The organism is Candidatus Palauibacter sp. (assembly GCF_965208055.1).
Classification (GTDB): domain Bacteria; phylum Gemmatimonadota; class Gemmatimonadetes; order Palauibacterales; family Palauibacteraceae; genus Palauibacter.
The window spans coordinates 3,102,761-3,160,431 of record NZ_CBDBNY010000004.1; the positions used below are offsets into that span (position 1 = coordinate 3,102,761).

General features: G+C 68.6%; 44 protein-coding genes, 1 tRNA gene and 1 pseudogene (1 of these 46 cut by a window edge). 24 read left to right on the forward strand and 22 right to left on the reverse strand.

The window, feature by feature from the left end; genetic code table 11:
* The 6 genes in view from ACOGXI_RS13730 to ACOGXI_RS13755 are tightly spaced (at most 41 nt apart) and all read right to left on the reverse strand, a layout consistent with a single transcriptional unit that may run on beyond the window.
* Positions 1-1,413: the 5' portion of an FAD-dependent monooxygenase gene (locus ACOGXI_RS13730; RefSeq protein ID WP_419940207.1), read on the reverse strand. It extends 996 nt beyond the left edge of the window; only the first 1,413 of its 2,409 coding nucleotides appear in the window; its start codon is at positions 1,411-1,413; its stop codon lies beyond the left edge, outside the window.
* A complete protein-coding gene (locus ACOGXI_RS13735; RefSeq protein ID WP_419939397.1) occupies positions 1,410-2,570 on the reverse strand; it encodes an acyl-CoA dehydrogenase family protein in 1,161 nt (386 codons plus the stop codon). The genes ACOGXI_RS13730 and ACOGXI_RS13735 overlap by 4 nt, the downstream gene beginning before the upstream one ends.
* The gene (locus ACOGXI_RS13740; protein ID WP_419939398.1) at positions 2,567-3,367 is read right to left on the reverse strand and encodes an enoyl-CoA hydratase family protein; all 801 of its coding nucleotides are present in this window, start codon (positions 3,365-3,367) and stop codon (positions 2,567-2,569) included. Before ACOGXI_RS13740 ends, ACOGXI_RS13735 begins: the two co-directional genes overlap by 4 nt.
* A gap of 41 nt (positions 3,368-3,408) precedes the next feature.
* On the reverse strand, positions 3,409-3,825 hold the full coding sequence (locus ACOGXI_RS13745) for a RidA family protein (protein WP_419939399.1): 417 nt from the start codon (positions 3,823-3,825) through the stop codon (positions 3,409-3,411).
* A 20-nt stretch (positions 3,826-3,845) separates the two neighbouring features.
* Positions 3,846-4,634: an SDR family NAD(P)-dependent oxidoreductase gene (locus ACOGXI_RS13750; protein ID WP_419939400.1), complete on the reverse strand. Its 789-nt coding sequence runs from the start codon at positions 4,632-4,634 to the stop codon at positions 3,846-3,848.
* A 25-nt stretch (positions 4,635-4,659) separates the two neighbouring features.
* Positions 4,660-5,475 (reverse strand): creatininase family protein, encoded by an 816-nt coding sequence (locus ACOGXI_RS13755; RefSeq protein WP_419939401.1) that lies wholly within the window; start codon positions 5,473-5,475, stop codon positions 4,660-4,662.
* A 146-nt stretch (positions 5,476-5,621) separates the two neighbouring features.
* Here ACOGXI_RS13755 and ACOGXI_RS13760 point away from each other — a divergent pair, with 146 nt between their 5' ends.
* The 3 genes from ACOGXI_RS13760 to ACOGXI_RS13770 all read left to right on the forward strand — a co-directional run bounded on the left by ACOGXI_RS13760 (position 5,622) and on the right by ACOGXI_RS13770 (position 10,548).
* Complete coding sequence (locus tag ACOGXI_RS13760; RefSeq protein ID WP_419939402.1) at positions 5,622-7,325, forward strand: benzoate-CoA ligase family protein; 1,704 nt, start codon at positions 5,622-5,624, stop codon at positions 7,323-7,325.
* A gap of 113 nt (positions 7,326-7,438) precedes the next feature.
* Positions 7,439-8,569: an IS110 family transposase gene (locus ACOGXI_RS13765; RefSeq protein ID WP_419939403.1), complete on the forward strand. Its 1,131-nt coding sequence runs from the start codon at positions 7,439-7,441 to the stop codon at positions 8,567-8,569.
* A 656-nt stretch (positions 8,570-9,225) separates the two neighbouring features.
* Positions 9,226-10,548, forward strand: coding sequence for an IS1182 family transposase (locus ACOGXI_RS13770; protein ID WP_419937292.1), 1,323 nt, complete (start codon positions 9,226-9,228; stop codon positions 10,546-10,548).
* 190 nt (positions 10,549-10,738) lie between these two features.
* On the opposite strand, the gene ACOGXI_RS13775 is transcribed toward ACOGXI_RS13770, so the two are convergent.
* A complete protein-coding gene (locus ACOGXI_RS13775) occupies positions 10,739-11,986 on the reverse strand; it encodes a DUF1015 family protein (protein WP_419939404.1) in 1,248 nt (415 codons plus the stop codon).
* 267 nt (positions 11,987-12,253) lie between these two features.
* On the opposite strand from ACOGXI_RS13775, the gene ACOGXI_RS13780 reads away from it, so the two are divergent.
* The 10 genes from ACOGXI_RS13780 (at position 12,254) to ACOGXI_RS13825 (ending at position 22,561) form a co-directional block, all read left to right on the forward strand.
* Positions 12,254-12,814: a hypothetical protein gene (locus ACOGXI_RS13780; protein WP_419939405.1), complete on the forward strand. Its 561-nt coding sequence runs from the start codon at positions 12,254-12,256 to the stop codon at positions 12,812-12,814.
* Positions 12,815-12,833: 19 nt separating this feature from the next.
* Positions 12,834-13,610 (forward strand): DUF6065 family protein, encoded by a 777-nt coding sequence (locus ACOGXI_RS13785; protein WP_419939406.1) that lies wholly within the window; start codon positions 12,834-12,836, stop codon positions 13,608-13,610.
* A 151-nt stretch (positions 13,611-13,761) separates the two neighbouring features.
* A complete protein-coding gene (locus ACOGXI_RS13790; RefSeq protein WP_419939407.1) occupies positions 13,762-13,974 on the forward strand; it encodes a cold shock domain-containing protein in 213 nt (70 codons plus the stop codon).
* Between the two features lie 211 nt (positions 13,975-14,185).
* Positions 14,186-15,103 (forward strand): hypothetical protein, encoded by a 918-nt coding sequence (locus ACOGXI_RS13795; protein ID WP_419939408.1) that lies wholly within the window; start codon positions 14,186-14,188, stop codon positions 15,101-15,103.
* A 120-nt stretch (positions 15,104-15,223) separates the two neighbouring features.
* A complete protein-coding gene (locus tag ACOGXI_RS13800) occupies positions 15,224-17,989 on the forward strand; it encodes a TonB-dependent receptor (protein ID WP_419939409.1) in 2,766 nt (921 codons plus the stop codon).
* 192 nt (positions 17,990-18,181) lie between these two features.
* Positions 18,182-19,618 (forward strand): aldehyde dehydrogenase family protein, encoded by a 1,437-nt coding sequence (locus ACOGXI_RS13805; protein ID WP_419939410.1) that lies wholly within the window; start codon positions 18,182-18,184, stop codon positions 19,616-19,618.
* 32 nt (positions 19,619-19,650) lie between these two features.
* Positions 19,651-21,174, forward strand: coding sequence for a CoA-acylating methylmalonate-semialdehyde dehydrogenase (locus ACOGXI_RS13810; protein WP_419940208.1), 1,524 nt, complete (start codon positions 19,651-19,653; stop codon positions 21,172-21,174).
* Positions 21,175-21,305: 131 nt separating this feature from the next.
* Entirely contained in the window at positions 21,306-21,821 is a 516-nt protein-coding gene (locus tag ACOGXI_RS13815; RefSeq protein ID WP_419939411.1) for an outer membrane protein, read from the forward strand.
* An 81-nt stretch (positions 21,822-21,902) separates the two neighbouring features.
* Positions 21,903-22,169, forward strand: coding sequence for a hypothetical protein (locus tag ACOGXI_RS13820; protein WP_419939412.1), 267 nt, complete (start codon positions 21,903-21,905; stop codon positions 22,167-22,169).
* Entirely contained in the window at positions 22,157-22,561 is a 405-nt protein-coding gene (locus ACOGXI_RS13825; protein ID WP_419939413.1) for a PIN domain-containing protein, read from the forward strand. The genes ACOGXI_RS13820 and ACOGXI_RS13825 overlap by 13 nt, the downstream gene beginning before the upstream one ends.
* Positions 22,562-22,595: 34 nt before the next feature.
* Here ACOGXI_RS13825 and ACOGXI_RS13830 read toward each other — a convergent pair whose 3' ends face one another.
* The 6 genes and pseudogenes from ACOGXI_RS13830 to ACOGXI_RS13855 form a co-directional block, all read right to left on the reverse strand.
* A complete protein-coding gene (locus ACOGXI_RS13830) occupies positions 22,596-24,725 on the reverse strand; it encodes a N,N-dimethylformamidase beta subunit family domain-containing protein (protein ID WP_419939414.1) in 2,130 nt (709 codons plus the stop codon).
* 134 nt (positions 24,726-24,859) lie between these two features.
* On the reverse strand, positions 24,860-25,270 hold the full coding sequence (locus ACOGXI_RS13835) for an Ig-like domain-containing protein (protein ID WP_419940209.1): 411 nt from the start codon (positions 25,268-25,270) through the stop codon (positions 24,860-24,862).
* Positions 25,271-25,369: 99 nt separating this feature from the next.
* Positions 25,370-26,764, reverse strand: a pseudogene (locus ACOGXI_RS13840) (N,N-dimethylformamidase beta subunit family domain-containing protein); the annotation flags it as partial.
* A gap of 311 nt (positions 26,765-27,075) precedes the next feature.
* Positions 27,076-28,569 carry a calcineurin-like phosphoesterase C-terminal domain-containing protein gene (locus ACOGXI_RS13845; protein ID WP_419939415.1) on the reverse strand — a complete coding sequence of 498 codons (1,494 nt, stop codon included), beginning with the start codon at positions 28,567-28,569 and terminating at the stop codon, positions 27,076-27,078.
* A 22-nt stretch (positions 28,570-28,591) separates the two neighbouring features.
* Complete coding sequence (locus tag ACOGXI_RS13850; protein ID WP_419939416.1) at positions 28,592-30,157, reverse strand: alkaline phosphatase family protein; 1,566 nt, start codon at positions 30,155-30,157, stop codon at positions 28,592-28,594.
* A gap of 22 nt (positions 30,158-30,179) precedes the next feature.
* The gene (locus ACOGXI_RS13855) at positions 30,180-31,565 is read right to left on the reverse strand and encodes a sodium-dependent transporter (protein WP_419939417.1); all 1,386 of its coding nucleotides are present in this window, start codon (positions 31,563-31,565) and stop codon (positions 30,180-30,182) included.
* Positions 31,566-31,670: 105 nt separating this feature from the next.
* Between ACOGXI_RS13855 and ACOGXI_RS13860 the strand changes: the two genes are divergently transcribed.
* Positions 31,671-32,657, forward strand: coding sequence for an adenosine deaminase (locus tag ACOGXI_RS13860; RefSeq protein ID WP_419939418.1), 987 nt, complete (start codon positions 31,671-31,673; stop codon positions 32,655-32,657).
* Positions 32,658-32,683: 26 nt separating this feature from the next.
* On the opposite strand, the gene mazF is transcribed toward ACOGXI_RS13860, so the two are convergent.
* Both mazF and ACOGXI_RS13870 read right to left on the reverse strand, forming a co-directional pair.
* Positions 32,684-33,031: an endoribonuclease MazF gene (mazF, locus tag ACOGXI_RS13865; RefSeq protein ID WP_419939419.1), complete on the reverse strand. Its 348-nt coding sequence runs from the start codon at positions 33,029-33,031 to the stop codon at positions 32,684-32,686.
* Complete coding sequence (locus ACOGXI_RS13870) at positions 33,025-33,264, reverse strand: AbrB/MazE/SpoVT family DNA-binding domain-containing protein (RefSeq protein ID WP_419939420.1); 240 nt, start codon at positions 33,262-33,264, stop codon at positions 33,025-33,027. The genes mazF and ACOGXI_RS13870 overlap by 7 nt, the downstream gene beginning before the upstream one ends.
* 168 nt (positions 33,265-33,432) lie before the next feature.
* Between ACOGXI_RS13870 and ACOGXI_RS13875 the strand changes: the two genes are divergently transcribed.
* The 6 genes from ACOGXI_RS13875 (at position 33,433) to ACOGXI_RS13900 (ending at position 45,095) form a co-directional block, all read left to right on the forward strand.
* Positions 33,433-36,600 carry a PD-(D/E)XK nuclease family protein gene (locus ACOGXI_RS13875; protein ID WP_419939421.1) on the forward strand — a complete coding sequence of 1,056 codons (3,168 nt, stop codon included), beginning with the start codon at positions 33,433-33,435 and terminating at the stop codon, positions 36,598-36,600.
* Positions 36,593-39,775, forward strand: a complete 3,183-nt coding sequence (locus tag ACOGXI_RS13880; RefSeq protein ID WP_419939422.1) for a UvrD-helicase domain-containing protein — start codon at positions 36,593-36,595, stop codon at positions 39,773-39,775. Before ACOGXI_RS13875 ends, ACOGXI_RS13880 begins: the two co-directional genes overlap by 8 nt.
* A 180-nt stretch (positions 39,776-39,955) precedes the next feature.
* Positions 39,956-41,512 (forward strand): Fic family protein, encoded by a 1,557-nt coding sequence (locus ACOGXI_RS13885; RefSeq protein ID WP_419939423.1) that lies wholly within the window; start codon positions 39,956-39,958, stop codon positions 41,510-41,512.
* Positions 41,509-42,807 (forward strand): NCS2 family permease, encoded by a 1,299-nt coding sequence (locus ACOGXI_RS13890; RefSeq protein ID WP_419939424.1) that lies wholly within the window; start codon positions 41,509-41,511, stop codon positions 42,805-42,807. Before ACOGXI_RS13885 ends, ACOGXI_RS13890 begins: the two co-directional genes overlap by 4 nt.
* A 69-nt stretch (positions 42,808-42,876) precedes the next feature.
* The gene (locus ACOGXI_RS13895; RefSeq protein WP_419939425.1) at positions 42,877-43,662 is read left to right on the forward strand and encodes a nucleoside-binding protein; all 786 of its coding nucleotides are present in this window, start codon (positions 42,877-42,879) and stop codon (positions 43,660-43,662) included.
* Positions 43,659-45,095 (forward strand): aminopeptidase P N-terminal domain-containing protein, encoded by a 1,437-nt coding sequence (locus ACOGXI_RS13900; RefSeq protein ID WP_419939426.1) that lies wholly within the window; start codon positions 43,659-43,661, stop codon positions 45,093-45,095. The genes ACOGXI_RS13895 and ACOGXI_RS13900 overlap by 4 nt, the downstream gene beginning before the upstream one ends.
* Positions 45,096-45,141: 46 nt before the next feature.
* Here the strand turns inward: ACOGXI_RS13900 and ACOGXI_RS13905 are convergent, their stop codons facing one another.
* Positions 45,142-46,314 (reverse strand): Fic family protein, encoded by a 1,173-nt coding sequence (locus tag ACOGXI_RS13905; protein WP_419939427.1) that lies wholly within the window; start codon positions 46,312-46,314, stop codon positions 45,142-45,144.
* 277 nt (positions 46,315-46,591) lie between these two features.
* Here ACOGXI_RS13905 and ACOGXI_RS13910 point away from each other — a divergent pair, with 277 nt between their 5' ends.
* Positions 46,592-47,551 (forward strand): DUF1684 domain-containing protein, encoded by a 960-nt coding sequence (locus tag ACOGXI_RS13910; protein ID WP_419939428.1) that lies wholly within the window; start codon positions 46,592-46,594, stop codon positions 47,549-47,551.
* A 548-nt stretch (positions 47,552-48,099) separates the two neighbouring features.
* Here ACOGXI_RS13910 and ACOGXI_RS13915 read toward each other — a convergent pair.
* Positions 48,100-49,191 carry a hypothetical protein gene (locus tag ACOGXI_RS13915; RefSeq protein WP_419939429.1) on the reverse strand — a complete coding sequence of 364 codons (1,092 nt, stop codon included), beginning with the start codon at positions 49,189-49,191 and terminating at the stop codon, positions 48,100-48,102.
* Between the two features lie 195 nt (positions 49,192-49,386).
* Here ACOGXI_RS13915 and ACOGXI_RS13920 point away from each other — a divergent pair, with 195 nt between their 5' ends.
* Entirely contained in the window at positions 49,387-50,493 is a 1,107-nt protein-coding gene (locus tag ACOGXI_RS13920) for a type II toxin-antitoxin system HipA family toxin (RefSeq protein WP_419939430.1), read from the forward strand.
* Positions 50,494-50,497: 4 nt separating this feature from the next.
* Here ACOGXI_RS13920 and ACOGXI_RS13925 read toward each other — a convergent pair whose 3' ends face one another.
* Positions 50,498-52,153, reverse strand: a complete 1,656-nt coding sequence (locus ACOGXI_RS13925) for a GMC oxidoreductase (protein ID WP_419939431.1) — start codon at positions 52,151-52,153, stop codon at positions 50,498-50,500.
* Positions 52,150-52,782 (reverse strand): twin-arginine translocation signal domain-containing protein, encoded by a 633-nt coding sequence (locus ACOGXI_RS13930; protein WP_419939432.1) that lies wholly within the window; start codon positions 52,780-52,782, stop codon positions 52,150-52,152. The genes ACOGXI_RS13925 and ACOGXI_RS13930 overlap by 4 nt, the downstream gene beginning before the upstream one ends.
* Before the next feature lie 172 nt (positions 52,783-52,954).
* Here ACOGXI_RS13930 and ACOGXI_RS13935 point away from each other — a divergent pair.
* Positions 52,955-53,027: transfer RNA gene (locus ACOGXI_RS13935), tRNA-Ala, on the forward strand.
* Between the two features lie 234 nt (positions 53,028-53,261).
* On the forward strand, positions 53,262-54,578 hold the full coding sequence (locus tag ACOGXI_RS13940; protein ID WP_419939433.1) for an ATP-binding protein: 1,317 nt from the start codon (positions 53,262-53,264) through the stop codon (positions 54,576-54,578).
* A gap of 15 nt (positions 54,579-54,593) precedes the next feature.
* On the opposite strand, the gene ACOGXI_RS13945 is transcribed toward ACOGXI_RS13940, so the two are convergent.
* The 3 genes from ACOGXI_RS13945 to ACOGXI_RS13955 form a co-directional block, all read right to left on the reverse strand.
* Positions 54,594-55,760 carry a serine hydrolase domain-containing protein gene (locus ACOGXI_RS13945; RefSeq protein WP_419939434.1) on the reverse strand — a complete coding sequence of 389 codons (1,167 nt, stop codon included), beginning with the start codon at positions 55,758-55,760 and terminating at the stop codon, positions 54,594-54,596.
* Positions 55,761-55,846: 86 nt separating this feature from the next.
* Positions 55,847-57,124, reverse strand: coding sequence for a 6-bladed beta-propeller (locus ACOGXI_RS13950; RefSeq protein WP_419939435.1), 1,278 nt, complete (start codon positions 57,122-57,124; stop codon positions 55,847-55,849).
* The gene (locus ACOGXI_RS13955; RefSeq protein WP_419939436.1) at positions 57,121-57,567 is read right to left on the reverse strand and encodes an SRPBCC family protein; all 447 of its coding nucleotides are present in this window, start codon (positions 57,565-57,567) and stop codon (positions 57,121-57,123) included. The genes ACOGXI_RS13950 and ACOGXI_RS13955 overlap by 4 nt, the downstream gene beginning before the upstream one ends.
* Positions 57,568-57,671 lie beyond the last annotated feature (104 nt).

A 57,671-nucleotide genomic window follows, 5' to 3' on the forward strand; every position in this document is an offset into this window, starting at 1 on the left:
CCCGTCCTCCGCGGAGTACTGGCACATGGCCGAGACGACGACCCGGTTCTTCAACTCGAGCTCCCGGAGCCGGAAAGGGGCGAGGAGCGGGGGCGGCGCCGGGTCGTGCCCGACGCTCCCGGGGGGAGCTTCTCCGGCCCCCGTCGCCGCGTCCTCCACGTCCGCCGCGGCCGCCACGGCCGCCGTGGCCGCCGCGGCCCGGTCCGCGAACCAGCGGTCGACGCGCGCGGTGAACTCCGGGTCGCGCAGGGCGAGGTTGGAGTGGGTGATGCGGAGGCTGCGCGTGATGAGGTTGAAGGCGAACTGCACGGGTTCCGTGTCCAAAAACCGCTCGGTGCCCTCGAACCATTCGAGACTCGCCTGGGCCGCCCGCTGCACGCTCTCGACCTCGGGCCGGCGGGCCGTCTCGTAGGCCTCCAGCGCGGGGGCGACGGCGAGGTCGTGGGCGAGGAGCGACTCGTGAAGCGAGATCGCGTCGATCATCGCGAGCCGGGTGCCGGATCCGATGGAGAAGTGGGCCGAGTGGGCCGCGTCGCCGACGAGCACGATGTTGCCGTGGCGCCACGATCGGTTCCGGACGGTAGGGAAGGCCCGCCAGATCGAGCGGTTCGCGATGAGGCGGTGGGAGCGTCGCCGGGAGTCCAGTTCCTCGCGGAAGATCTCCTCGAGGAAACGGACGGTCTCTTCTTCCGACGCCGAATCCATGCCGGCGGCGCGCCAGGTCGCCTCGGTCGCCTCGACGATGAAGGTGGAGACGGCTTGTTCGTCTTCCTTGTCTCCCTCGTCGTCTCCCTCGTCCCCCGATTCGGGCCGGTACTGGTAGGCGTGGACGCGCCACAATCCGTGTTCGGTCTCCCGAAAATAGAAGGTGAAGGCGGGGAAGGGCTTCGTCGTGCCCAGCCACACGAACCGGTTCGGGCGGAGGTCGATGCGGGGGCCGAACGCGTCGGCGTGGCGGTCGCGCACGCCGCTGTTCACGCCGTCGGCGGCCAGCACGAGGTCGGCGCCCGCCCAGGCTTCGTCGGACTCGACTTCCACGCCGTGTTCCATTCCGTGTTCCACTCCGTGCCTCAACTCGACGCCGAGGTCGCGCGCCCGGGACTCGAGGATGTCGAGGAGCGCGGTGCGGGCGAGGCCGCTGAACCCGTGCCCGGTCGACGTGAGCCGCTGGCCCCGGTAGTGGATGTCGATGTCGTCCCAGTGGTGGAAGGACCGCGTGATCGCCCCGTAACTCTCGGGGTCCGCGGCGGCGAGTTCTTCCAGAGTGGCGTCGGAGAACACGACGCCGAAGCCGTAGGTGTCGCCGGGGCGGTTGCGCTCGAGGACGATGACGTCGTGCGCCGGATCCGCTCGCTTCGCGAGGATCGCGAAGTACAGGCCGGCCGGCCCGCCTCCGACGCAGACGATCCTCAGAGGTCGCTCTCGCCGCGCGCCGCGTCGAACAGATGACGCGCGATCAGGAGACGCTGGATCTCCGTCGCGCCCTCGTAGATGCGGAGGGCCCTCACGGAGCGGTAGAGCCGGTCGACCGGATGGTCCGCCAGCACGCCGCGTCCGCCGAGGATCTGCACCGCGTCGTCGACCACGCCCTGCGCAATCTCGGTCGCGAACGACTTCGCCATGGCGGCTTCGAGGTCGGTGCGATCCGCTCCGCCGTCGCGCTCCCAGGCCGCTCGATACACGAGGAGCCGGGCCGCCGTGAGGTCGGTGCCCATGCGTCCCACCTTCTCCTGCGTGATCTGGAAATCGGCGAGCGCGCGTCCGAACTGCCGGCGTGAGAGGGCGTGGTGGAGCGCTTCGTGCAGCGCGCGGCCCGCCATCCCGCAGGCCGCGGCCCCGACCGTGGGGCGGAGGCGGTCGAGCGTGGCGAGCCCGAGCTTGTAGCCTTCGCCCTCGCCTCCGACCCGCGCCGACGCGGGGAGGCGACAGTCTTCGAGCGCGATCTCGCCCAGCGGGTGGGGGTCGGCCATCAGAAGCGGGCGCACGAAGCGGAACCCCTTCGTATCGGCCGGGAGGAGGAAGGCGGAGATCCCCGCCACGCCCTCGCCCGGGTCGGTGACGGCGAACAGGAGATAGAAGTCCGCGATCCCCGCGTTCGAGATGAAGGTCTTCACGCCGTTGAGGACGTACTGATCCCCGTCGCGGACCGCCGTCGTGCGCATGGCGGCGACGTCGGATCCGGCCTCCGGCTCGCTCATCGCGAAGGCGGCCACGGCGCGCCCCCGGACGGCGCGGTCGAGCCACAGCCGCCGCTGCCTCTCGTCGCCGGCCAGCGCGATCGGGGTCGAGCCCAGCGCCTGGAGCGCGAACATCGCGTCCGCGAGCGGCGAGTAGAAGGCGAGCGTCTCGCGGATCACGGAACAGGCCCGGAAATCCTGTCGGGCGATCGCCTTCAGCCAGCCGCCCCGCCCGAGAGAAGTGCAGATCTCCCTCGCGTAGCGCCGCGCGAGGTCATCATCGTCCCGATGCGCGTGTTCGGCGAACTCGGCCGCCGCGTAGCGTCCGAGGTCCTCTCCGAGTTCGAGATGCCGCGGTTCGAGAAAGACGCGGACGGGATGGAGGTCGATCACGAGAACACCGCCGGCCGCTTCTCGACGAAGGCCCGAAAGCCCTCGCGGAAGTTCGGGTCCTCCATGCAGGCGGCCTGCACGCGGGCCTCCTCGGCGAGCGCGTCGCGCAGCGTCATGTGCGCCTCCCTTTCCAGTGCGCGTTTCGTGATGGACAGCGCGGCCGCTGGTCCCGCCGCCAGCCGCGCCGCCAGTTCGGTCCCCGCCGCGAGCGCCTCGCCGTCGGGCACGACCCGGTTGTACAACCCGAGACGAAGCGCCTCCCGCGCGTCGAGAAAATCGCCCGTCATCAGAAGCTCCGTCGCCCGCCCGAGACCGATGATTCGCGGCAGGAGCCAGGCGATCCCCATGTCGGCGCCGGAGAGCCCGACCCGGGTGAACAGGTAGGCGATCTTCGCGGATTCCGCCGCGATCCGCACATCGCAGGCGGTCGCGATCACGGCCCCGGCCCCCGCCACGGTACCGTTCAGGGCGCCGACGATGGGCCTGCCGCACTCCCGCATGGCGGCGATCAGGTCGCACGTCATCCGCGTGAAGTCGAGCAATTCGGCACCGTCCATCTCGAGGAGCGGCCCGATGATGTCGCGCACATCTCCGCCCGTGCAGAAGGCGGCGCCGGCTCCGGTGATCACGATCGCGCGGACCCCCGGTTCCCGGTCGAGCGCGCCGAATGTGTTCCGGAGTTCGTCGTAGACCTCGAAGGTCAGGGCGTTGCGCCGTTCGGGACGGTTGAGCGTGATCGTCGCGACGGAGGTCGCCGCATCGACCTCGTACAGGAATGATGTCGGATTCAGGGGCACGGCGCGCTTCCTTCCAGGGAGTGGCAGGGAGTGGGGCGGAGTCACGGGACGACGGCGGTCGCCTCGATCTCGACCAGCGCGCCGACATCGACGAGGCCGCTGACCTCGACGAGCGCCATGGCGGGATAGTGCCGGCCCAGTCGGGCGCGCCACGCGGCCCCAAGCTCGGAACGCGCGTCCCGGTAGGCGGCGAGATCCGTGACGTAGATGGTCATCCGTCCGATATGCGACGGCTCTCCGCCCCCCGCCCGGACGACCGCCAGCACGCGATCGAGCGCGAGCGCGAACTGTGCGGCGAAGTCCGGCGTCTCGATGTGTCCGCCCGGTCCGCTCGCGGTCTGCCCGGCGACGAACAGCACGCGCCCGCCGGGAGGAGCGAGCAGTCCATGGTTCCAGCCCCGCGGCTCGCCCAGCGCGGCGGGATTCAACACCTCGAAGGCGTCCGTGCGGTCGTCCATCGACAGCTCGTCCATCGACACTAGACGGCCGAGGTGGCGCCGCCGTCGAGCACGACGGTCTGTCCATTGATGCCGCGGGCCTCATCTTCGCACAGGAAGACGATGGACGCCGCGACCTCCTCCGGGGCGATGAGCCGCCCCTGCGGCGTGGTGGCGAGGATCGCGTCGAGCGCGTCGGTCTCCGCCAGGTCCGTCCGCTTCACGATGTTCTCGATCGTCGCGTCCGTCATCGGCGTGTCGACGTAGCCGGGGCAGACCGCGTTCACCGTCACGCCGGCTCCGGCCACCTCGGCCGCGGCCGAGCGCGTGAGGCCGAGGAGCGCGTGCTTCGACGCAGCGTAGCCCCCCATGTAGCGCCCTCCGCGCAGCGCGGCGATCGAGGCCACGTTCACGATCCGGCCCCAGCCGCGTTCCGCCATGCCCGGCAGCACGCCCCGCATCGCGAGGAACGCGCCGGTCGCGTTGATGCGCCACAGCCGTTCCCATTCCTCCAGCGCGAGCTTCACGACCGGGGCGGAACTGGCCACGCCGGCATTGTTCACCAGGATGTCCACGGCTCCGAGCCGCTCGGCGGCCTCATCGCACAGGGCCTCCACGCTCGCCGGATCCGACACGTCACACGTCACCGCCCACGCTTCGCCCCCGCGGTCCCGCAACTCGGACGCCACGGCCTCGATCTCGGGCGTGCTCCGCGCCGCGAGGACGAGACGGGCGCCTCTGTCCGCCAGCGTCCGGGCCGCCGCGGCCCCGATGCCGCGCCCGCCGCCCGTGACGAGAGCGCCACGTCCGGCAAGGCTCATGAGGCTCATATCCGGGCTCCGGAGGTGTTTCGCGTCACGACTTCAGGTCCTCTGTCATGTCCTCTCTCGGGGCCTCTCCCAGGGTCTCTCCCAGGGTCTCGCTCAGGGCCTCGCTCACCGCCTCCGCGAGGATGCTGCCGAGCGCTTCAATGGTAGCACGTCCCTCTTCCGCCGTCGCCTGCGACGGGCGCCCGAAATAGGCGCGGTCGCCCCCGGCTTCCGAGAAATCCCGCACCCCGGCGCGGATGGCGGCGGAGAGGGAGAGGGGGTTGTCCTCCAGTTCGCGCATGGTCTCCTCGCGCACCCGCCCGGGGTCGCGGGCGAGGAGGATGGAGCCCTCGTATTGCCCGGCATGACAGGCGCCGCTCCGGAACTCCTCGGTGAGTCGGCCTCCCCACGGCCGGCGCGTCACATCCGGAAACACGACGCGCATGGATGCTCCTTCGTCGATCGCCGCCGCGGCCGCATGAAGCGCCTCGAGGTTGGCGGGGTCGAAGTGTGCGTTCGCGATCGCCAGCGTGGCGATCCCGGCCCGCTGCAGGCCGGCGGCGATGTCGGTGAGGAGGGCGGTGAGCGTCGCGGCCCCGACATCGATCGTACCGGGGAAGCTCGCGGCGAAAGCGGCGGGCGTGTACCGAAGGCCATCGAGGAGGACGAGTTCCAGACCGAGAGCCGAGAGTCGTCGCACCCCGGCTTCCGCCATCGCTTCCGCGATCGTGACGTCCGTGTCGAGCGGGAGGTGGGGGCCATGCGCTTCGGTGGCCCCGACGGGCAGGATCGCGACCGTTCGATCGAGGTCGAGCGCCCCGACCTCCTCCCAGGTGAGGTCCGAAAGCCTGTGCAGAGTCATGGAGTCTCGCTACGCCGTGTCGGGGGGAGGCGCAAGTGCCGGCACCCGGGCGGGCCGTGTCGGTTGTAGCCGCGCCGGTCCGCGCATACCGTGCGAACCCGAGTCCGATCCCGGACGCACCGGACGACCCCCGCCCACGGAGCCCGATGCGCGACGCCGTTCCGCAGCCGATCTTCGAGCCGCCCGAGCGCTTCAACATCGCCGAGTACTTCCTCGGAGACCGCGTACGGGAAGGGCGGGGCGGCCGCCGCGCGCTCCTCACGGACGCCGGCGAGATCAGCTACGCCGAGGTCGAGGCGCTGGCGAACCGCTACGGCCACCTCCTGCGCAGCGCCGGCGTGCGGCCGGAGGAGAGGGTCCTCCTGGCGCTCCCGGACGGACCGGACTTCGTCGGCGCCCTCTTCGGCGCGCTGCGGATCGGCACCGTGGTCGTCATGTTGAATCCGTATCTGCGGCCGGACGAAATATCGTACTTCTACCGCTACACGCGGGGCGCCGTTCTTCTCGTGGATTCCGCCCGCGCCCCCCACTTTCGCGCCGTGCGCGCCGTGCGCGACGAAGCGTCCGCCGCTCCGGCGCCCGGAACGGGTCGCGAGGCTGGAGCCCCCGCTGGAGTCCCCGCTGGAGTCCCCTCCGGCATCCCCTGGAGCGAGGGCGCCGACGCCCCGCGCGAGATCCTCGTCGTGGACGAGCCCGCGTTCGTTGAACGGCTGCGCGCCCAGCCCGCGACGCTGGAACCCTGGCCGACCCACCGTGACGACCCCGCCCTCTGGCTGTTCAGCGGCGGGACGACCGGCCGCCCGAAAGGCGTCGTGCAGGCGCACGCCTCGTTCGCGAACACGACGGAGTGTTACGGCAAGCGCGTGCTGGGCCTGACGGAAGACGACATCACGCTCTCCGTCCCCAAGCTCTTCTTCGGATACGCCACCGGATCCAACCTCTTCTTCCCTTTCTCGGTCGGCGCCACGGCCGCCCTCTTCCCGGAGCGCTGCACTCCGGATGTCCTGTTCGGGAGGATCGGGAGGTTCCGCCCGACGGTGCTCGTCAACGTCCCCACCATGATCCGGCTCATGGTGGCGCACCCGGACGCCGCCGCGAGCGATCTCTCGTGCCTTCGTCTCGCGACCTCGGCGGGAGAGGCGCTCCCCCCCGAACTTCACCGGCGCTGGCGGGACCGGTGGGGGGTGACGCTGCTGGACGGGCTGGGGACGGCGGAGATGTGGCACATCTTTCTCAGCAACCGTCCGGACGAGGTACATCCGGGAACGCTGGGGCGCGTCGTGCCGGGCTTCGAGGTGCGGGTCTGCGACGACGAGGGCCGTGTACTCCCGGACGGCGAGGTGGGCTGGCTCCGGGTCCGCGGAGGATCGCGGGCGCTCGGGTACTGGCAGCGGGCCGAAGCGACGGCGGACGCCTTCCGCGGCGAGTGGTACGTGTCGGGCGACATGGTGGTCCGCGACGAACACGGCGTGTTCCGCTACTGCGGGCGTGGCGACGACATGCTCAAGGTAAAGGGGAAATGGCTCTCCCCCGGCGAGGTGGAGGACTGCCTGCTGCAACACGCGGACGTGGCGGATGCGGCCGTGGTCGGTGTGCCGACGCGCGAAGGTCTCGTGGAGCCCGTCGCCTGGGTCGTCCCGGCGAAACCGGCGAAACCGGCGGAACCGACGAAGCCGGCGGTGCCTGAGACCGGCGACCTTCCGGCGAAACTCAGGGCGTTCGTCGGCTCACGGCTGGCCTCGTACAAGACGCCGGCGGCCGTCCACGTGGCGGCGGATCTGCCCAGGACGCACCTGGGGAAGGTCGACCGCGCCGCGCTGCGGGCCCGGGCGGAGGCACATTCCGGCTAGAAAGTATGGAAGGGCCGGCCGCCCGCCGGATACCGTGGGTTAGCGCCCCGGTGTTCGGAGGTGCCAGCGCCACATGCGATGCAAGAGATCGCAACGGACAGGAGACCGGCCCCATGGATGAGCAGAGCAAGGTGTACGTCGGGATGGACGTTCACAAGGACACGGTGATGGTGGCGGTGCTTCCGGAGGGAGCGCCGGAGCCGACGGTGGTGAAGCGGCTGCCGAACGAGCCGGGGCGGCTCAAGCGGTGGCTGGCGCGCGTATCGCGGCAGGGGGAGATCCGGGCCTGCTACGAGGCGAGCGGCGCGGGTTACGTACTGGAGCGGGCGCTCCGGGACTGGGGACACCGGTGCGAGATCGTGGCGCCGTCGCTGATTCCCCGGCGCCCGGGGGATCGCCGCAAGCACGACCGGAAGGACGCGACGGAGTTGGCGCGGCTGTACCGGGCGGGGGAGTTGGTGGCGATACGGGTCCCGTCGGAGACGGAGGAGCGGGTGCGGGACCTGGTGCGCTGCCGGGAGGTGTTTCAGCGGGAGATCCTGAAGTCGCGGCACTACATCCTGAAGTTCCTGGCGCGGCGGGGGCTGGTGTACCGGGAGGGGGCGAACTGGACGGGCAGGCATGTGACGTGGCTGCGCGCCCTTCAGCGTGACGAGGCGCTGGAGGCGGAGGACCGGCTCGTCTTCGGCGAGTACCTGGCGCTGTTCGACTACAAGCTGGGCCGTCGGGAGGAGTTGGACCGCCGGATCGAGGCGTTGGCGCTGGAGCCGGCGTACCGGGAGGCGGTGGGGCGGCTGTGCTGCCTGCGGGGGATCTCGACGCACGCGGCGATGGTGCTGGCGACGGAGATCGGGGACTTCCGGCGCTTCGAGAACCCGGGCAAGCTGATGGCCTACGTAGGGCTGGTGCCGAGCGAGCACTCCAGCGGGGCGAGCCGGCGGCGGGGGGCGATCACCAAGGCGGGCAACAGCCGGGTGCGGCATGTGCTGGTGCAGGCGGCGTGGAGCTACCGGTTCCCGCCCAGGCGGGGACCGGCGCTGAGCCGCCGGCAGCGGGGCCAGGCTCCGGAGGTCGTGGCGCACAGCTGGAAGGCGCAGCACCGGCTTCACAAGGTGTTCACCCGGCTGGCGTTCAGGAGGAACGGCCAGATCGCCGCGGTGGCGGTGGCGCGGGAGTTGGCCGGCTTCGTGTGGGCCATCATGCGGAATCCGGAGGAGACCGCCCCGGCCCGGGACGCGCCTTGAGGCGTCGGCCGGCCCCATTCGGGCCGGACGACGCGAAACCAACGATGATTCGATAACCCGAGGAGGAGGTCGCCCGAGGCACGACAGGAGAACGCTCGCGGCTGCTATGTGGCCGTGTCCGGCGGGACAGGACGCGAGACCCACGCGGTCTAGATCGAGCCAGCTCCCGACGAATCCGAATTCTTGCCGCTCTGGCCCCGGCCAACCGGCGTATATCAGGAGGATCATCGTCGAAGAAGCCTCGGGACGACCTCTCCCTCGACCGAGAAACGACTCGGCCGACGAAGAGCAAAACGACGACACGCCGGGCGGACCAACGAGGGCACCTTGCAAAGGGCCCTTCCATATCAGCAGCCCGTGGCAAAAACCCCGCTGCGTTCGAGCGACGCTGCATCTCGCCTGAAACGCTGCGCTCTGCGTCGCTCCTCGGTCAAATAGCGCTGCTATTCTCCCTCGTCGCTCCTTGTCAGGCGAGCGCTTCACCGCTCTCGGCGCTGACGCGGGGTTTCGCCACGGACTGCTAGGAGCTTGCGCCGTAGAAGCCGATGGTGCGGCGCGGTTCGGCTGGCTATGGTGATGCCGTGCTGTGACGGGTTCACGTTCGGCGCGGGGAGTTGGCGATGAGTGCGAGGTCTCTACCGTACGATCCGGAGAGGATGAGGACGAGGTTCCGTCCGTACGATCCGGACCAGCAGTTGCTGCTGCCTCAGGATCTTCGTGAGTGGGTGCCGGCGGGGCACTTGGCGCATCATGTGAGCGATCTGGTGGACGCGGCGGACCTGTCGGCTTTCTACGCGCGTTACGAGGGGGACGGGCGGCGGCGGAGTCCGTACGATCCGCGGATGATGGTGAAGGTGCTGGTGTACGGGTACGCGACGGGGGTGTTTTCGTCTCGGAAGCTGGCGCGGAAGCTGGAGGAGGACGTGCCGCTCAGGATGCTGGCGGCGGGGAACTTTCCGGCGCACCGGACGCTGTGCGAGTTCCGGAAGAGGAACCTGAAGGCGTTCGGTGCGTTGTTCGCGGAGGTGGTGCTTCTGGCGCGGGAACTGGGTCTGGCGGGGTTGGGCCGGGTGGCGGTGGACGGGACGAAGGTTCGGGCGAACGCGAGCAAGCGGAAGGCGATGAGCTACGGGCGGATGGGTCCGGAGGAGGCGCGCCTGGAGGCGGAGATCGCGGAGTTGCTGGCGCGTGCGGAGGCGGCCGACGCGGAGGAGGACGAGCGGCACGGGGAGGACGTTCGGGGCGACGAGCTGCCGAAGGAGTTGAAGCGGCGGGAGGACCGGCTGGCGGCGATCCGGGCGGCGCAGGCTCGTCTGGAGGCGGAGGCCCGCGAGCGCGACGACGCGCGGGGCCGGGAGCCGGAGTGGGATCGCAACCCGAAGGGGGGGAGTCCGTACAAGCTGGACTACGGGGAGCCGGAGGCGGACTCGCAGACGAACTTCACGGATCCGGAGAGCCGGATCATGCGGACGAGCACGGAGGGCTACCAGCAGTGCTACAACGCGCAGGCGGTGGTCGACGGCGAGAGCCAGCTGGTGTTGGGGGCGGAGGTGACCGACAACGCGAGCGACCAGGGGCAGTTGGTGGAACGGGTTGACGAGGTGTCCGGGCGGTTGGGGGAGACGCCGGGCGAGGTGCTGGCCGACGCGGGCTACTCGAACGAGGAGGACCTGGCGGCTCTGGATGCGCGGGGGATCGACGGCTACGTGGCGCTGGGCCGGGAGGGCGGGGCGGCCGCGGAGCCCGACCCGGAGACGTGCCCGGCGAGGGCGCGCATGGCGAAGAGGCTGAAGACTCCGGAGGGCCGGGCGGTGTACGCGAAGCGCAAGTGGATCGCGGAGGCTCCCATCGGGTGGATCAAGGAGGCGATGGGGTTCCGGCGGTTCAGCATGAGGGGCCTGGAGAACGTGCGCGGCGAGTGGGATCTCGTGTGTCTGGCGCTCAACGTGCGGCGCCTCCACATCCTTCGGGCCGCGTGAGGGGCCGGAAACCCGTGTCGGGCGTTCCCCGGGGCACAAGAAGGGGTCCGCGACCCCGCCCGAACGCCGCCCGCCGGGCCGTCTCCCCGCCAACAACGCGTTCCCGCCCGGAAAACGACCGATACTTCGGCTCGCGGGACCCCGCGGGCGGCATCCGATCGCTTCCGCCGCGCTCCTGCGGCGCAGGCTCCTAGACGTCGTCGAGCAGCGCCATGACGAGCCCGCTACGGATCTTCGGCTCGAACCAGGTCGACTTGGGGGGCATCATCCGCCGCTGCCGGCATACCGCGATGAACTGGCGCATCGTCACGGCGGGTAGCGTGACGGCGAGGTCCGCGCGACCCCCGTCGACTTCGGCCGCGAGCCATGCCGCATCCCGGTTGGCGCCCACGAAGGTGAGCCGGTCGTCCGCCGCGTCGGCGATGCCGAGATCGGCGAAGAGCGTCCGCTGCACGATGTCGTGGTCGATGGAGGCCGCGGCGTCCGTCTCGTCGTACACACCGCTCCGCGGCTTTGCGCGCCGCCAGCCGCGCCCCGCCGCATAGACGCCGACGACATGGGTGGCGTCGGGCTGGAGGGGCTCGTCCCCGGCGGGCGACGCCTCGAACGATCGCTCCAGGGCCGCGTCCACGGCGGTCGCATCGCGTTCGCGAGGGAGCCGGACCAGCCGGTTGTAGGGCGAAATCGCCATTCGGTCCGCCGGAAAGAACACGGTGAGGAAAGACTCGTGCCCCAGCATGGCGGCGGCGGCGCTCCGGTGGTTGCCATCGGCCACGTACGCCTCGGGCTCCGCGGCCAGCAATCGCTGCAGGCGGGCGATGGCGCCCGGTTCCGCAACGAGCCAGATGCGGTGCGTCGTGCCGCCCGACCCCCCCGCCTCGAAGTCGGGCGCGGCTCCGTCCGCATGGCGTTCGAGCGCCGCCGCGAACGCGCCGGAATCGTCCGGCACCGCGTTGTTCACCGTCCCGATGATGGCGCCGGTCGCTTCGATGAGTCGGGCGCGTCCCCTCGCCTTGGGCGGGCGCACCCCTTCGTTCCGGATGATCGGCCCGGCCGGCGTGTCCTCCGTCCGGATCTCTGCCGTGGGAGCCAACCCGCCGAGGCCGATCTGCCGCACGCCGGGACGCCGCGGGTCGACGATCTCGTACAGGTAGAGGATCCGCTTCACCTCGCGGGTGAAAGGCGAGGCGCTCAGCCGCTGGAAGTTGCGGTGCGCGAGTTCCAGCGACGCCTCCGAATCCCCCGGCAGAATCGCGGCCGGGCTGTCGACCGCGCAGTGCGCCATCGTTACGCCGAGGACGGAGTCGGGCGCGCTCCGAATGGCCTCCCAGATCTCCGCGTCTCCCTGGAATTCGTCGTAGTTGAGGGCCGAGACGCGGCGGGCGGCGTTGGAGTCGACGGGCACGAGAGCGCGGGGGATGGGGCGGATCGTAAGCATGACGTGGGGGACCCGGGCTTGGGGTAAGGGACGGTTCGGCGACAACCCTGCCGAGCCGGATCGCGCGGCGCAACGCCCGGCGCCCGATCCGCGACGCCCGGCGCGCGAGATGCGCGGACGCGCGGGGTTGCCGGCGGGGTTGCCGTATGCCGCTCCCGGCGGTTTCATAAGGGGCGAAGGGGCGGGTGCGCCGAGGTTGGAGCCATGTCGCGGAAAGTCCTTGAGCCACCGGCCGCCACGGAGATCAGAGGGTATTCAGAGGGTATGATGGGACTCTTCAGGGGCCGGGTACGGGCGCGAGACATCGGGCGGGCGATTTCGGTCGGCGCCCTGCTCGCCGCCATTGCGGCGTGCGAGAACGACAACAACCCCTACGGGCCCGCATACCGAACGGTCCATCACACCATCGTCGGCGCCTACCGACCGCTCGAACTCCTCAGGCGCCAGGTGCCGCATCTTCCCGGCGACTTCCAGCCTCTGCCCCCCGGTTCCGATGTCCGTCTCGTCTTCGGGTCGATCCAGAACCTGAGTTCACGGATCACGTTGACCGGATTCGGGCCGGGCGGTGCGACCCTCGACACCCGGTTCTACGGTTCGTGGGAGTACGATGTCGCTGCGCGGCGGATCACGATGAAGATCGACCCCACCGCGACGACCGACGGGTTCGAGACCGTGTTCCAGGTGACGCTCCTCGATCGCTGGGTCCGCATACAGGGCGTCGCGGAGATCGGCGGCCGGCTCGTGCCCCTGGATCTCGGCAAGTCGCTCGTCGAGGCAAGCGAGGGCGGCGGCGGCGCCGGGCCGGCGAACCGGGTCTCGGCGCGGTAGGGCGACCGGCGGCCGCCCGGTGGCGAAGAAGGCGAAGGCGCGGCCCGGGTCCGCGCGCGGCATCGAACTGACGGCGTTCCGGGTCGCGGACACCGCCCTCCGGATCGCGGCCGGCGGCCAGCAGCGCGAGTGGATGGACGAAACGCCCGACCGCTTCGCCTACCGCTGCCTGCCGCTCCTCATCGCGAACCAGGCCGGCTGGGACCTGCTCTGCCCCACCCAATTCTCGCTTCGCTGGGACGGCGGCGTCGGGCTGGAGTCGATCCGTTTTCGCTGGGAGGACGAGCCGCACCCCGCCATCGCGAGCCATTTCGGGAGCGGAGTCCTGACATTCACGCCCGGCTATCTGTTCCGCACCACGAAGGGCCACAACCTCTGGGCGCGAGGCTGCCCGAACCTTCCAAAGGACGGCATCGCCCCGCTCGACGGGATCGTCGAGACCGACTGGGCCCCGTTCTCGTTCACGATGAACTGGAAGGTCACCCGGCCGAAGCACTGGATCCGCTTCGACGAGGGAGAGCCCATCTGCCGGATCGTCCCCCTCCCGCGACACTATCTCGAGAACGTGCGCCCCCGCACGCGAGATCTGTGGGACGACAAGCTCATCGCGAAGCAGTACACGACCTGGAACGAGTCCCGATCCCGGTTCATCGAGGACCTCCACGCGCATGAGGAGGAGGCGGTCAAACAGGGCTGGCAGCGGACCTATATTCGCGGCCAGAACATGCGCGGCGCGCGGATGCAGGACCACCAGACGAAACTCCGGCTGCGCGATTTCCTGTCCGTGGGGAAATAGACGCGTCCGCCCGGCGCATGGACAACCGCAAATTTCCCGTGTATTCTGGGCTCCGGAAAACGCGAACCGGAACAGGTTCGCCGGCATTGTGGTCGGCATGTGCGGCAAGCCCGTACTCTCGGCGACACCAATACCTTCAGGGAGCACGGGCATGCGCAGAAGCGGCACAGTCAAGTGGTTCAACGATCAGAAGGGCTTCGGGTTCATCGCGCTCGATGATGGATCCGCGGAGGTCTTCGTTCACCACACGGCAATCCAAACGGACGGTTTTCGGAGTCTGGCGGAGGGCGAGAAGGTCGAACTCGATGTCGTCGACGGACCGAAGGGCCCCAAGGCCGAGAACGTGGTCAAGCAGGCCTATTGATCCGCCGGTAGATCGAGCGTCGCGTAGGGAGACACGTAGCTGGAGTGGAACTGGAGTGGAAGGAAGGGGGGTGTCCGGGACGGGACGCCCCCCCCCTTTTTTTTGTGGTCTCACGCGACCCTTCCCCCCGGCCATCATCTAGCGGTCTCGCGCCCGTTTACCCAACTTGAAGGCGTAACCGTCGCGTAACCTCCAGCGCCGGGAGGGAATCATGGAGATCGACCGAAGAAGGTTCCTCGCATCGGTTGGTGCTGGCGCCCTCGCCGTCATGACGCCCGAGGACAAGGCGGAGGCCCTGGAGCACTACATGTGCGATCTCCTCGATGGGGAGGATCCGGACCACGTCCACGACCATCACCACCACGACGGTCCGGTTCCGCGGACCGAGGACCTCGACCCGCGGCTCCTCGACGAGAACGACCTGCTGGCGGAGGCCGCGGAGGCTGAAGCCGAATTCGCGGACGACGACCACGACGAGCACGGCCACGGCGATCATGGCGCCGGGCAGGAAGTCAGCGCCCCGCGCGGAACGGGCAACCTGTTCAAGCCGAACGACGAGGTTCTCGAAGCCCTGCCGGCGAATCCCACGCTGGAGGATTTCTTCCGCCTGAGGTTCTGGCCCGCCCGGCATGTCCTGCAAAGCGCGACTCACGCGTTGAATGACGGGCAGCCCGAGGAGAATGTTCTCGCCGGCCTGCTCCACGACACCGTGCAGAACCTGATCAAGGTGGATCATGGCTGGTGGGGCGCGCAGCTCTACGAACCGTATGTTCCGGAGTACGTGAGTTGGGGCATCCGGTATCACGGCGCGCTGCGCTTCTACCCGGACGAGGAGTACGGGTACGAATACCCGGAGCTGTACAACCGGATCTTCGGCGAAGACTACGTCCCGCCGGACTACATCAAGCAGGCAGCGGAGTACGCGAAGGGGCACCCGCTGTACGTTTCGGCCCGCATGATCTGCGTGAACGATACGTATGCCTTCCAAGACGGCATGGAGGTGTCGCTGGATCCGTTCATCGACATCATCGGGCGCCACTTCAAGCAGCCAAAGGAGGGTCTCGGGTACGACAACAGTCCGGTCGCGCACATGTGGAGATCACTCGAGATGCCCTGGGCTCCGCTCTAGGCGTCACTGGACGTCCCGCGGGCCAACCGGCTCGGGCCCGCCGGGACGGGGAACGTCGAGCCGACTTGTCCGATACGACCAACTTCAGGAGTTGATACAAACCAACCTCAGGAGATAAGTATGCTGAAACGAGCATTCCTGGCCCTTGCCTTTCTTGCGGTGCCGGCGGCGGCCTTTGCCCAGGGAACGATCGAGGGCAGGGTGACCAGCGCATCCGGCGCCGGCCTCAGCGGCGCAAGGGTCGCGATCCCCGCCCTCGACATATCGGTGGGCTCGGGTCCGGGCGGCGCCTATTCGATTTCCGGTGTCCCGGCCGGCGACCACGAGGTCGAAGTCCGGATCATCGGTTACGCCATTCAGACCCGGACGGTCTCGGTCGCGAGCGGCCAGACGGCGAACCAGGACTTCGCGCTGGAACTCCAGGCGATCAACCTCGGTGAACTGGTGGTCGTCGGGAGCCGCGCGCAGCCGCGAACGGTGACCGAGTCGATGGTGCCGGTGGACGTGATCCCGGTGTCCGAGATCACCAGCCAGGCGGAGACGAACATCGACTTCCTGCTCCGCACGGTGGTGCCGTCCTACAACGTCCGCGTCGAGCCCATCAGCGACGCGGCCACGATCACGCGTCCGGCCAACCTGCGGGGTCTCGCGTCCGATCACACCATGGTGCTGATCAACGGGAAGCGGCGGCACCGCGGGTCGATCATCACGTGGCTCGGGGCCGGTCTCTCGGACGGGGCCCAGGGCGTGGACATCGGCTCCATTCCCGGCATCGCGCTGCGACAGGTGGAGGTCCTCCGCGACGGCGCCTCGGCGCAGTACGGTTCCGACGCCATCGCCGGCGTGATGAACTTCATCCTGAAGGACGACCGCGACGGCGGCATGATCGAGGTCAAGAGCGGCAGCTACTACGAGGGCGATGGCGACATGCTCACCATCTCCGGGAACGTCGGGGTCCCGCTCGGGGCGACCGGCTTCGCCAACCTCAGCGTGGAGTACGGCAACCAGGATCCGACCGACCGGGCCATCCAGCGCGCCGACGCGCTTGGACTCCTCGCCGCCGGCAACAGCGCCGTCCGCACGCCCACGGCCCAGATCTGGGGGTCGCCGGAAGTCAACGACGACCTCAAGGTGTGGCTCAACACCGGGTACACGTTCAACGACGACGAGCAGTTCTACGCCTTCGGCAACCTCTCCACGAAGGAAGTGGACGGCGGTTTCTTCTTCCGTAATCCGAACACGCGCGGCGCGGTGTTCAGCGGCGACGGCGGGGAGACGCTCCTCATCGGCGACGTGCTGAAGGCGAAGGGCCTCGGGTCGGCGAACTGCCCCGTGGTCAACATCACGAACAATGTGCCCGACCCGGCGGCGCTGGCGCAGGTCTTCGCCGATCCGAACTGCTTCTCGTTCCAGGAGATGTTCCCCGGCGGCTTCACGCCCCAGTTCGGCGGCAACGTCACCGACTGGTCGGTCGTCAGCGGCGTGAAGGGCGGCAACGACAGCGGCTTCACGTGGGACGCAAGCGCCAGCTTCGGCAGTCACACGGCCGATTTCTTCATCTACAACACGGTGAACGCCGCGCTCGGGCCGGAGACGCCCACCCACTTCGACCCGGGTCTCTACAGGCAGGATGAGTTCAACCTCAACTTCGATGTCGCTTACGAGGCCAGCGAGCAGGTCCACCTCGCGGGCGGGCTCGAGCGGCGGGAAGAGCGCTTCGTGATCGGCCAGGGACAGGACGAGTCGTGGAAGATCGGGCCCTACGCCGCACAGGGCTTCAGTTCGTCCTCCAACGGCTTCCCCGGCTTCAGCCCGATCGCCGCGGGAGAGTGGGACCGCCAGAACGTGGCGGTCTACGGAGACATGCACCTGGGCGGCAGCGAAGATCCGTGGACGGTCGGCGCGGCGTTGCGCTGGGAGGACTTCTCCGACTTCGGAAGCCAGTTGACGGGGAAGGTCTCGGGTCGTCTCGAGGTCAGCGAGCGGCTCGCCCTGCGCGCCGGCGGGAGCACCGGCTTCCGCGCGCCGACGCCGGGGCAGCAGAACGCCTTCAACGTGTCGACGGTGTTCGACGCGACGATCGGCGACCTCGTCAACCGCGGCACGATCCCCTCGACGTCCGCCGTGGCGGCGCTGCGGGGCGGAGAGCAGCTGCGTCCCGAGAAGGCGTTCAGCCTCACCGCGGGGACCGTGTTCGATGCGGACGCGTTCAAGCTGACGATGGACTACTATCGGATCGCGATTTCGGACCGCTTCGCGCAGACGCAGACCTTCAGTCTCACCGACGACGAGGTCACGCGACTGCTGGGCGAGGGAATCACGAGCGCGGCGAACCTCGCCGAGTTCCGGTTCTTCACCAACGACTTCAGCACGAGGACGCAGGGGATCGACATCGTGGCGAACTACACGCCCCCGTCGATGGGCGGCGCGACGAGCTTCAGCGCGCTCTTCAACTACAACGGCACGACGGTCACCGGCTTCAACCCCGACGTCATCGACACGGATCGGGTGGACCAGCTCGAGCAGTCCATCCCCTCGTGGCGGGGCTCGCTCAACGTGGTGCACACGATCGGCGGGGTGCGCGGCCTCCTGCGCGGTACCTGGTACGATTCGTGGGTGGACGTCGGCGGCGTGGTGATCGGCGGCGTCGAGGGCACGGCCTTCCCCGGCCGGTTCCTCGTCGACCTGGAGCTGTCGACGGACCTCACGGATGACGCAACCATCACGATCGGCGCGAACAACCTGTTCGACACGTATCCGGCGACGCAGGATCCGGACACGGCCGACAACGTGGGTCTGCTCTATCCGGAGAGCTCGCCGTTCGGCTTCAACGGCGGATACTACTACGTTCGCGTGAACTACCGGTGGTCGTGGTTCGGCGGGTGAGTCCGACCGCGTAGTCACCGGCAACAGGCAGGACCCGGGGCCGCCGGTAGTCCGGGCGGACCTCGGAGAGTAGGATCGACCCCGGCGGGAGGCGCAGTCGCCCCCCGCCGGGGTTCCCCGTTGTACGACGATTCGCTCGTGGGAAGCCGACGCGCGACAGCACAACGCCGCCCTGATCCTGGAAGGAAAACCTTGAACAACCTTCGGAAGTTCTATATCGACGGCGCCTGGGTGGAACCGTCGACCCGTGAGACGCTCGACGTCGTCAACCCGGCCACCGAGGAGGTCATCGGGGCGATCGCGATGGGAGGACGGGCCGATGCGGACGCCGCGGTGGCGGCCGCGGGCGCCGCCTTCGAGTCCTTCTCGGCCACGAGCCGGGAAGAGCGCCTCGCGCTGCTGGACCGGATCTGCGAGGGTTACGCCGCCCGTTCGGCGGAACTGGCCGCGACCGTGAGCGCGGAGATGGGCGCGCCCATGAGCCTGGCCGCGCAGGCACAGGCGCCGGCCGGACTGGGGCACCTGCGCACCATGCGGAAGATCCTCGCGGACTTCGAGTTCGAGACCGACCTCGGAACGTCGCTCCTCGTGCGGGAGCCGGTGGGCGTGTGCGCCTTCATCACGCCGTGGAACTGGCCCCTGAACCAGATCGCCTGCAAGGTGGCGCCCGCGCTGGCGGCGGGATGCACGATGGTGCTCAAGCCGTCGGAAGTCGCGCCGCTCAACGCGCTGATCTTCGCCGAAATCCTGCATGATGCCGGCGTGCCCGCGGGAGTCTTCAACCTCGTGAACGGCGAGGGGCCGGTCGTGGGTGCGGCACTCTCGTCGCACCCCGATGTGGACATGGTCTCCTTCACGGGCTCCACGCGCGCCGGGGTGGAGGTCGCCCGGAACGCGGCCCCGACGGTGAAGCGGGTGGCCCAGGAACTGGGTGGAAAGTCGGCCAACATCATCCTGGACGACGCGGACCTCCGGCGGGCCGTATCGCGGGGCGTGTTCGCCGTGTGCAACAACACCGGGCAGTCGTGCAACGCGCCCACGCGCATGCTCGTCCCGCATTCGCGGATGGACGAGGCCGCGGAGATCGCGGCCGCGGCGGCGGGCAAGGTCGTGGTCGGCGATCCGGCGGCCGAGAGCACCGGGATCGGCCCGGCGGTGTCGGAAGTCCAGTTCGACAAGATCCAGCGGCTCATCGAGGCGGGAGTCGAGGAGGGCGCGCGCCTCGCCACGGGCGGGCCGGGGCGGCCGGAGGGGATGGAGCGGGGCTACTACGTGCGGCCCACGGTCTTCTCCCACGTGGACAACGAAATGATCGTGGCGCGCGAGGAGATCTTCGGTCCCGTCCTCGTGCTCATCGGATACGAGGACGATGACGATGCGGTGCGCATCGCGAACGACACGCCATACGGCCTCGCCGGCTACGTGTCGGCGGGGGATCCGGCACGCGGCCGGGCGGTGGCGCGGCGCATCCGGTCGGGTCAGGTGAACCTGAACGGGGCGCGTCCGGACTTCAGGGTCCCGTTCGGCGGGTACAAGCAGTCCGGGAACGGTCGCGAGTGGGGCCGGCACGGACTCGAGGAGTTTCTCGAAGTGAAGGCGATCCTCGGCTATCACGAGGGGGTGAAGTGAGCACGGTACTGTCTTCGGTCTCGGCGCCGCCGGTGGACGACCTCGGGAGCACCGGCGCGACGGACGGGGTCGAGCGGATTCCCCACCTCGTAGGCGGCGAGCCACGACCCGGAGCTTCCGGCCGCACATCGCCGGTGTTCAACCCCGCCACGGGCCGCCGGACGGGGGAGCTGCCGCTGGCGAGCGTCGAGGAAGTCGACGGCGCGGTCGTGGCGGCGGCGGCGGCGTTCGACGAGTGGCGGGGCGTCAGCGTCGCGCGACGAACGAAGCTCATGTTCGCGTACCGCAACCTGGTTGTGGAGAACGCGGAGGAGGTCGCGAAGCGGCTCACCGCCGAGCACGGCAAGGTGCTGGCCGACGCGATGGGCGAGGTCGCCCGCGGCGTGGAGAACATCGAATACGCCTGCGGCCTCTCCGAACACCTGAAGGGGACGTACAACGAGCAGGCGTCCACCGGCGTCGACGTCTATTCGGTCCGGCGGCCGCTCGGCGTCGTGGCGGGGATCACGCCGTTCAACTTCCCGGCCATGGTGCCGCTCTGGATGTTCCCGAATGCGATCGCGTGCGGGAACACGTTCATCCTCAAGCCGTCACCCCGCGATCCGAGCGCCGCCAACCTGATCGCGGAACTCTTCCACGAGGCCGGCTTCCCGGCGGGCGTGCTGAACGTCGTACACGGCGATCATGTGGCCGTGAACCGGCTGCTCGAGCACCCCGACGTGCAGGCCGTCAGCTTCGTGGGGTCGACGCCGGTCGCCCGGCACGTGTACGAGACGGCCACCGCGCACGGCAAGCGCGTGCAGGCGCTCGGCGGCGCGAAGAACCACATGGTCGTGCTGCCCGATGCGGACATCGACCTGGCCGCGGACTCCGCCGTCTCCGCCGCGTACGGATCGGCCGGCGAGCGGTGCATGGCGATCTCCGTCGCGGTCGCTGTCGGCGACAGCGCCGATCCGCTCGTCGACGCCATCCGCGCCCGCATGGAGAAGCTGCGCATCGGCCCCGGCGACGATCCCGCCTCCGAGATGGGCCCGCTCATCACGGCCGAGCACCGCGACCGCGTCGCGGATTACGTGCGCGAGGGCGCCGAGGCCGGAGCGCGGGTCGTCGTCGATGGCCGGGACGCCCGCTTCGAAAGCGACGGGTTTTTCCTCGGCGTCACGTTGCTCGACCGCGTCACCCCCGACATGACGGTCTATCAGGACGAGATCTTCGGTCCCGTCCTCTGCGTGGTGCGCGCGGACACGTACCACGAGGCCGTGGACCTGCTGCGCGACAACGCGTGGGGGAACGGCGCCGCGATCTTCACCCGCGACGGCGGGGCCGCGCGCCAGTTCCAGGAGGATGCGGACGCCGGCATGGTGGGCCTCAACGTCCCGATCCCCGTCCCCGTCGGATACCACTCCTTCGGCGGCTGGAAGGAGTCCGCGTTCGGGGCGCACGGCATCTACGGCCCCGAGGGTGTGCACTTCTACACGAAACCCAAGGTGATGACGACGCGCTGGCCCGATCCCGCCGGCAGCCGCGTCGACCTCGGCTTCCCCACGAACAGGTAGCCCCGTCGGCCCTGTGCCGCGGCGCGTCGACGTGTGGTCTTGCCTGCCCCGGCTACGTACGTTTTGAACCCCACGCCGGGGTCGATCCCGGTCCCGTCGTGCGATCAACATCCCATCGAACGGGAGGTTGTATGAATCGCCGACTCTCAAGCGCATGTCTGGCTCTGGCGGTCCTGCTACTCGGCTCCACAGCCCCCCTTGCTTCGCAGGGCATCAGCGTCGGCGCCGCGGCCAGCTACGGCGAAGACTCGGATTTCGGCGTCGGGCCTCGAATATCGGTTGCCCTGCCTGCCGGCGATTTGGGGCTGAGTCTTGTGGGTTCCTTCGATTATTTCTTCCCGTCGGTTGAGGAAACGGGCGGTGCGGACGTCGACATCGAATACTGGGAGCTCAACGGGAATCTGATTCTCGATATACCGTTGGCGGGGGGGACGGTGGCCCCATACGCGGGTGCCGGGATCAGCTATGCCAACGGGAGCGGCAGCGTGGCCGCCGGTGGCTTCTCGCTCTCAGCGAGCGAATCCGAGGTGGGCGCAAATCTCCTGGCTGGCTTGCGGTTCGGATCCGTCGGCCTGTCGCCGTTCCTGGAAGGGCGGTACTCCACGGCGTCGGAGCAGGTCGTGGTTGCGGTCGGCTTGATGTTCTGACCCGTTGATTGTGGCACTTCCGTAAGTTCCGTACTATGCCCCATGTCCAACATGGGGAGTCTGCCACAGCATTCACGCAGGGTGAGCGCGACCGAAGCCGCGAAGAACTTCGGGTCGATCCTCACGGAGGTTCGCGAGCGGGCCGCCGAGTACGTCGTGGAGCACCGTGGCAAAGCCGTCGCCCGGATCAGCCCCGAGGAGGACCGCACGCTCACTCTGAAGGAGTTTTGCGACCTCGTCGCGAATCGCCCCTGGCCTCCCCTGGATGAGGAGTGTCTGCGCGCTATCGAGGAGGGCATCGCAATCTGGAACCGTGAGGAGGTGCCTCGGAGTCCGTGGGGACGCTGATCGATACCAGCGTCCTGATCGCCGTCGAGCGGGGCGAACTGGAGGTTGATCGTATCCTCAGCGGCGTGCGGGAGACCGGTGCTCCACTGGCGATGGCTGCCATCACGGCTTCGGAATTCCTCCAGGGCGTGCACGCGGCTCGTGGCGCCCGGCGCGTGGTTGCCGAGCGGTCCTTCAACATGTGGCTCGACGTCCTGCCGGTACTGCCATTTGATCTCGAAGCTGCTCGCGCCCACGCGATCCTGGCCCGGCAGCTCGGGCGGCGCGGAGCCCCGATCGGGGCCCACGACCTGATCATCGCGGCCACGGCGGTCAGCCACGATTACAGTGTTGCGACGAGAGACCGGCGGAGTTTTGCCCGGGTCGAGGGGCTGGACATCGAGTACTGGTAGCAGCCCGCCGCGACGTTCCCGCGGGAACGCGGAGTCAGCTCCCTTCGTCCGGCGCCTGTGCGAGAGGCCCGGCGGGCGTCTCGAGGTTCCCGCTGTCGTCCACCGCGCGGCTCAGGATCAAGATGTCGTCTCCCGCCACGGCGGGGTCGTACTCGTAGCTCCAGTCCGTCCGGCCGCGAGCCGGGCGCCAGGTCTCCCCCCCATCGAGCGACACTTCGACGGCCGCGACGACGCCACCGCCGGTATCGGACGCCGTCCCGGTGATCGTGACCATGCCGCTTTCGGCGTCGGGCGCCGAGGGCGGGTCGAAGGAGGAGGTCGGCGCCGCATCGTCCGTTGAAGCCGTCGCGGCGACGAGGTCCGGCTGCCTGGTGGCGGGCTGGACGCCCATGTCCGCGAACAGATTCATCGTCGCCTGCTGCAGGACGAGGTCGGGACCGTGCGGGTCGACGCCGACCCGTGTGTCCGCCCCGTTCTGCCGCTCGGGGGGAACGCCCGTCTCCGTGTCGTGGTGCGCGTCGAGCCCCCACGACCACTGCAGCGTGCCGGAGCCGAACACGAGCGCGCCGCTCTCGTGCCGGTACAGCACCGCGTGATGCGTGGCCGTGCCCGTCTCGCAGCCGCGCCCCGGATGGACGCAGTAGAGCGTGTTGTCGATCTCCGTCGCGGCCACCTGGAAGAGGCCGGGCGGCCGGAACCCGTTGTCGATGTCGGAGTCCCATTCGTGGCCGAGGATTCCCTTGATCGACACGTACCGCTCCCCGGGCCGCAGGCGCGCGACCTCGGTGTTGCGCCAGAACCTCAGGTCCGCGAACTCGGCGTCCACGATGATGGGGTCGTTTCGCCATGCGTTCACCGTGAACAGCGTCCCCGTGAGCGCGTTCTCCGGCCAGGGGCCCTCGGCGTTGATCGAACGGTGGTCCCGGAACTCCCCGGTCCATTCCACCGGATCGAGCCGGCGATGGTCCTGTGAGTCCTTGTACGTGACGAGCGTCCGGTAGGGCTCTCCCGAGCCGTCGATGCTCGCCTCCCAGCGCACCTTCCAGTAGACCTCGTTCGAACTGAAGAAGGCGAGGTTCAGGCCCGCGGCCCGCGCCGCCTCGACGTTCCGCCGCTGCTGCCCGCTCCAGTACTCGTCGTGACCGACCGAGAGGAAGATCTTGTGCTCCAGCAGTTCCTCGCCGCGGCGGTCCGTGTCGATGCCCGAGGAATAGCTGACGTCGTAGCCGTTCCGCTCGAGCCAGCGGACCATCGGGTACTCGGAGTTGAAGACCATGTTCACCGCGCGGTAGTGGCGCGTCTCGAAGGGCCGGTTGTAGCTCACCTTGGGCGCGCGGGGCTCCCCGCCATGGAGGCGAAGGCGCTCCGGGTTCAACCGTCCGTACACGCTGTGCCCGCCATAGCGGTTGTACGCCTGCCAGGTGACGTCCGACGTCTGGAAGAGCATGTCGGACTCGCCGTCGTCGTCCCGCACGACGAAATAGATGTGGCTGGCGCGCGGCTCGCGAAGGCCGTTTCGCATCACGGCCCGGAATCCCGGCGCCTCCCACAGCGAATCCTCCCCCGTGGGCGGAAGCGGGGTCGCCTCGAACTGGTCGTTCTTCACCCAGCCCTCGATCGGGTCCTCCCGCACGAGCCGCGCGAAGTAGATGCCCGAGGTCGCGTCCTCCGGCGCCCGCCAGGACGCCGACACTGCCCAGTTGCCGCAATCCACGAGCGGTGCCGGCCACGTGTCCATCCCGCCGCCCTCGGCGAGCACCGGGATCGGGCCCCGCAGGCACTCTGGCTGGATCTGGGGCAGCGTCGCGGCGGGTTCGAACGAATCGACGCGGCGGGCGCCCATGCCGCCGTAGTAGCCCATGCGGTAGATGTCGATCCGGTAGTCGTCCGAGTCCGTGTCGATCTTGAACTCGATCATCTCGCCCCGGTTGATCGCGATGTCCGTGCCGAAGCCTTGGATGCTCGGGTCGCCGTAGCTGTTGATGTCCCATTCCGTGGGCGGATGCCCCTCGAGACAGTTCTCTGCCACGATCTCGTTGGCGGGGTTCTCGCACGGGTCCCCCGCCAGAGAGACCTGCAGTTCGCAGCCGGATACCGCGATCGCCGCGAGCAGGAAAACAGAGGAGGCAGGGAGCGGACGAGGGCGCGCTGGGGACGCGATCATGGCGACATCTCCGGGCCAGAGCAGGCGTCGGCCGACCCCCGGCCGTCGCGTCCCCGCAACATGCCCCCGCCGTCGGAAGTCTACAACGGCGGCGCAGGCTCGGGTCGGCTCCGGCCGGTCCGGCTCTCCTCGGCTCAGTCGCCCTCGCCCGGGGTCTCCAGATTGCCGCTGTCGTCCACGGCCCGGCTCAGGATCGACACATCGCCGCCGGCCATGTCCGGATCCCACTCGTAGCTCCAGATCGCCCGCCCGAGCGCCGGGCGCCACGTCACCCCTCCGTCCAGCGACACCTCGACCGCCGCCACGCCGCCGCCCCCCGCGTCCGACGCCGTGCCGCTGATCGTCATCATGCCGCTATCCGGATCGGGCCCCGCGGGCGCCTCGAACGAAGACGTCGGCGGGACGTCATCCGTCGAAGCGGTGGCGGCCGCCAGGTCCGGCTGCATCGTGGCGGGCTGCACGCCCATGTCCGCGAACACGTTCAGCGTCGCCTGCTGCAGGACGAGGTCCGGACCGTTCGGATCGACGCCGACCCGCGTGTCCATGCCGTTCTGGCGTTCGGGCGGGACGCCGGTCTCGGTGTCGTGGTGGGCGTCGAGGCCCCACGGCCACTGCAGCGTCCCCGTGTCGAAGACGAGCGCGCCGCTCTCGTGCCGGTACAGGACCGCGTTGTGCGTCGCCGACCCCGTCTCGCAGCCCCGACCCGGGTGGACGCAGTACTGCAGGTTGTCGATCGTCGTCGCGGAGAGCCGGAAGAGCCCCGGCGGACGGAAGCCGTTGTCGATGTCCGAATCCCACTCGTGGCCGAGGATTCCCTTGATCGACACGTAGCGCTCGCCGGGCTGCAGCCGCGCGACCTCCGTGTTGCGCCAGAACCGCAGGTCGGCGAACTCGGCGTCCACGATGAGCGGGTCGTTCCGCCACGCGTTCACCGTGAACAGCGTCCCCGTGAGCGCGTTCTCCGGCCAGGGGCCCTCCGGGTTGATCGAACGGTGATCGCGGAACAACCCCGTCCACTCGACCGGATCGAGCTTCCGGTGGTCCTGCGTCTCCTTGTACGTGACGAAGGTCCGGTACGGCTGCTCCGAGCCATCGATGCTCGGTTCCCAGCGCACCTTCCAGAAGACATCGTTCGAACCGAAGAAGCCGAGGTGCACGCCGGCTGCCAGCGCCGCCTCCACGTTGCGCCGCTGTTGACCCGTCCAGTACTCGTCGTGTCCGACCGAGAGGAAGACCTTGTGCTCGAGCAGTTCCTCGCCACGCCGGTCCGTGTCGACCCCGGAGGTGTAGCTCACGTCGTAGCCGTTGCGCTCGAGCCAGCGGACCATGGGATACTCGGAGTTGAACACCATGTTCACGGCGCGATAGTGCCGCGTCTCGAACGGACGGTTGTAGCTCACCTTCGGCGCGCGCGGGGGTCCCCCGTGGAGCCGGAGTCGCTCCGGATTCAGGCGGCCGTACACGCTGTGGCCGCCGTAGCGGTTGTAGGCCTGCCAGTTGAGGTCGGAGGTCTGGAATAGCAGGTCGGACTCGCCGTCATCGTCCCGCACGACGAAGTAGATGTGGCTGGCCCGTGCCTCGCGCAGCGGGTTCCGCATCACCGCGTGGAAGCCCGGCGCCTCCCACAGCGAGTCCTCGCCGGTCGGCGGGAGCGGCGTGGCCTCGAACGCATCGTTCTTCACCCAGCCCTCGATCGGATCTTCGCGCACGAGTCGCGCGAAGTAGATGCCCGAGGTCGCGTCCTCCGGCGCCTGCCACGAGGCGGACACCGCCCAGTTGCCGCAGTCGACGAGCGGCGCGGGCCACGTCTCGAGGCCGCCACCCTCCGCCAGCACGGGGATGGGACCCCGCAGACACTCGGGCTGGATCTGCGGCAGCGTCGCGGCCGGCTCGAACGAGTCCACGCGGCGCGCGCCCATGCCGCCGTAGTAGCCCATGCGGTAGATGTCGATCCGGTAGTCGTCGGAGTCCGTGTCGACCTTGAACTCGATCGTCTCCCCCCGGGCGATTCCGATGTCCGTGCCGAACCCCTGGATGCTGGGGTCGCCGTAGCCGTTGATGTCCCACTCCGTGGCCGGGTGCCCCTCGAGGCAGTTCTCCGCCACGATCTCGTTGGCGGGATCCGCGCACGCCTCCTCCATCGTCATCCGCGTCATCTGCGGGGGCGCGCAGGCGCTCGCGAGGAGCCCGGCCAGGGTGGGGAAGGTGAGGGAGACCGGCAACGCGAGGAAGGACGGACGGAAGCGCGGGCGTGGCTGGGTCATGGCGAAATCTCCGGGCCCGGGTCTGCATGCGGACGGCCGACCCTCCGGCCGTCCCGTCCCCGGAACATGAGTCCGCCGTCGGAGGTCTACAACGCCTGTCGTTCGGAGTAGACGCGGCCGAAGCGGTCCGTCGCCTCCACGCGCACCTCCGCCACACCGGGTTCGACGGGCGCCTGGAACATGTGGTTCGTGATGCGGGGCTCGACCCACGGCCGGTGTTCGGGCAGGTCAGCGCCCGAGTGAAGTTCGACGCTCCACGGATCCCGCCCCGGACGCTGCGTCATGAGCCCTCGCGGCTCGCCGTCGGCGAACCAGCGCACGGTCCACCGCGGGTCCCAGTCCCACACGTTCGCCACGACCGCATCCGGCGCGACGGGATCGGCGCCGGGCGCATACAGACGCATCTGGTGCGTCGCGTCGAAGCCCGTGGACTTGTAGCGCCACGAGATCTCCTCGCCCGCCGCCTCGTACACGCAGTACCCGTTCGGGGCGCCGTCCCAGCAGATCGGTCCGCTCCACCATGCGCCGCAGATCGCGCCCGCCACGTGCTCGTGCGTCCCGCTCTCGAACACGTGCTCCAGTTCGTGCGTGTGGCCCGTGAGGATGTGTGCCCGGAAGGGCTCGAGCAGCCGGTACAGGGCCTCGCGGTTCATGATCGCCACGGGCGGGTCCGGCGAGGTGAGGCCCTGTCGGGCGTGGTAGCTGCCCAGGACGGGGATGTGCGTGGCCACCACCACCGGCGCCCCCGGTTCGACGCGGCTCAGATCCGCCGCCAGCCAGGTCAGCGCGTCGGCGTCGAGGTAGCCGAGATAGCCGCTCCCGTGCCAGAACACGTCGTCGAGGACGACGTAGTGCACGGCCCCGCGGTCGAACGAGTAGTAGCGGGGTCCGAAGTGGCGGGAGAAGGTGTCGGTCGAGGCCTCGTCGGTGCGGCTCTCCGTGTCGAGGTCGTGGTTCCCGATGACCTGGAAGAACGGGACGCCGATCCGGTTCACGCCACGCTCGTACTCGGGATAGAGTTCGAGGCGGTCGTACATGATGTCGCCGTCGGAGATGCCGAAGACGTGCGTGTCGCCCAGTTCCCGCACCGTCTGCCGGAGGTCCGGCACCGAGCGCTCGTGGAACCACCCCATCTCCTCTTCGGTCTCGGTCTGGATGTCCCCGAGGAGAAGGAGCGCGTGGCGTTCGTCCGACACGCCGAGCGGCGTGAGGTCGAACGCAACGGACATCTCGCTCCGCGCCGGGTCGATGCGCTCGTAGAAGCGCGCCGTGCCGGACGGGTTCAGCGGGATCTCGTATCCGGCCGGGACCCGAACCCAGACAAAGCCCCGGTCGGCCGAGGTCACGAGTTCGAAGCGGCCATCGGCGTCGGAATCCACGACCTGGAGTCCATCGGAGACGGCGACGCGCCCCACGCCCCGCCCCTGCGCCCGGACCATGCCCCGTACGCGAATCGGGTTCACGGTCCGGGGCTGGCGGGGAAGAGGGTCGTAGGGGGTGGCGAGGAGGGATTCCGCACCGGTCGCCACCGCAGCCGCGGAGAGGGCGCCTGTCTTGAGGAAGGTCCGCCGGTTCAACATCCGCTTACTCACCTCCGTGTACTCACCTGCGCGCGGAAACCGCCTGCCGCACTTCGTCCGCGGTGATGGCGAAGCCCACGACCGGCGATGCCTCCAGCGTCCGGGCGATGTCGTCGGGCGCCAGTCCCAGCGTTTCCAGCCGCTCGTGGTCGAGGAACATCTGATTCTCGGAGCCCTCGTAGTACTCGACCACGCCCGGACCGTCCGGGTCCAGCTGTCCATTGAGCCAGGCGGTCACGTCGTCGTACGTCACCCACAACTCGGCGCTGGCGGGCGCATCGGGCATGCCGTGGTCCGCCGTCACGATCAGGGCCAGCCGGCCCGGCCCGGCCTTCGCTTCGAGCGCCGCCACGATCCGGCCCAGCCAACCGTCGAGTTCCGCCAGCGTCGCATCCATCTCGGGCGAGAACGGGCCGTACTTGTGGGACACGTAGTCCGTGCTCTTCAGGTTGGCGAGGAAGAGGTCCGCGATGTCGTCCTCGCCGAAGGCGCTCCCCTCGATGAGGGCGACCGCCGCCTCTCCCTCGAAGGCGGAGAAGTGCGAGGAGCGCCGGGCCTCGCCGAAGCTGTCGAGTTCGTGTCCCATCCACGTGCGGCCCACGGCGTCGAGCCGCGGGCCGAAGTGGAGTTCCGCGACGGCGGGCGGGAGGCGGTAGCAGTCCTCGTTCGTGCGCCACGCGCCGCTGCCGGAGTCGTAGTACGCCATCCACGGCGGGTTGCCGCCCAAGATGCACGCCCCGTGGCCCGCGAGCGCCACCGCCGGGTAGTCCGTCCCCGCCTGCGCGATGATCTCGGCGCGGCCCCGGGTGGCGACGCTCCAGCGGTCCGCGAAGGTGAGCGCCATGAGGTTGTAGGGCGTGGCTCCCTCGTAGGCGAGCTTCGATTCGCCGGTCCGGCGGTCGTAGAGCCCGTTGCCGACGATCCCGTGTACCGCGGGGTCCGTCGCGGTCGCAATCGTCGAGTGCGCGGTGGAGGTGTTCGTCGGGAGGTAGTCGACCCGTGCGTTGGCGAAGCGGGCGCTCTGCTCCGCGAGCCGGCTCAAGTTGGGGAGGAGGTTCGCCCTCCGTTCCAGGTAATCGGAGCGCAGCGCGTCCAGAACGAGGACGGCGACGAGCCTCGGTCGTTCCGTCTCGTCGCCGTTCGTGAATGCCTCGCTCAGGGGACGTCCCGTCGCTCCCGGCCACGGCGGAAGTCCGAGCAGCTCGGTCACGGTCGCGCCGACATCCTGGTGGGAAGCCGGCGCGCCGTAGACGCCCGGCCGGAAGGCGCCCGGCCCGTGGAGAAGCAGCGGGAGGTCGCTGTCGAAGGACCAGGGACCGCCGTGCATGTAACGGTTGCTCTCGCCCCCGTAGGTGATGATCGCGAGCGGGTCCGGAATCACCGCGATGTCGCCCGCGCGGCCGGGGAACCAGCCCCGGGCCAGCGCCTCGACGACCTCCGCGCGGCCGATGTCGGGGCGGCCCCCGGACTCGCCGCTCCGGTCGCCGTCCCCGGAGGAAGTGGACGGTGCGCCACCACAGCCGCCAAGGAAGGCGGCTCCGGCCAGCGCGACGGCGCCGGCCCGAGCCCGCCTCGAAACGCCACCCATCACGGTCGTCCGTCGTCTCCCGTCAGCTGAAGTCGCGGCCCAGCATGACGGCGACGATGATCGCGCCCACCGCGAGCGGCGCCACCCAGCGGATGAAGAAGCGCCACGCCCCGTAGTGGAACCAGCGCGGCTCCGTGCCATCCACGAGTTCGCGCTCCGTCGCGTTCCGGGTCATGAACCAGCCCGCCGCGAGCGTGATCGCGAACCCGCCGGTGGGCAGCATCCAGTTGGAGACGAAATGGTCGACCGTCGAGAACCAGCCCACCTTGCCCGCAAAGACTTCCAGCGTGGCGAGGAACGGCGTGCCCGTGAAGGAGAGCGCGGCGAAGATCGTGAACACGAAGATCGCCCCTCCGCAGAGGACCGTCGCCTTGGGCCGGCTGAGGCGGTGCTCATCGATCACGTAGCTCGACACGACCTCGAGCAGCGAGATCGTCGAGGTCAGCGCCGCCAGCGCCACGAGCACGTAGAAGAGCGGCCCCAGCACGACGCCGAACGGCACCGCGGTGTAGAACAGTTCCGGCAGCGAGATGAAGAGCATCCCCACCGGCGAACCGCTCACCTGGTCGCTCATCCCGGCCACCGAGAAGATGACGGAGAACATGATCACGGTCGCCACGAGCGCGATCAGCGTGTCGAGCGCCACGATCGCCCCCGACGCCTTCACGATCGAATGCTTGCGCGAGATGTAGGAGCCGTAGGTGATCATCGCCCCCATCCCGAGGGAGAGGGTGAAGAAGGAGTGGCCCAGGGCCTCGAGGACCCCGCTCATCTCCAGTTCCCCGAAGTTGGCGCGGAAGATGAAGCTCAGGGCCTCGCCGGAACCGCTCATCCCCAGCGCGCTCACCAGGAGGAGAAGCAGGATCCCGAACAGGATGGGGAGGAAGATGCGGGCGATCCGCTCGATCCCCTTGCTCACGCCGAAGTAGACGACGGCGATCGTGGCGATGCTGAAGCCGAGCGAGAGCGCGAGCTGGAGGCCGGCGTTCCCCACCTGCTCGTTGAACAGGTCGCCCGCCGCCATCCCGGCGGGGTAGCCGCCGAACGTCCAGCCGATGGACTGGGCGAAGTAGTACAGCGACCAGCCCGCGATGACCGTGTAGTAGCTGAGGAGGATGAAGCCGGCGAGCACGCCCCACCCGCCGACGATGCCCCACCAGGGCCCGGCCGCCTCCTTGAGCGCCCCGACCGCGCTCTTCTGGCTCCTGCGCCCGATGAGCAGTTCCGCCATCATGATCGGCAGGCCCACGGCGAGGATGCAGATCAGATAGACGAGAACGAAGGCGCCTCCCTCGTTCTCCCAGGTGATGAACGGGAACTTCCACAGGTTGCCGAGGCCGATCGCGCTGCCGGTCGCGGCCAGCACGAGACCGACGTTCGAACTCCAGTTATCGCGGGGTTGGCTCATGGGACATGTCCAGTCGGGCGTTATCCGGGCAGGGGGACTCCGCCCCTGCATGAGTTCGACGATCCATACTACCCCGTCGTCACGAGGGGCCACCAGACGCACGCCATGCCGAAGCTGAACGAGATCATCCGGAGCTCGCCCAAGGCCGAACTCCACATCCACGTCGAGGGCTCGCTGGAGCCGGAGATGATGTTCGACCTGGCCTGCCGGAACGGCGTGTCCCTGCCGTACCGCACCGCCGCCGAGGTCCGCCGGGCCTACTCGTTCGCCAACCTCCAGGAGTTTCTCGACCTGTACTACGAGGGGATGAACGTCCTCCGGACGGAGGAGGACTTCTTCGAACTCGCCGACGCCTACCTGCGGCGGGCGGCGGCGGACAACGTGGTCCACGTCGAGATGTTCTTCGACCCGCAGGCGCACACCGGGCGCGGCGTGCCGCCGGGAACGCTGATGGACGGCCTCGAGCGGGCCATCGCCCGCTCACGGGAGCGGGGCGTGAGCGTGGCCCTCATCCTCTGTTTCCTGCGCCATCTGACGGAACGCGACGCCTTCGAGATCCTCGAGGCGGCCGAGCCCTACCGGGACCGGCTGCTGGGCGTAGGTCTGGATTCGAGCGAAGTGGGCCATCCGCCCTCGAAGTTCGCGCGCGTGTTCGAGGCGGCGCGCGACATGGGTCTGCGACTCGTCGCCCACGCCGGCGAGGAGGGTCCGCCGGAATACGTCTGGGAAGCGCTCGACATCCTCGGCGTCGAACGCATCGACCACGGGAACCGAGCCCTGGAGGACGACGCGCTCGTCGCCCGGCTGCGCGACGACCGCATCCCGCTCACGGTGTGCCCGCTGTCGAACCTGGCCCTTCGCGTCGTGGACGACCTCGCCGCACACCCGATCAAGCGCATGCTCGACCTCGGCCTCCTCGCGACGGTGAACTCCGACGACCCCGCCTACTTCGGCGGCTACATCAACGAGAACTTCCGCCAGGTCGCCGACGCGGTTGGCCTCTCGCCCGAGGAAATCGAGACGCTCGCCCGCAACTCCCTTGAGGCCTCCTTCACGGACGACCCGAGATCCGGAAAGAGCAGCCGATCCTGATCTGACGACGAACGGTGCCGCGGGCTTCAGCGCCGTCCAAGCAGGGTGTCCAGTTTAGCCAGCACCTCACCCAGTACCGAAGCCGACGTTCTACCTGCGAAGACCGCCCGCCGGGCCCGCCAGTCCAGGCTCTTGACTTGATCCGCAAGGACCACGCCCGTTACGCGCCCCGTGGTCGGGAGCGCCACTTCAAAAGGGTAGCCTTTTATTCTGGACGTAATCGGACAGACGAGCGCCAAGCCAGCCTTCCCGTTGTAGGCGCGAGGGCTGAGGACAAGCGCGGGACGCCGCCCAGCCTGCTCGTGTCCCGTTTGCGGGTTGAAAGCCAGCCATACGATATCCCCGCCATCGGGAACGTGGCGATTCTCTACCACACCTCCTCGCCCACGGCTGGACCCGTATCCACCTCGGAGTGCCGCGTTTCCGGTGTTATTCGCGCCACCATTTCCTTGAGGTCGTAGCTTTTCCTCCGCATCACCAGTCTGTCGCCGCGCGGGATCATCTCGATGCGGGAGCCTTCCTGCACGCCCCATTGTTCGGCAACAGGCTTTGGGATGCGGACGGCCAGGCTGCTTCCCCATCTTGCAACGTGAGAACTCGCACCCATGGTGTCGCTCCTTCTTGCCCTGAAATCTGCCCTGAAATCTACAATAGATATCTTTTGGCGAGCTCGGTACGTCAACACGCAACTTGACGCGAAGAGCGATGGCAAAGACCATCGAGTCCGGATTCCTGCCACGAGGAGATGACCATCGATTCGTCCGACATCTGACGCGTGCCTCTCAACGTAGTTCGAGCGACGGCGGCGGCCCCGCTGTGGGAGGCGTGCGTCGACCGTTTTCTGGCGGGGGCGTCGCCGGCTGAGTCGGGCGCCGGGGCGGGATCGTGGATCTGGCTCAACCACGGGAATCTGCGGGATCTCCTGTTCGAGGCCGCGCATGAACGCGGCATTCCCGGATGGCTCGATCCCCCCGTCACGCTGTTCGGAGATCTGACCGACCGCTTCGGCATACGGGAGAAGTCCGTCGGCCTCCTCACGCGCCGCCGGCTGGTGAGCCGGCACGCGGCGCGGCTGGGGCAACGGATCCTGGGGCGGGAGCCGGGCCGGGGGGACGGTGTGATCCGGGGGCACATGCTCGACCGCCTGTTCGGCGACCTGCTGCCGGAGGGCGTTCCGCCGGACGAACTGGAGCGGGCGCTGGCCCGGCTGGGCGGGGACGGCTTCGCGCGCCGCCGCAACGCGTGGGCCGTGGCCGTCTACCGGGCGTACCTGGATTCGCTCGGGGAGCGGGGGCTCCTCGACCGGCGTTCGGTGAACGCCCGCATCGCGGAGCGGATCGAGGCGGGCGGGCTGGCGGCGGCGGTCGGCGGTGCGCGGGAACTGCACGTGTACAGCATCGCAAGCCCCCGCACGCGACGCCGCATGCTCGCGGCCCTCTCCCGGCAGGAGGAGGTGGACGTCCATCTCTACCTGCCGCTGGAGTCGGAATCGGATCCGTTCTTCGATGCGCTGGCCGCCCGGACCGAGGTGGTCGGCGCCGGCGGCGACCATGGCGACGACAGCGCGGCCGGGCCGCCGACCGTGCAGCCGGTCCCGGATGCCGCGCGGGAGATGGCCTGGGTGGCGGGGCAGGTCAAGGCGATTCTGGCGGCGGGGACGGCGGAGCCGCATCGGGTCGCCATCGTCGCGAGGTCCGGTCGAGAGAACACGCACCGCGCGTACCGGGCGCTGCGGCGGGCGGGCGTCTCCGCTACGGCCCGCATCCGGACGCCGCTCGACGAAATCCCGGCTCTCAGGGCCCTCCTCCTCATCCTGCGGGGGGCGGGCCGGAACTGGGACTACCGGTCGCTGCGGGCCGTCCTCGCGCACCCGTACTTCGACACGCGCGTCGATCTCCGGAGCATCGACGCCATCGCGGCGCTCCGCCGCGTCGTGGGACTCGAAGCCTGGAGTGAGAATCTCGAGCAACTCCGCGCCCTCGTGGAAGACAAGGCGCGCGAGATACGGGGCCGCGGTCTCTTCCCCGATCGCGTCGAGAAGGATATCGAAGCCTTTGCGGCCATGCGCGAGGTGCTCGAACCCCTGGGCTCGGCCCGCCCCGAAGCGGACTGGATCGACCTCACGCTGGCGCTCCTCGGCGAAGACCGCGGCGTGTTCCGATTGAGGCGCCGGGTCTGTGACCCGGTGGAGGAACGGTGGGAGGTCGTGCGCTCCGACCAGCGCGGGATCCTCCTTCTCGAACGACTCCTGCGGGAGTGGAGGGAGCTCGACCACGCCGACGATCCGCTCCCGCCGGCGGGGTGGCACGCGCTCCTCGGGAAGCTCCTGCAGGCGAACGAACTGGTCCTCTCAACCCCCGGTCAGAAGGGCGTCCAGGTATTGGAGGCGCACGACGCGGCGCTCGTCCCCTTCGCCCACACGTTCGTCGTGCATGCGAACGACGGGGAGTTTCCGCGGACGACGGGCTCTACAGGCGTGTTCACCGACGGGGAGCGCCGCCGCCTCGCGGAGCGGGACCTGCCCGTCACGCACCGGGAGGAGACGCTGCGCCGCGAGCGAGCGCTGTGGCGCGCCGTCACGCAGCAGACGGGCCCGGTGTGGATCACTTACCGGACGACGGACGCCGGCGGGACGCCGCTCCTGCCGTCCCTCATGGTGCCCCCGCACGAGGATGCAGCCGAACTGCCCCGGATCCGCCGCCCCTCGGATGACGGGGAGCCCGTGACGCCGGCCGAGGCGGACCGGCGCGCGGCCTTCTCGCTGTACCGGGCGCTCGGAAGCCCGGACTCGACGGGACGACCGCGCATCGCCCCCGCCCGCCCGGGACGCCTCGCGCGCGCGATCATGGCGGCCGCGGCCGAGACCCACCGGGGTCCGGGACTTGATCGCTATCCGGGATTCCTGCTCCCCGCGCCCCCGTCGAGCGGCAACGAAGTCCCGCATCCCGCCTTTCGGCCGAACCCGTGGAACGGGCGCCTCCGCGATCCCGAGGTGCTGAGCGAACTGGAGCGCCGCTTCGACGACGACTACCGGTGGTCCGCCGGTCAGCTCGAGGCGTACGCGCGATCCCCCTTCACGTTCCTGATCGAGCGCGTGCTCCGGCTGGAGGGCGTGGAGGAAGCGGAGGAGGAGACGACGCCGCTCACGTTCGGAAGCGTGGCGCACGAGATCCTCGAACGGTTCTACGCCGAGTTCATGGACCGGCTCCCGCGCACCCTCACGGGGCCCGCCGAGATCCGCCTCATGGAGATCTGCCGGGAGGTCTGCGCCGAACGCGTGGAGAAAGGCGAGTGGCTCGGCGTCGCCGCCCTGTGGGAGCAAACGCGCGAGGGGATCGTGACGGGGGTGCGAGATTACGTCGACTGGGAACTCGAACAGATGGCGGAAGACGGCGAACGCCCCGTCCACACGGAGTTCCGGTTCGGTTGGGACGACGAGCGAACGTTCCTGGAGGGCGAGGACGTGCGGGGACGGACATCGCGCCTGCGCCTCCGCGGCAGCATCGACCGGGTGGACCGGGTGGGGGAGGGGGCGGGTGTCCACCACGTGCTCGACTACAAGAGCGGGAAGCCGCCGTACAAGACCTGGTTCGACGACGCGACCGCGCTCCAGGGCGTCCTCTACGCGCAGGTCATGGCGGACCGCGGCTACGAGATGGGCTCCTGCCGGTACCGGTCGATCAGGAACCCCGGGAACCCGAAGAACGGCGGCGAGGTCAACTTCGGCGAAGCGAGGTACGAGACGGCCCTTTCCATGGCGCTCTCCGTTCCCGGCCGCGTGCGGGGCGGGTGTTTCGAGGCGGTCGCTTCGTGGAAGGGCGGCTGGAAGTTCTGGGATCCGACACTCGAGATCCGCCGCAACCACGCCCGGCTCACCGAGGGCCACCGCTTCGATGACTTCGGCGACGACACCGAGGGTCGCGGGGAGGGCGCCGGTGGCTGAGATCCGGTGGACCCCCGAGCAGGTGCACGCGATCCGGTCGGAGGACGACACGCTGCTCGTCGCCAACGCCGGCACGGGCAAGACGACGACCGTGGTCGGAAAGATCATGTGGCGGCTCGGTCTCCCCTTCGGGGTGAACGGGGAGACGGGTGAACCGCTCGCGCCGCCGGCCGTCCCATGCCGGCTGGACGAGATCGCCGCCATCACGTTCACGGAGAAGGCGGCCTACGACCTCAAGCGGCAGCTCCGGAAGCGGATCGAAGACTCATCGCGCGCGGACGAACTGCGCTGGGAGATCGACCGGGCCTCGGTCGGCACGATTCACTCCTTCTGCGGCGACTTGCTCCGGGAGCACGCCCTGCGCCTGGGGATCGATCCGACCTTCGAGATCCTCGATGAAGACGAGGCGTGGGCCGAGCAGGACGAACTCATCAAGACGTTCCTGTTCGAGAAGCTCGCGGAGGAGGATGTCGCCGCGCAGGCGATCCTGCGTCGCTGGAAGCTCACGGGCTGGCAACACGTCAAGGGTGCGATCGACCACGTCCGGGACGTCGTCCGGGACCTGCGGTGGCGGGAGCGGCGATACGCGAGATGGCTCCGGACCGATCCGCCGCCGGCGAAAGACGGATCCCTCGACCTGTTTCCGCCCGAAGGCCCCGGCCTCGATCTGCCCGCGGTGAGGGCGCTGTGCGCGGAAAGCGAGGCGAAGGACGAAGAGGCCCTCGCGATCTGCTCGGAACTCGCCGAACTGGCGCTCGAAGCCCGCGTGCGCTGGGACGCCCGGCTGGAGGAGGAGAACCAGCGCGACTTCGACAGCCTCGTTCTCGGGGCGGCCGACCTCCTGCTCGGCTCCGACGGGGACGCGGCGCTCGCCGCGATCCGGGATCGCTACCGGATGCTCATCATCGATGAGTTCCAGGACACCGATTTCACGCAGCGCGACATCGCCTTTGCCATCGGACGCGGCGTAAAGCGTCCCCAACTCTTCCTCGTCGGCGATCCGAAGCAGAGCATCTATCGCTTCCGCGGCGCCGACATCTCGGTGTGGAACGACGTTGCCGCCGATTTTGCGGAGGAGGGCGACATCCTCGACCTCCCGCAAAACTTCCGCAGCGCCCCCCCGATCGTCGACTTCGTCAACGTCGTCGGCCGCGTCTCGATGGACGAAACAGGAACCGCCCTCGCCGAGGAACAGCTCCCGAGCCGGATCGACTACGCGGACCTGGTGGCCGGCGTGCCCGACCACGCGCAGACCGGCGTGGAGTGGCTCCCGGCGCAGGGGAAGAAGGTCGCCGAGCGCCGCGAATCCGAGGCCGCCCGCATCGCGTCCCGGATCCTCGCATCGGTGGGCCGCGACAAAATCCGCGATCCCGACACCGGCGAGCTGCGTGCGCTCGCCTTCCGCGACATCGCTCTCCTCTACCGTGCCCGCGGCGGGCTCGAGTACTTCGAGACGACGCTCAAGCGCCACGGCATCCCCTACTTCGTCTCCGGCATGGCGCACCTCGGGGAACGCCAGGAGATCCTCGATGTCCTCAACGCGCTCCGGCTGCTCGGGAACGAGCGGGACGACGTCCGCGCCTTCGGCTACCTGCGGTCGCCCTTCGTGGGGCTGCGCGACGAGACGATCGCCCGCATGCGCCTGCTCCAGCGCGGCGGGCCGCTCGTCCGGCAGGCGAAGCGATGGCTGGAGGAAGGGGAGTGGCCCGCAGCCCCCGACCACCCGCGGCTGGCCGAGATCGAGCGACGCGCGCTGGAGGACGGGCTCGCGGTGCTCGACGACCTGCGCCAGCTCGCTCCCCGGCTCGCCCTCGACGAGGTCATCGAGGAACTGCTCGGACGCACGGGATACCGGCTGCACGCGCTGCTCATGGAGGGCGCGGAGGAGGTCCTCGCGAACCTGCAGAGCCTCATCCACTTCGCCGAATCGCATCGCGCGCACGACCTGTCCACCTTCTTCGAAGTCTGGGACCGCTCGACGAGCCGCGACATCGGGCTCCCGCAGGCGCCGCTCTATTCGAAGGAAGACGATGTCGTCACGCTGTCGACGATCCATCAGGCAAAGGGCCTGGAGTGGCCGGTCGTCTTTCTGGTCGGCGTCGACCGGCGGCTCTGGACCCCGCGTACGAACGAGTACTGGTCCGATCCCGAACTCGGCCCTCTCTTCTGCCTCAAGGCGTCCGACCGGGGGGTGCGCGGCAACCGGATCCTGCGCCGCGAGGAACTCGAGTCCGCGGCGGAGGAGGCGCGCCTCCTGTACGTGGCGGCGACGCGGGCTCGCGATCGCCTGATCATCGTGGGCCCGACGGGGGGAGCCAAAGGGTACGACAGGTGGCTCGCCCGCGGTGGAGCGGAAGTGCGGAGCGGCGGGGACATGGCGGTCGCCCCGCAGACGAGCCGGCCCCCGACGCTGGAATGGCTGGACAGGTACGACGTCGCCGAGCCTCCGGCACTGATCCACGCCCTCCCCGATCCGCCGCTGCGCTGGACCCGGTCGGCGACCGAACTGATGATGCTGGACGAGGATCCGGAAGAATGGAAGCGCCGGTACGAGCACGGCGCGCTCGCCGCCTGGCACTTCGCGCCCGAGACCTCGGCGGAGGAGGCGGGACTCCCGGCCCTGGTCCGGGGCCAGATCATCCACGGCGCGCTCGAGCGGTTGGAGGCGGAAGCCGAGATCGCCCGCGTCGTCGAGGAGACCATCGGTTCGCTGGACGAGCCCGAACTCGAAGCCATGCTCCGTCCCGGGAGCGAGTACCGCGAGCAGCTCGAGCAAGAGATCCGCCGCGTGGCCGCGAGCGAAGAGTGGGCCTGGTACACGGAGGGCGAACTCGGCCGCGACTACTGGAAGGAACTCACCTTCACCCACCTCGTGAATACGCGCGACTGGCGGTTCGGCGCCTTCGATCTCTACCGGCGCCTCGGCGCCCCCGGCCCCGACATCGGCTCTGCGCCTTCCCGCCTGGCCGGGGCCCTCGGCCTGGAAGCGGGGCTGGACGCCCTCGTCATCGACTTCAAGACGCACGACATTACGGCTGCTCAGGCGCCGCGCGTGGCCCGGGGCTACCGGATCCAGGCCGACGTGTACCGAGCGGCCGCCTCGAGCATGGCCGGCCGGGTCGCCGTGGGCCTGCACTTCACGCACCCCAACGCCCTCGTCCCCATGCGGGAGTAGCCGTCCTACGCAAATGTGTGAAGCTTTCTTGACGCTTGGGGCCAGTTTGTGAACTTCTTGCTCTCATTGCGAGAGTGTCGTGAAGGATTTATTGCATTTTACTCGATTTGTGATAAGATTTTACGGTCGGTGAAGGTTTTCTTGCGAAAATGGTCACTCCGTAAATAGGCGTTCTCTCCCATGAGCCTCCAGTGGCGGCCTCCAGAACCCGGGCAACCCGCGGGTTACGCTGCGCTCATAGCCCGGCACGACCTTGAAGTTCCGCCGCCGCCGCGGCTGGCCGCCATCGCCGAGCGCCATCGTCCCGCTTCGACGCGCGAGTGGCGGCTGCTTTCTCCCAGCCACGCGCCGGACGAGAGTCTCGGAGGTCAGCTCGAGTTCGCCTTGAAGTGGGAAGGCGTGAGCCTGGGCGTGCTATCCGCCCTGTTCAAACGAATCGACCCACGCGAGATCATGCACATCGTGCGTGCCAAGCCAACGGGCGCCTACGCTCGCCGCATCTGGTTTCTGTATGAATGGCTGCTGGACGCACGCCTGGACCTTCCCGACGCCGGAAAGGTGAAAGCCGTTCCGGTCGTGGATCCAAAGCAACAGTTTGCGCCAGAGACCGGGCCGCTCTCTCGCCGGCACCGGGTGCGCAACAACCTGCCGGGTACGAGGGGCTTCTGCCCGCTGGTCCGGCGGACCGCTCAACTCGAACGCTACGTAGGCATGCGCCTGGGGGAGCAAGCCCGGGAAGCGATTGGACGGACCCACCCGGATATCATCCGTCGCGCTGCGGCCTTTCTGCTCCTGGAAGACAGCCAGGCGTCGTTTCAGATCGAAGGCGAGCACCCGACGCAGGATCGAGGGCTTCGTTGGGGCCGGGCGATCGGCGAAGCTGGCCAGCGTGACCTCGATGTCGCTGAGTTGGAACGCCTGCAGGCGGTGGTAATCGGCGATCCGAGATTCGTCGAACTCGGGCTCCGGGCCGAGGGCGGTTGGGTCGGTGAGCGAGACCGGCGGACGCGGAACCCGATCCCGGAACACATCAGCGCACGCCCGGAAGATCTTCCGGATCTGATGCGGGGAGTGGCCGAGTACGGCCGGAGCGCGGAAGACACGTCCGTCGATCCCGTCATATCGGCGGCTGCCCTGTCTTTCGGGTTCGTGTACATCCATCCCTTCGACGACGGGAACGGACGCCTTCACCGGTGGTTGATCCACCACGTCCTCGCCCGCGCGGGCTACAATCCGCCGAGTATGGTGTTTCCGGTGAGCGTGCCCATGCTCAGACGGATCTCGGAGTACCGCGAGGTTCTCCATAGCTACTCTTCGCGGGTCCTGCCCCTGGTTGAGTGGCGCACCAACAGCAAGCTCAACGTCGAGGTTCTGAACGAGACGGGCGACTTCTACCGGTTCTTCGACGCCACGGCTCACGCGGAGTTTCTGTATGGCTGCGTAGAGGAGACGGTGACGAGGGATCTCCCCGGAGAAGTCGAGTACCTGGAGAAGTATGACGAGTTCTCGCGGCGCGTCCAGGAGGAAATCGCGGACATGCCGGGTCGGACGATCGATCTTCTGTCCAGGTTCCTTCGACAGAATCGCGGCACGCTGTCGAAGCGAGCGCGCACCCGCGAGTTCGAACGATTGACTGCGGCCGAGGTGGAACGGGTCGAGGCGCTCTATGCGAGCTGCTTTTCTCCGGACTCCCTCGAGGGGGCAGGTCACCACAGAACGTCGGAGGCGAGCCGATGACCGGGAAGCTGGAACGCTGGTTCAGACTGTCGGAGCGCGGCTCCGACGTGCGGACGGAGGTGACGGCGGGGGTCACGACGTTCCTGACGATGGTCTACATCGCCTTCGTCAATCCGTCGATCCTCGCCGAGGCCGGGATGCCGTTGGGCCCGGTGTTCGTCGCGACGTGCCTCGCGGCGGCCTTCGCCACGCTCGTGATGGGGCTGTACGCGAACTACCCCATCGCGCTGGCGCCGGGGATGGGGCTGAACGCCTTCTTCACCTACGGCGTCGTGCTCGGGATGGGGTACGCGTGGGAGGTCGCGCTCGGGGCCGTGTTCCTGTCGGGGATGCTGTTCGTCACGCTGAGCGTGCTCCCGGTGCGGCGCTGGATCATCGATGCGATCCCGCACGGCCAGAAAATGGCGATCTCGGCCGGCATCGGGCTCTTCCTGGGCGTGATCGCGCTGCGGAGCGCCGGGATCATCGAGGGGAGCCCCGCCACGCTCGTCACCGTGGGCGAACTGACGGCGCCGCCGGCCGTGCTCGCCCTGCTCGGCTTCTGCGCGATCGCGGCGCTCTCCGCGCGGCGGATCCCGGGCGCGGCGATCCTCGGGATGCTCGGAGTGACGGCGCTCGGCCTGATCCTGGGCGTTTCGGAGTGGCACGGCTTCGCGTCGCCGCCCCCGGATCCGACCCCGACGCTGCTCGCGCTGGACATCGGCGCCGCGCTGCAACTGGGCATGGTCGCCGTCATCTTCACCTTCCTCATCGTCGACCTCTTCGACACGGCCGGCACGCTGATCGGCGTCGCGCACCAGGCCGACCTCCTCGATGAGGAGGGGCGGCTGCCGCGCATCCAGCGGGCCCTCATGGCCGACTCGACCGGGACCGTGGCGGGGACGCTGCTCGGCACCTCGTCGGTCACCAGCTACATCGAGAGCGCGGCAGGCGTCGGCGCCGGCGGGCGAACCGGCCTGACGGCCGTCGTCGTGGCCGGGCTCTTCCTCGTCTGTCTTTTCTTCGCCCCGCTGGCGGAGTCCGTCCCCTCCTTCGCGACGGCCGCGGCGATTCTGTACGTCGCCTGCCTCATGGCCCGCGCGTTGAAGGACGTGGAATGGGACGACATCACGGAGTCCGCCGCAGCGGTCGTGACCGCGATCGCCATCCCGCTCACGTACTCCATCGCCGATGGCATCGGGCTCGGCTTCATCACCTACGTGGCCATCAAGGTGCTGGCGGGCCGCTGGCGCGAGTGCCCGCCCATGCTGCTCGTGGTCGCGCTGGTGTTCGCCGCCAAGTTCATCTGGCTGTAACCTCCCGGCGCGTGAACACGTTGGCCCTGATTTTCCTCGATCCCTGATCCTCCTCGATAGAGAGGCTGAATGAAACTGACCAGGCGGTCGTACGGCGGGTTTTCCGCCGTCCTGTTCCTCCTCGCGGCGCCGGGGACCGCGGCCGGCCAAACGGAATTCCAACTCCAGCTCGGCAAGCTGACGAATCCGTTCGCGGACACGAGACACGGGACGACGGTCGTCACCTTCCAGAACGCCCTGCAGTGGTCGTGGGGCGACCACTTCATGTTCTTCGACTACACGGCCGACGGCGGGAACGACGCGTTCAACGAGAAGGACCTGTACGGCGAGTGGTATCCGTCGCTGAGCCTGGGGAAGCTCAGCGGCAGCCGCGTCGGACTCGGCCCGATCCGCGACTTCGCCGTGCTCGGCGGCGTGAACTACGGCTCGCAGGCGAAGGTGCTCAAGTACACGCCCGGGTTCCGCGCGTCGTGGGACATCCCGGGGTTCATCTTCCTGAACACGGATTTCGCCCGCCTGGTCGACGCCTCGAGCGGCGTCGACAACGGCGGCGCGCCGGCGACGGATGACGGCTGGATGTTCGACGTGAACTGGCTCGCGACGTGGGAGATGCTGGGCCAGACCTTCACCTTCACCGGCCACGCGGAGTACATCAGCGCCGTGACGGACGAGTTCGGCGACGAAGTCCGCGCCTGGATCCTCGCCCAGCCTCAACTGACGGTGGACGTGGGCCGGATCCTCGGCGGCGACGGAGGGCGGCTCATGACCGGCATCGAATACCAGTACTGGCGCAACAAACTGGGGACCGGCGTGTCGGAGAGCGCGGTCCAGTTCCTCGTCGTGTGGCGCCTGTGAGCGTCGTCCCGGACCTGCGCGCGACCGACCACCGCCCGGGGCGCCGGCGGTTCGGGCGCAGCCTGAGTGCGAGTTCGCTCCTCGCCGTGGCGGCGGTCCTCGGTTCCGTGCCGAGCGGTCCCGCCCTCCTCTCGGCCCAGACGCCCGAGCAGCGCTATTCCGACTGGGTTCGCCCGGGCTTCCGCCCGCAGGAGTACGAGTTTCGCCGCAACCGGATCCTCGACGGCCTGCGCGCGACCGGGGGCGGCCTCCTGCTCGTCCCCTCCTCGGACGGGCTCACCCACGGCGGTACCTTCCGGCAGTTGGAGGACTTCTGGTATCTGACAGGTCTGGAAGTCCCGCAGTCGATGCTCGTGCTGGACGCCCGCCGCGACCTCTCGATCCTCTTCATGCCGCAGCGCGACCCGCGCTTCGAGAACCCGGGCCGGCCGAACGACTTTCCGGGCCGGCCGTTGCTGGACGACTACCAGATCCGCGGCATCGGCGGCGCGGACGACTACCGGGACATCACTGAACTGGAGGGTTTTCTGCGCTCACATGCGGGGGCCGGTGAGACGTTCCGCGTCAACGCCGGCGCCCCGGGCGAGGTGCCCGATCCGGTCGTCCCCCTGATCGGGAGTCTCGACGCCACGGCGTCTCTCATCCGGCGCCTGCGAGACGACTATCCGGAGGCGGAACTGGCGAACGCGTTCGAGACCGTGGCCCGCCTGCGCATGGTGAAGTCGCCCGCCGAGATCATGCGCATGCGGCGCGCGGCCGATGCGACGATGGCCGGCATCCGGGCCGCCGCGGACCTCGTTCGTCCGGGAGTCGACGAACGCACGCTCCAGGGCGAGTTCGAGCGCGCCTGCCGGGCGGCGGGCGCCCAGTCCATCCCCTTCACGCCCATCATCAAGTCGGGACCCAACAGCCTGTGGCCGTGGCGCGTGCTCGCCGCCCACTACAACCGCCGCAACCGCGGGCTTCAGGACGGCGACCTCGTGATTTTCGACGTGGGCTGCGAGGTGAACGGATATGTGAGCGATGTCGGCCGGACCTTCCCCGTGAACGGCGCGTTCACCGACGTCCAGCGGGAGAAGCTCCTCGTGAGCACCCGGGCGGCGGAGGCCGTCATCGCCGCCGTGCGCCCCGGCGTCACGCTGCGCGAACTCACGCAGGTGGCCTACGACGCGATCCCGGACGGGGAGGAGCCGTACATGCAGACGCCCTCCTTCTTCGGACATCACATCGGGATGTCTTCGGGAGATCCCGCGCTGCTCGACGAGCCGCTCGCGCCGGGCATGGTGTTCACGGTCGAGCCGTGGTACTACAACCACGACCTCGGCGTCTCGGTGTTCGTGGAAGAGGTGGTCCTCGTCACGGCGGACGGGGCCGAGGTCCTGACCGATGCGCTCCCCCGCGACCCGGCGGGCCTGGAGGGATTGGTCCCGTAGGGGAGATCGTCGCCGGCGGGTGTGGGCACGCCATCGGCGTTTCGGGCTATCCCGGCGGCTCCTCCGTACCCTCTCGCAACACGTCGAGATAACTGTCGTAGGCGAAGATTTTACCCCGCTGGCGCCGCGTAACCTCACTCACGAATCCCAACTCTTCGAGAAGTCTCAACGCGGCTGCGACCGTTGGACCGGAGAGACCCGTCCGCTCGGCGAGTCCGTTAATGCGGTCGACGGGGCGTTCCACCAGCGCCCGGTGCACCCGCAGGACCGAACCGGCACGTCGTCCCTCCTCGGCGATCCGGTCGCGGTTGGCGGCGACAATTTCGCTCGCGGACCTCGCGGTTGCGAAGGCTGCCTCCGCCACGTGCTGCACGCCCTTGAGGAAGAACCGCAACCAGGCCTCCCAGTCTCCAGTCGTGCGCATTTCGTTGAGGAGTCGGTAGTAGGTGTCGCGATGTTGCTTGAAGTAGAGGCTGAGGTACAGGAGGGGTTCGCGCAGGAGGCCGGCATCGCACAACATCAATGTGATCAGGAGGCGACCCAGACGCCCGTTCCCGTCGAGGAACGGATGAATCGTCTCGAACTGCACATGCGCGAGTCCGGCTTTGATGAGAGCGGGCAGGTCATCATCGGTTGTGTGCATGAACCGCTCCAGCGAGGCCATGCACTCTTCCACATGACTCGGCGGCGGCGGGACGAACGCCGCGTTGCCGGAACGCGAGCCCCCGATCCAGTTCTGCGACCGCCGGAACTCGCCAGGCATCATCGTCGCGCCGCGACCGCTCGCGAGCAGCTTGGCGTGTACCTCTCGCATGAGGCGATTCGAGAGCGGGAAGTCGTCGTCCCGCAGGCGCCGGATCCCGTGATACAGCGCCGACACGCAGTTCGACGTCTCTATGACATCGTCCAGTGGGACACCGGGTGCCCCTCCCGCTTCGTGCAGCATGAGGTCGGAAAGGGAAGACTGCGTGCCTTCGATCTGGGACGAGAGCACCGCTTCCTTGCGCACGTATCCGTAGACGAAGAACGCGGCATCGGGGAGGAGCTCGGTTACCGCATCGAGCCGTCCCAGGGCGGTGACGGCCGCTTCGAATGGGCGTCGCAGTCCCTCCCGAAGGTCCACATCGGGCGAGGGCGGGAGAGGTACGGGGATGAAGGCCCGGACGGTCTCCCCGCCGGCGACGGTAACGTCGTAGGTGCCTGTCTTCTCGCGTCTCATCCTGGGTGACCCCGGGGAGCCTTGTGCCTGTATGTTGCGGAGGGTGTGGATCCAGCGAGAACACCGGCGAAGATGTCAAGCTGTCATCTGCTTAGCAAGAGATATGGCCGTTTGCTTTTGTTAGCTCTCGGCTAACGAAGGAACTTTTGCTTACGCCCTCTCGGCGCGCCGCCAAGAAAAGCGAAGTGGAGTTCCCTTTCCTTGAGCTCTCCTTGCCGTTGGGTTGCACGAGCCGGGTTCGCGGTCGCATGCTGCCGATATGAGAACGGTGGAGAGGTTGACTGATACTGGCTGGAAAGCCGTCGTCGGGCTGGCGGTGGTGCTGCTTTGTGCCGCAGCGGTTGGCTGCACCCGCGACGCATGGCCGGATCCGCCGCCGGTGGAGCCGGGCGTGCTGGCGGCCGAGCACGAGGAGTGGCGCGCGGGGCGACGGAACAGCCTCGCGAACCCCAACGCCGGCGTCATCAGTTGGGGCGGGCTGTTCGAACTCTCCGACGGCGCGAACACGTTCGGTTCCGATCCGTCGGCGTCAATCGTGCTGCCTGAAGAAGATGCGCCGCCCCTGGCCGGAATCCTGCACCTCAATGATGGGGCCGTGCGTCTCGTCCCGGAGGCCGGAAGCGGTCTGAGTCTGCGGGACCTGGTGTCGGGCGCGGTCGGTGAAGCCATCACGGAGCCGATGCTGCTCCCCGACGACCGGAGCGAGGGGACGATCCGGCTGGCGCTGGGGTCGCTGGGGATGCGCGTCCACGCGGAACCGGGGACGGAGCGGCTGTGGCTGCGGGTCTGGGACACGGACGCCCCGCGGCTCGAGAGCTTCGCACTTCCCGACTACTTCCCGATCACGAACGAGTGGCGGGTGACGGCACGCTTCGATCCCTACCCGGAGCCGCGCACGGTCAGGCTGGGGGATGTCAGGGGCGGGACCCTCGAGAACACGGCGCCCGGGGATCTCGTCTTCCGGGTCGATGGAGACGAACACCGTCTCATGGCCTTCGCCGGCGCGTCGAGCCGCTCCTACTTCATCAGCCTGTGGGACTCCACTGCCGTGAACGACACCTACCAGGCGGGCCGCTACATGCGCGCGCCCTTCCCGGACGACGATGGCTGGACGACGATCGACTTCAACCGGGCCTACAACGCGCCGTGCGCCTTCACGCCCCACTCCGTGTGCAGCCTCCCGCCGCCGGAGAACTACCTCCGCTTCGCCGTGACCGCGGGAGAGAAGCGGCCGTAGTCACGTGGAGCTGTCAGAGGCTCCGCCGTCCCACCGCTTCAGGAACGACTGAACGACCGCATAGGCCAAGGCCGCACGCTGATCGGCCTCCTCCCCCCGTGTCTCCTCGAACACGGCAACCGCGACCGACCCCGCAGCGTCCGGCGAAGAAAACGCGGTACCGCGCCTTCAGCACGACGAAACCCGGAACGTCGACAAGTTGAATACGGACGGGCAGTCGCCCTCCCTGCACCAGTTCCTCGTCGAGAGTGACGTTGATCGAGAACCACTCCGGAACGTGTGCTCCGGTTATCGCATGAGCATGTAACCCAGGTTGGAGGCGTACACGAAATCCCGATTCGTCGTCCGCAGGCGGGGCGAGGAAATCCACGACGACCGCGTGACCTTCGACATCAACCTCGAAGCTGAACCGCAAGTCGTGTCCGTCCGCAGCTCTTCGGTAGCGGTATCCGCGTTCGAGGAGTTGCTCCGCCAGAGTCGCGTAGTCATCGGAGCCGAATCCCGTTGTGCTCGACGTGCCACCTCCGGACCGTACGTGGACCGGGTCTTCACGGCGCTTCGCGTGTGACAAGGGCCTCGCGCAGTTGATTATCGAAGAGGCGCTCGGCGACGTCGGGCTCACGTCCGCGTCCGTTGTAGAGGTCGACGAATAGCTGAACTGGATTGACAACGGTGACGGTGTCGTGCTCGCCGCAAAACTGGAAGACTCCTTCGTCATCTGGCCTGACAAGGCGGACGGTTTCTCCGCGGTCTACGGGCAGGAGACCGAGTCGTTCCGCAAGACCGCCAGGATCGCAGTCCACATAGATGTCAACCACGCGAGCGGGCGCGTACGGTTCGACGAACCGCGCCGCCGCCAAGCGGGACACCGCGTAGCGAACGCCGAAGCTACCGAGTTTGCTGGAGAGTCGTCGCGTGACTTCGTCAGGATCCGGGAGTCGCGACACGAACGTGCCAGCGTTTCGGAAAGGGTTTTCCGTGACGGTTGCCCACTGCCGCAGTAGCAACGCGCCATCGGCCAGCTTCACCCGACGATCTGGGTCGCGTCGCACGTAGACGTTGCGTTCAAGCGTCTTCAACGCCTTCACCGAAAGGCCCGCGCTCACGCCCACTCGCTCCGCGAGTTCGGTGACGCCCCACCAGCGCTGCGGATCGGCGAGCAAGGCTCGTACGATGCGAGAGGCTTTTCCGCGGAAGGGATTCACGATTCGACTGCTTCGGTTCTGACCGTAGTCTCTTGGAGCCCCTTTGCCGCCTTGAGTTACGATGAGAAGCCGACTTGGAATGGCAATGCGCACGTTCCCTCGAAGATCGATGTAATCGACACCGGCGCGCTGAAGGAGTTCGCGTGTGCGCTCCGTCATGCGGGGAGCGACGATCACGCAGCCATCCGCACCTAGCGTCGCTGCTGCTGCTTTGAGTTGAGCGGAGACCGGATCCACGTCTCGTGGCCAGATGCTGGTCCTGGCCTCAATCAGCAGGCGGGATTCGTCGGAACCGGACCGAAGCATCCAGACCGCGTCAACATGTGGTGCGCCTACCTGCGCTTCGCGCATCGACGAATCCAGTTGAAACCCGCTTGCCGAATCCAGGATCCTCCGCAAACAGGCTTCTCCTGCGCCGAGAAGTTCACTCGCCATCGTGATTCACCAAAAAGAGGTTATTTACTGTACGGTGAATCTTCTGTTATCGGTGCATCATGTCAAGCTGAGCGAAATTTCCTTCTCCGTTGCGGCACCGATGGTGCTGAGTTGCGTATAACAGGCCACATATGGCTGATACAGTTCATCGAAACGCCGTACGCCTTCCCGGCGCTCGGGGAGGGGTGCAGGGGTTTGCCCGGCCTGCTTGCGGACGCGTTGCCGGACAGTTTCGGCCACCGGCTGATCGATGTGTGGCTGGCGGAGACCGGACGCCGCCTCGAGGATTTCAACCCGGTGGACCGGCTCTGCTACATCGGCAAGCGCGGCGTCGGAGCACTGGAGTTCGAACCGGCGCTGCGAAGGGGAAAGCTGGGCAACGCGGTCGAAATCGCCCAACTCGTCGACCTCGCCAACCGGGTTCTCGACGAACGGGGTCGACTGTCGGGCAAGCTCGATGGCGACGAGGACAGGGGAGCGATCGAGGACATCCTCGGCGTGGGAACGTCCGCCGGCGGCGCGCGGGCGAAGGCGGTGCTCGCGTGGAGTCCGGAGACGGGCGAGTTCCGGTCCGGCCAGGTGGACGCGAGGGCCGGCTTCGAAGACTGGATCCTGAAATTCGACGGCGTGGCCGACAACCGCGACCGGGAACTGGCGGATCCGCTCGGCTACGGGCGGATCGAGTACGCGTATCACCTGATGGCGCGCGAAGCCGGGATCGAGATGTCCGAATGCCGCCTGCATCACGAAGGCGGCCGGAGCCACTTCATGACGCGCCGGTTCGACCGCGACGCGAGGGGACGGAAGATCCACATGCAGTCCCTCGCGGCGCTGCGGCACTTCGACTACAACATGCCGGGCGCGTATGCCTATGAGCAGGCGATGGAGACGATCCGCGGGCTCGGGCTCGGCATGGTGGTGGTCGAGGAGCAGTACCGCCGGGCGGTGTTCAACATCGTCGCGCGCAATCAGGACGATCACGTGAAGAACATCGCGTTTCTGATGACCCGCAGCGGGACGTGGCGGCTGTCGCCGGCCTACGACATCGCGTACGCCTGGAACCCGCGCGGTACATGGACTGGCCGGCACCAGATGAGCATGGCCGGCAAGCGCAACGGTTTCGAACGCGCCGACCTGCTGAAGTTCGCGGAGACGTCCGGGCTCCGGATCCCGGCAGCGGGCCACGTCATCGACCGGGTACTCGCCGCGGTCCGCCGTTGGCCACGTTTCGCGTCCGAGGCCGGCGTCAAGGAAGGGAATGCCGCCCGGATCGGGAAGGCGCATCGCCTCGAACTGAGGTGACCTCTCAGGCCGAGGGCAGTGCCTTCTCCATCTCCTCGGCGGACATGAGGGAGAGGGCGCAGAAGGTGAGCGTCCCGTTCGCGCAGCCGCCGGAGACGAGGGTCGGCGCGCCCACGACGAACAGGTTCTCGTGGTCGTGGGTTCGGCCCCACCGGTCGACTACGCTCGTGGCCGGATCGTCGCCCATGCGGCACCCGCCGCCCGGGTGCTCCCACAACTCGGATGGCCGCCCGACGCTCCTCATGGAGCCTCCGGCCGCCCGCGCGAGCTCCTCGAACCGTCCCGTGATCGTGTCGACCGTGTGGTCCTGGAGGTCGATGCTCTCCTGCGCCGGACGGTAGTCGATCCGGGGCATCGGGTCGCCCAGTTCGTTCGTCTTTCCGGGGTCGAGCGTGAGGCGGCTGTCGCGATCCGGGAGGAGGTCGTAGTAGGCCCGGACGCGCGCGGTGGATTCGGACTCGGTGCGGGCCCGCCAGTCCCCCATGATCGCGTCGCCCCACAGGAGTTGTCCGTCTTCGTCCACGAGCCTCGGGGCGCGGCCGACGTTCGACTCCCAGAGTCGGAGGTCGTGGCGTACGTAGCGGTCCAGCGGTCCCGGGCTGGCGAAGCGGCGGGACAACAGGCTGTTGTAGACGAACATGCCGGGATAGAGCCGCATCGGCAGGTTGATGAAGCCGCTGAGGTACCAGTGTCCTGTCATGTACCGCCCCACGTTCCCCGTGCGGTTGGCGAGGCCGTCCGGGAAGCGGCTGTTCGCCGAGTGCAGGAGCAGGTGGGAGCTCCACGCGTGGCCGGAGGCGATCACGAAGGTGCCCGCGCGGAACTCGACAGGCTCGTCGGGCGCGTCGCGGTTCACGGCTTCGGCCACCGCGATCCGGTCCGAGCCCGGCTCCAGTGTCAGGCGCCGAACGAGCGTGCGGGTGACGAGGTCGATTCGCCCGTCCGCCAGCAGCCGGTCGAAGGCGAAATCCGGCGTGTACTTGGCGCCCGTGGGACAGACGGAGCAGGTGTCGCAGCGGCGGCAGACGTTCCGCCCCTGCCAGGGTTCGGTGTTGCGCGCCCACGGCTGCGTCCAGAAGGGGATGTCCGTTTTCTCCGTCCACTCCCGCATGCGTTCGAGGCTGTAGGAGAGCGGCATCGGAGGCATGGGATACGGCTTCGAGCGCGGGTCGTACTCGGGGGGACCCTGCTCGCCCGCGACACCCATGCGCTCCTCCGCCTCCTGGAAGTACGGCTCGATGTCGTCGAAGGAGATGGGCCAGTCGGAGGCGACGCCGTACAGCGACCGCAGGCGGAAGTCCTCCGGGGAAAAGCGCGGGACCGCGCCGCCCCAGTGCATCGCCGAGCCGCCCACGACCATCGAACTATACATGGCGCCCGAGCCGGTCTGGCCGCGGATGTGGTCGTTCGGCCACGGGTTCTCGCCGTAGGCCAGCATCCGGGCCCGCGTGTCGGACCGTTCCTCGAGGGACGCCGTCCGCCCCCCGGCCTCGACCACGGTGATCGAGGCGTTCGTCCGCTCGGCGAGTCGTTCCGCCACCATGGCGGCCGTGATCCCGCCGCCGATGATGCAGACGTCGCTCTCGACGACGCGCCTCGTCGTCCGCTTGGCCATCCGCCTGGTCGTCCGCCCGGCCGTGCTTTCGGACGCGCGGCTCACGGGGCGGCTCCCAGCGGCGCGGGCTCGTCCTCGGCCCCCTCGATGGAACGGCAAAGCTCCTTCCGGATGGCCCGCCCGTAGCAGAGATCGGTCGCGATCGGGGAGCCGAAGAAGTGGGCAATCAGGGCGAGCGCCACGTGGTCGGCGTTCTGCGGCGCTCCAGGCTCGGGGCCGGCTTCCTCGAGCGGTCGCGCAAGGAGTTCCCGGCGCCCCGGCACGTCGAGGTCGGAGAGGGACAGCGCGTGGCGGCTCCGGCACTCCTTCTCGAGGCCCTCGAGTTGCGCCGCCCACCCCGGCCGCGGGTCGGGGCCCGAGTACCGGATCTCGGGGACCAGGTAAGGGTGACTCAGTTCGGCGACGGGTTCCAGCGCCTCGGACCAGCGCTCGAAGGCGCGCACCGCTCGTTCGCGGCCGTCGTCGCCCAGTTCGTCCGGGAGAACGGCTTCGCCAACGGCCCGCAGGGTCTCGGCAGGGAGGGAGGCCGGCGCCGCGCCGTCCAGGTGGGAGAGCGCATCTCCGTCGGTCCCGGCCGCCGGTTCGCCGGCTGCTCCGGGAGCGCAGCCGGTCAGGGAAACCGCGGCCACCGTCGCGGCAGACTGCTTGAGGAACTTCCTACGAGACTCCGCCATGGCCCCCGTCCTCCGGCGATTGGACTGCCCGAATCCTGAAGGGAGCGTAGGGATCGAGCCGGAACCGTCGCAACGCCCGGCCCGCGGGGGCAGTCTACGCCGAAACTGGCGAGCTGACGGCCCGGGCCCCATCCTTGACCCGCCGGGATGTCCCTTGTCCCGCTCGCATCAGGGGGCCGTAGCTCAGTTGGGAGAGCGCCTGCTTTGCAAGCAGGAGGTCGTCGGTTCGAATCCGATCGGCTCCATCCCCGCCGTCGAAATCCGCAACAACGCTCCCCGCTGATCGGGTCGCAGGTTCTCCCGCACGTTCGATGTGGCGCCAGTGTTGCAAACGTGCTAGCATATGCACTGCAATCATGTAGTTGTAGATGTTGCAATCGTGTCATTATGAGAAACCTGTCGACGCCGGATTATCATGCGCCGACTCGGGCACGGAGGATCACACGGTGGGCCGTCCCCTGGATATCCCTTCTCGATACGTGGTTCGTGAACGTCCGCAGGAGACGACGGGCGAACCCGGGCCGCGCGAGTATTGGCCCAGAGTGGCGGACCGTGAGCTCCGGCAGCGTCTCACCCGATCCGGCGCAGTCCTGATCGAGGGCCCCCGGGCCTGTGGCAAGACGGCCACGGCGAGGCAGGTAGTGGCCAGCCGTGTGATGCTGGATGCCGACGCTTCCGCCCGTCGCGCCGCCGCCGTCGACCCCGGGTTCCTGCTTCGGGGAGAGGCGCCACGTCTCATCGATGAATGGCAGGTCGTCCCTGAAGTCTGGAACCATGTACGTCACGCCGTCGATGACCGTGCGGGCCGGGGTCATTTCATCCTTACCGGGTCGGCGGTGCCGCCCGACGACATCACCCGCCATACCGGCGCGGGACGGATCGGCCGCCTGCGTCTCCGCCCGATGTCACTCCTCGAGTTGAAGCGCTCGACCGGCGCAGTTGCCCTGTCGAAGCTCTTGGCGGGAAGCCCGATCTCCCCCTCCACAGCTGAGTTGACCGTGACCGATCTTGCGGAACTGGTTTGCGCGGGGGGCTGGCCGGGCCACCTGGGCTCGGCGCCCGGTGAGTCGCCGCTCTCCCTCGAGGATGCGATGGCCGAGAATCGCGACTACGTCGGGGAAGTTTGCCGGGTCGACGTCCGTCGCGTGGATGGGCGCGACAAAGACCCGGCCAGAGTGGGGCGTTTTCTTCAATCGTTGGCCCGGAACGTCTCTACCAATGCGAGCGTGGCGACTCTCGTCCGGGACTCGGGAGGCTCCGACCCTCCCCTCGTCAACCACACGGCCGGATCCTACATGAACGCGCTCACGCGCCTGATGGTGGTGGAGGATCAGCCCCCCTGGGCGCCGCACTTGCGATCACGGTCGCGGCTAAGAGTCACGCCGAAACGTCACTTCGTCGATCCCTCGCTCGCCGTCGCGGCCCTGAGTGCGACCCCCGAACATCTGCTCCACGACTTCGAGTGGTTCGGCTTCCTGTTCGAGTCCATGGTGGTGCGGGACCTGCGCGTATACGCCCAGGCGGCCGAGGCCCGCGTCTTTCACTACCGCGACAACACGGGATTGGAAGTGGACGCGGTGGTAGACGCCGGACCGGGACGGTGGGCCGCGTTCGAAATCAAGCTCGGCACGGGCCGCATCGACGAGGGGGCGCGAACGCTCCGGAGGTTTGCGGATCGCGTGGATACGGACCGGTGTGGCGAGCCCGCGACGCTTGGGGTGATTGTCGGCAGTGGGTACGCGTACACCCGTCCGGATGGCGTGGGCGTGATCCCCGTGGGGGCTCTCGGACCGTAGAAGAGCGAAGACCGATCAGCGGGCCTCGATGAAGAAATCGGCGATTTCGTAGATCACGTTTCCGAAGACGAGTGCGCCGCCCTGCGGATAGCCGATGTCGGCGATGTTCGCGGCGACCGCGATGGCCACCCCGTCATCCGGGTAGATCATGAGCAGGGCGTTGCCGCCGATCGCGCCGCCCGCGTGTCCGACGGCGCGGCGCCCGCCCAGCCTCGAGGGCGGGAAGAGGCGCCAGCCGATGCCGACGCCGACCTCCTCGCCGAAGGTCGTGCGCTGAGATGTCCACACCAGGTCCAGCGTCTCCTGGCGGAACAGCCCCGGCTCGAGGTGGGCGTGCGCGAAGCGAAGGAGGTCCTCGGTCGTGGAGAGGAAGCCGCCGCCGGCCCACTTGTGAGAGTTGTCGATGTGGCGGGCGTTGATGAGGCGGCCGTCCGGTGTGCGGTCGTAGGGGCGCGCGCGGTTCACGATCAGGCTGTCCGTGTGGTCTCCGCCCGTGTGGAGCATCCCGAGCGGGCGGAAAACCTCCTCGTCCAGGTACTGCAGGAACCCGCGTCCCGAAGCCGACGCGATCACCGCGCTGATGAGGTTGAAACCGTAGCTCGAATAGGACCATTCGGTCCCCGGAGCGGCGACGAGCGGGTCATCGCGGAACAGGTCGAGCGCCTCGAACACCGTCTCGTAGCGCCGCGTCAGGTAGTACTCTGCCTCGATGTCCACATAATGCCGTATCCCGCCCATGTGTCCGGCGAGGAGCCGCGTGGTGATCTCGCCTTCGAGTTTGCGGGGGAAGGAGGGGACGTACGCCTGCACGGGTGCGTCCAGATCGAGTTCTCCCCGCTGGTGGAGAAGCGCCGCGCCGGCTGCGGTCAGGACTTTGGAGACGCTCCCGATCCGATAGCGAGTGAGCGGTGTGGCGGGGCTCCGCAGCTCGAGGTCGGCGTAGCCCATTCCCTCGGACCACACGACGCGACGGTCGACCGACACGGAGATGGAGAGGCCGGGGATGGACATCGCCCGCCGCAGCGAGTCGAGCTTCCCGCGCGAGGCCGCGATGACCTCGGCCCACCGGCCCTGGTCCGTGCGGGCGAGGGGTAGCTCCTGTGCCGCGACGTTGGCCGCGGCCCCATGGACCAGCGCAGCGATCGTGCCCAGCGCCAGTCCAGCGAATCGTACCCTCAGCAAGCTTCCACGCATATGCAAAATGCCGCTGCACCTCCCGGACTCGCGCCAGCCGAGCGCTTCGCCGACTCTCGGCACTGAACGGGGAGTCAGTTCACGTCGTCCGGGAGACGTTTCACCACTACGGTCTGGACATCGAGTTCGTCCCGCTCGATGAAGGCCGCAAGTCCTCCCGGTCCGAATGCGTCGGGAAGCCGCGTTGCTCCGGTGCGGTAGCTCCCGAGGTAGCGGCCATCCGCGGCGAGGATGTCGATGGGACCGTCGCTGGCCGGTTCTTCGCCGCGGCGCAGGACCCAGATCCGGCCGCCCCAACTCGTGCGCAGGTCTCGCACGACGGGAACCTCTTCGGCGAACTCCAGCGTCTCGATTCGTTCGCGCGCGCGGGCCCCGCCGCCGGTCCCGGATATCGTCATTGCGCCTCCGGACCGGGAGACCCGATCCGGACGATCTTCCAGGTCCCCCAACCTGCGGTTCTTCTCCGCCTGCATCACGCGTTCCGTAACGGGCTCAGGCGAGAAGGGCCGGGTAAGGACAGAGCTGATCCGGCCATCCCGTTCCGCAAGCTTGATTGCGTACGCGGAAGAGTCCGAGAACGCGATGCGTCCCCCAGGTAACACGCCCGCGTAGAGCTCTGGTTCGAATCCTCTGCGGTCACCTCGAACGATCACCTGTTGCGGCCCTCCGCCGAAGGGACGTGCGGCTGGCTTGGTCCAGGCGGGACCCCAGACCTCGGCTGCGGTCTCCACTGCCGCCTCGTCCCCGGCGAGGAAGACTCGTTCGACCGTACGCGGGTCGGGGAAGGTGATCGTGGCTTCGCCCGGCACGGCCCGATACGCAAAGCCAAGCACTTTCGCACCCCTGATGAGAGACGCTCCACCAGCTTCGGCGTACATCTCCCGGACCATCGCGATGCGGCCCATTCGGATCATGCGCTCGAAATCCCCGCCGGGGTCGAAGATGTGGTACGCGCGATGTCCCATGTCCGTAACGACGACCCTGCCGTCGTGCATGACCACCATGTCCATGGGCGGCTGGAATTCACCCGGCCCCTCGCCTCTGCGGCCGAATTCGCGAACGAAGTCTCCGTCCGGGTTCACGACGACGACTCGCGCAGTCAGGCGATCGAACACGTGGAGGTTCCCGGCTTCGTCGAACCCCACCCGACCGATCGTGCCGAACTCCTGCCATGCTTCGCCAAGCGCGGAACCGACCCGGTAGACCTCCTCGAAATCGGCCTCCAGCCAGCGGTCCTCGCCCGGGAGTTCGATCACTTCCTGGGTCCCCGCGACCCCCGGCGTTGCCAAGACCGCGATCGCCGCCAGCAGCGCGGCAGCGACTCCGGCGGCCCGTGGTCGGGTCCGTTTCATCCGGTCGCCTCCGTGTACGCCTTCACGGCATCGAGGTCGGCGGCAATCGCCTTGGTGATCACTCTCTTCATAAGGGGTGTGACGAGTCTGGCGGCAAGCTTGTGGGGCCTCGCCTCCATCACCATGCGCAGCCGCGTCCCGCGGCCATCCGGGCCCGGCTCGACGGTGAAGATCGTGTCCCAGATCGTGCCACCCTGGTCGGCGACGAAGCGAACACGCTCGTCCTGCACGTATTCGGTCACCTCCAACTCCGTGGTCGCCCTTCTGCTTCCCATGAGCCGCGTCTCGCGGAAGCGGGCGCCCACCCCCGTCCTTGCTTCCGACAGGAACTCCACGTGCTCGATGTGCGGCACTGCCTCGGAAAAGTTGGAGCTGTCGGCGACGGTCGAGAAGACCACCCCGACCGGAGCGTCGATGGTGCGGCTGAGTTCGGTGCGCGTCATGGCGGGCGGCCCTCTTTCCGGGTCGATGGTGGGTCGCTGGTGGATCGTCCTGCTTGCTTCCTCCGGACCGACAGCATAGGTACCCGGCCACGTTCGTCATACCG

Bases quoted from the DNA above. Each gene is read 5' to 3' on its own strand.
- ACOGXI_RS13765 (WP_419939403.1), top strand. From the start codon at position 7,439: ATGGATGAGCAGAGCAAGGTGTACGTCGGGATGGACGTTCACAAGGAC.
- ACOGXI_RS13760 (WP_419939402.1), top strand. From the start codon at position 5,622: ATGCGCGACGCCGTTCCGCAGCCGATCTTCGAGCCGCCCGAGCGCTTC.
- ACOGXI_RS13850 (WP_419939416.1), bottom strand. From the start codon at position 30,157: ATGGGTGGCGTTTCGAGGCGGGCTCGGGCCGGCGCCGTCGCGCTGGCC.
- ACOGXI_RS13955 (WP_419939436.1), bottom strand. From the start codon at position 57,567: ATGACGCGCACCGAACTCAGCCGCACCATCGACGCTCCGGTCGGGGTG.
- ACOGXI_RS13750 (WP_419939400.1), bottom strand. From the start codon at position 4,634: ATGAGCCTCATGAGCCTTGCCGGACGTGGCGCTCTCGTCACGGGCGGC.
- ACOGXI_RS13770 (WP_419937292.1), top strand. From the start codon at position 9,226: ATGAGGACGAGGTTCCGTCCGTACGATCCGGACCAGCAGTTGCTGCTG.
- ACOGXI_RS13815 (WP_419939411.1), top strand. From the start codon at position 21,306: ATGAATCGCCGACTCTCAAGCGCATGTCTGGCTCTGGCGGTCCTGCTA.
- ACOGXI_RS13795 (WP_419939408.1), top strand. From the start codon at position 14,186: ATGGAGATCGACCGAAGAAGGTTCCTCGCATCGGTTGGTGCTGGCGCC.
- ACOGXI_RS13845 (WP_419939415.1), bottom strand. From the start codon at position 28,569: ATGTTGAACCGGCGGACCTTCCTCAAGACAGGCGCCCTCTCCGCGGCT.
- ACOGXI_RS13905 (WP_419939427.1), bottom strand. From the start codon at position 46,314: ATGAGACGCGAGAAGACAGGCACCTACGACGTTACCGTCGCCGGCGGG.
- ACOGXI_RS13775 (WP_419939404.1), bottom strand. From the start codon at position 11,986: ATGCTTACGATCCGCCCCATCCCCCGCGCTCTCGTGCCCGTCGACTCC.
- ACOGXI_RS13755 (WP_419939401.1), bottom strand. From the start codon at position 5,475: ATGACTCTGCACAGGCTTTCGGACCTCACCTGGGAGGAGGTCGGGGCG.
- ACOGXI_RS13745 (WP_419939399.1), bottom strand. From the start codon at position 3,825: ATGGACGACCGCACGGACGCCTTCGAGGTGTTGAATCCCGCCGCGCTG.
- ACOGXI_RS13855 (WP_419939417.1), bottom strand. From the start codon at position 31,565: ATGAGCCAACCCCGCGATAACTGGAGTTCGAACGTCGGTCTCGTGCTG.
- ACOGXI_RS13870 (WP_419939420.1), bottom strand. From the start codon at position 33,264: ATGGGTGCGAGTTCTCACGTTGCAAGATGGGGAAGCAGCCTGGCCGTC.
- ACOGXI_RS13860 (WP_419939418.1), top strand. From the start codon at position 31,671: ATGCCGAAGCTGAACGAGATCATCCGGAGCTCGCCCAAGGCCGAACTC.
- ACOGXI_RS13835 (WP_419940209.1), bottom strand. From the start codon at position 25,270: ATGGACACGCGGGTCGGCGTCGATCCGAACGGTCCGGACCTCGTCCTG.
- ACOGXI_RS13885 (WP_419939423.1), top strand. From the start codon at position 39,956: ATGAGCCTCCAGTGGCGGCCTCCAGAACCCGGGCAACCCGCGGGTTAC.
- ACOGXI_RS13780 (WP_419939405.1), top strand. From the start codon at position 12,254: ATGGGACTCTTCAGGGGCCGGGTACGGGCGCGAGACATCGGGCGGGCG.
- ACOGXI_RS13950 (WP_419939435.1), bottom strand. From the start codon at position 57,124: ATGAAACGGACCCGACCACGGGCCGCCGGAGTCGCTGCCGCGCTGCTG.
- ACOGXI_RS13890 (WP_419939424.1), top strand. From the start codon at position 41,509: ATGACCGGGAAGCTGGAACGCTGGTTCAGACTGTCGGAGCGCGGCTCC.
- ACOGXI_RS13830 (WP_419939414.1), bottom strand. From the start codon at position 24,725: ATGATCGCGTCCCCAGCGCGCCCTCGTCCGCTCCCTGCCTCCTCTGTT.
- ACOGXI_RS13895 (WP_419939425.1), top strand. From the start codon at position 42,877: ATGAAACTGACCAGGCGGTCGTACGGCGGGTTTTCCGCCGTCCTGTTC.
- ACOGXI_RS13790 (WP_419939407.1), top strand. From the start codon at position 13,762: ATGCGCAGAAGCGGCACAGTCAAGTGGTTCAACGATCAGAAGGGCTTC.
- ACOGXI_RS13930 (WP_419939432.1), bottom strand. From the start codon at position 52,782: ATGGCGGAGTCTCGTAGGAAGTTCCTCAAGCAGTCTGCCGCGACGGTG.
- ACOGXI_RS13800 (WP_419939409.1), top strand. From the start codon at position 15,224: ATGCTGAAACGAGCATTCCTGGCCCTTGCCTTTCTTGCGGTGCCGGCG.
- ACOGXI_RS13915 (WP_419939429.1), bottom strand. From the start codon at position 49,191: ATGGCGAGTGAACTTCTCGGCGCAGGAGAAGCCTGTTTGCGGAGGATC.